Below are 41,019 nucleotides of genomic sequence, written 5' to 3' on the forward strand. Positions count from 1 at the left end.
TTGATTTTATTTCCCGCCTTTCTAAGGGGAGATTAAGGCTTGATTTTATTTCCCGCCTTTCTAAGGGGAGATTAAGGCTTGATTTTATTTCCCCCCTTTTTAAGGGGGGATTAAGGCTTGATTTTATTTCCCCCCTTTTTAAGGGGGGATTAAGGGGGGATCGAAAATCTAGATGGTACATCAAAAAATGGTCTAATGCTTGTCAATAATGACTTTGGGCTTAAGTTGATACCAATGGGCAAAACCTTGTGCCCCTACCCAAAAATTGGACATCAATCAATTTGCATTCCTAACCACCATTGCAAGATGCACGATTGAACCAGGGACCATGAGGTGTCATAGTGGGTGCTTGAGCCACCAAAATCACATCACCATTGCTATCCACCACCCAACCCTGTGCTTCCACAATCTCATCTGGTGCACTATTGACATTTTTGTGATTTTGTGTATAGCCTCTACTTCTGCGCTCTTGCGTCTCCCTGCTTGAAGCACCAGAAGAATTGTTTCCATCCTCTCCCAAGGACACCCAATCTACGTGCACATTGTTGCTTTTAAGAACTTCCCTAGGGCTGGGTGGTATGCCGCCGCGTCCGGTGATGATGAATTCACTTTGATTTTGTGCAGCTACATCACAGCCTTGTGCCAGTCTCGGTTCCTCAACTTCCACAGGCAAGTTGATTAATCCACGGTTGATCTCAACTTCTGGTGTATTGATATTTACTACTCCGTTTAAAGTCGGGTTGGTCTGAGAAATTGCGGTGATGTCGCTTGTGAGAAGGTTTTGTGGGTTTAGTTTGGTTGGGTCGTCAGTTCTCAATTGTCTCGCCAGGTCTTCTCGACTAAGTGGTGCTATGCCAAAAATACCAGTAGCATTGATTTGGACTCTGCCACCAGAACCTGTGAAAGCATTGGCGGTGATGTCGCTGTTTTCTTGCGGTTCGGCGACGATGAAGCCCGACGGAGCATTGATGGTGATATTACCGCCGTCACCAAAAGCCTGTGCCTTGCCTGCATTGGTGGATATTTGACTGTTGCGGCGCAGCTGTAATAAGTCCTGCACTTGTAGGTTAAGATTTCCGCCCTGACCTGAGTTAGTTTCAGATGTCAGTTTTCCTTTGTTATTCAGCAGGATGGAGCGAGCGGTTATGTTAAGTTCACCTGCTTTGCCTAGGTTAATTGCATCTCCTAAGTAGATTACATTCTCTTGCAACTTTGGCAATTGACTGCTCACATTTAGTGTAGCCCCGTCTCGGACAATCAATTGCCCTGTAGTGATTGTCATTTTTCCGGCATCTCCAGAACCTAGAGTCCTAGCAAACAAGCTACTGGGAAAACCTCTTGCTGAAGTTCCAATTAGCTCTATGGACTCGGAGGCATTTACGGTCAAATTCCCTCCTTTTCCTGTAGCTGGCTTAAATTGTGAGTTCTGTCTATCTCCACTAGACTCTGCTGAAATCTCTGCCCCACCTTGGATAAGCAGCCTCCCAGTGTTGATATGTACGTCACCCGCGTTTCCAGTAGCGGTGGTTGTACTAGACAATGCACTAGGACGAGTAAAAGTAATATCAGTATCTGTTATGGTAGAGCTACCAATCACCTCCACAGACTTGGAGGCGTTCACGGTCAAATTTCCCCCTGAACCCTCGCCTATTGTCATAGTTAATAATTGTGCGCCATCCCGAACAATTAATTTGCTAGTGGTAATCGTTAAATCTCCGCCATCTTTGACACCATTAGTTAAATTTATCAATCGCACATTACCAATTAGTTCCACAGACTTGCCTTGCACCTGGATGTTACCACTGCCATCGTTGCCACTGGCATCTACAATAGATGGAATTTCAGAACCATCAACTGTTCGCTGGATGAGTTGAATGTTCTGGAAATTCTGGACACCCTCATACCCCAAGATCCAACCTTGGTTTGTTGGGTTAAGACTGACCAAACTATTGCTAGCGACACTTCCTAGCTCAATTCTTCCCCTTGCTGCCGTTAAATTTCCGCCCTCCAGTGTCACATCACCGCCTACAATTGCCAAGGTTTTATCTGGCTGTACCTGTAAGCCAACGGGGTAACTCAGGATATTAGTTGTTCCACCTGGACTAGCTTGAGATTGATTGCGGATGGGTGCCGCAGTTGCTCCAAATTGCAAGCCAATGGGAACACTGACTGTCAGCAGGGGTATGGTTTGGGGATCTGTGGCACTAAACTTGGTATCATCGGCAAAGTTAAGACTACTGGCAGTACTAGCTAGAAATGAACCGCCAATGTTTAAAGAAGCATTGGGACCAAAAATAATTCCATTAGGATTAATCAGAAACAGATTGGCTATGCCGTTAGCTCTAAGTGTGCCATCAATATTAGAAATAGATTTACCTGTTACCCGGCTAATAATGTTGTGAATATCAAGTGCATTGTTAAAGTAAGCCGTAGTCGCAGTATGCACGGAAAACTGATCAAAACTGTGGAACAGATTACTTCCTGCGCGGGTTCCACCTTCAATAATTCTGATGTTGTTCTGTGTTGTTATGCGAGAATTATCAGGGAGAGTCGCATCTGGGGTAATTTGGGCGATAGCACAATTTGCAGAAACAGCTATTGCTCCACCTATTGCAACTCCTAGCGGTTTAAACCACCCTAAAAGAGTACTCATCGCGAATATTGCACTCCTTCATGCGAAGTAACTGTTGCTGAGTAACGGTGACACTGCAACTATATTACTTCATTTTTGGTATTAGATTACCGTAATATTAGTAGTCTGGGTTGAAGAACAAAACCCAGGCTACTGCTTCTAGTTTGAGTCGCTTTAAGTGTTAAAAAGCTGGTTTATTGAGAATGACAACAAAATGCTATGAAATTGCTAAACCGAAAATGACCTTTCTAAGCTAGTGTTAAGCTGTTCCACATTAAAATTGCATAATTTTTCGCCTGAAACGTTTGGCTGGCTTAACTCGTTCCGGAAAATTATATGTGGAACAGCTTATCACTTGTATTCTCAATAATTTTAGACAATAGCTATTGAGTTAACAATACCGTTAGGGCTTATTAGCAACTACAACAAATACACGAATTAATTCTGCAGCACAGTAATGTCACTCGCTCCTCACTCTTAACTTGCTCGTTACAAATAGCATCACTAAATTGAATTTTAGTTAGGTCGAGTATGCAGTCAAATTTCACAAATATGTTGTCTTGTATGCCATATTTTTGCAAAACATCGCCTAACTTAGAGTTATTCACAACATTTTTCAATTCGTCATGAATATCGTTTTTTAACTGCTTCATTTCTTCACAAGTCATAACTAGCTTCTCCTTGCAACCTGGTAGATTTATGAACTGATATTGCACTAATAACAGTGCGTGATAGTATGCTAGGAAAGTAGTTAACACTAAACACGTTTGCGCTTTAGCTTCACCGCCTTCCTTCTACTCCTTAATAAGCGCGAGTGAAATTAACTGATGCACTTTTGAGAGAAAAACTTGAAACGACCTTTTCGCTTCACGTCTAAATAGGTATAGGGGTTCTTAATTGATTGCAATACAACGTGTTCGTAGGGGCACAGCAATGCTGTGCCCCTACCATGTAGTGGATTCAACCGAAAATCGCTATAGTCGTCATTCAACAGAAGATGCTCATTTCTCAGGCAAGGGCGGGTAAGATATCCGCCCCAGTAACACATCTATCTTTCCTTGTGGAGCGATCGCCTTTGCCACTGCAATTCGGGGCGATCGCCTCGCCTGCTACCATAAAATTCCTCATTCCTTGAAACGCCGTAGCCTCTAAATGATGACTTAGGAGGTACAGGACTGGTATATCTTTGAAAGTACTTTATTTTCTATCTGGCTATGGCTTGCTTTGGATATGGTAACGACAACACCCACAAAAGCGATGCTCCGGAGGAGCCGCTGAGTCGCAAAGCGACACGCTGCGCGAACGCGAACGCCCCTTAGACAGTCCCCTACTTTGCGATTGCGATTCGGGGCAGTGGCAAAGCCAATCGCACCGAGTACCCCAACAGAGGCGATTGCGATTCGGGGCAGTGGCAAAGCCAATCGCGCTGATCAACAGATTCAACAGTTCTGGAGGTTAAGTCACAGCTAAGCGTTTCCTGGGAACTTTGACTTATTACTGTCGTCATTTCATACTAATGCAGGTCTATAGCGTTTTGCGATATCGCACACAGAGGAGAGTAGCTTGCAAAAGATTAACCGTACAGTTTTAGTATTAATTTACACGGTAAATCAACTCAGGAGTGAGAGCCAAGAAGCACATAAGATCCATAACTAACAAGTCCAGCAGGTGGGAACCGATGTCGTTCTTGGCGAAGAGTTTTAATTTTTGGTTAAAGAAAATAGATAATCGGAATCTGCCTTGTCACTCAGAAGTTGGTGGCTGTTGGATTGAGTTGAGCTTTGCAGCTGACTGTGGATTGATGCAATTACAGTTGAGTAGACAAGCATCCCAAATTCACAAATCCCAACTTTTTGATTTAAGTGGTTACTTTTTCACGAACAATATTAAGCAAAGTTAATCATAGCCAATGGAGTTGCAGTCTTATGGACTTGTATGGAGATGCATTAAACATACTTAAGGAAACGAGTCGAACATTTTACATCCCAATTATTCAGTTACCACTTGGCTTGCAAGAGGCGGTAGCGTCAGCATACCTGTGTTTGCGAGCTATTGACGAAATCGAAGACCATCCAGACCTAGATAACTTCACTAAGGCAAAGCTGTTACATACAATTAGCTTGACATTACAAGCAGGAGGTGATGGCTTTGCCGTGGATGCTTTCTACAAAGGCTTAAAGTCACATGAACATCTCCTACCAGAGGTTTCCCTGCGGATTCGAGAATGGGCAATACTTGCGCCTGCAACAATTGCACCTCGGATTTGGGATGCCACTGCGGCGATGGCTGACAGAATGGCTTACTGGGCGGAAACGAATTGGATCATCCGTAGTGAGTCCGATTTGGATCGTTACACATTTGGAGTTGCAGGTGCCGTTGGCTTGATGCTCTCAGATTTATGGGCTTGGTACGATGGGACGCAGACGAACCGTATCCATGCGATTGGGTTTGGTCGCGGTTTACAGGCGGTAAATATCATCCGCAACCACAGTGAAGACTTGGTGCGTGGGGTGGACTTCTTCCCCGAGGGTTGGAGTGTAGAAGATGTGCATCATTATGCTCGTCGCAATCTGGCGCTAGCAGATGCCTACACCAGCGCCCTTCCTGCAGGTCCTGCTTTGGACTTTTGTCAAATTCCCTTGACTTTAGCTTATGGCACTCTTGATGCTATGGCTAATGGCAAAAGTAAACTCAGCCGCAGTGATGTTCTTGCACTGCTTGACCAGTTGACTAACACAACCAAGTAAAATATCCGCCGTCAAGCATTTCCTTTACCGAATTCCACGGGCGTCCACTTACACCGATACCTCAATGAACTAGAAACTCTATTTCTTTAGGTCTGACTAAACGTCCCGAGGTTTTGCTCAACATTGCTCCTCGCACTTACTCACACACTTCTAAAATAGTTTCTTAGCAACAACCCAGCATTTGCCTCTCTATGCTGATGGCAAGCTGATGCAGAGTCTAGGGTAGCCGAACAATAAATCTTAATAGGACTAAAACGACTGATTTTGCAAAATTATTTTTTTCTCATTAAACCTCTTGATGGTATTTAAAAGATATACTCAGCCACAGTAACGTTTTGCACTGATTAAGCAATTCAATTGTCGCTCAGGAACGCCATTTCTTGAATATTCAAGTTTTCTGATGATTCAGATTGCCATAACTTATATCTGACTTTTCACGCCATGTGGAAAAATCCACGAAAAACCTAACCCCCTAGCCCCCTTCCCACCTCTCCCTAACCCTCTCCTAAAAGGAGAGGGAAGCGGAAAAACTTTTTTTGTTGTCAGGGGGAAAAATCAAAGCCTCTCTCCTCGTAGGAGAGAGGTTTCCCAGATCTCGTGAAAAGTAAGAACTTATATAACTAGCGAGGCAGTGTATTGCCTTACTTAACAAAAGGAGAAAATTTAGTGAAAAAAACCCTTTTTCTCAGTCCTCCTTCCTTTGATGGGTTTGACGGTGGTGCAGGTTCCCGATATCAAGCCAAGCGGGAAATTACCTCTTTCTGGTATCCTACATGGCTAGCACAGCCCGCTGCCCTAGTTCCAGGAAGCAAGCTTGTAGATGCTCCTCCACACAATCAAACTGTGGAAGATGTGCTGAAAATCGCCAAAGATTACGAACTGATTATCATGCACACCAGCACACCCTCGCTGGCTAATGATGCCAAGTGTGCTTTGGCAATTAAGGAACAAAACCCTGATGTGCAGGTTGGCTTTGTTGGGGCGCATGTGGCAGTCTTACCAGACGAAACACTACGCGAGAACCCGGTTATTGACTTCGTGTGTCGCAACGAGTTCGATTACACCTGTCAGGAACTGGCGCAAGGCAAACCTTGGGATCAGATTAAGGGGCTAAGCTACCGAGATAAAAACGGTAACTTGCATCACAATGCCGAGCGCGATTTCATCCACGATTGGGATGCAATGCCCAGCGTTCTGCCTGTATATGCCCGTGACTTGGACATTACAAAATATTTTATCGGTTATCTCTTACATCCTTACGTTTCATTTTATACAGGGCGTGGTTGTCCTGCCAAATGCACGTTCTGTCTGTGGCCTCAGACAATAGGCGGTCATCAGTACCGCACCAAAAGCCCCCAAGCAGTTGGGCGAGAAATGGAAGAAGCGAAAGCCATTTTTGGTGACAAGGTGCAGGAATATATGTTCGATGATGACACGTTCACGATTGATAAGCAGCGAGCGATCGCCATCAGCGAACACCTGAAGCGACTCAAGCTCACTTGGAGCTGCAACGCCCGCGCTAACTTAGACTACGATACACTCAAGCAACTGCGTGACAACGGCTTGCGCCTGTTGCTGGTGGGATTTGAATCGGGCAATCAGCAAGTTCTGGATGGGATCAAAAAAGGCATTAAATTAGAAGTGGCGCGGAAGTTCATGGAGAACTGCCACAAACTCGGGATCACCGTACACGGCACATTCATCATCGGCTTGCCAAACGAAACCCGCCAAACAATTGAGGAGACGGTTCGCTTTGCTTGCGAGGTGAATCCTCATACTATCCAAGTTTCCATCGCTGCTCCTTATCCAGGAACCGAACTTTATCAACAAGCTCAGACTAATGGTTGGTTTAGCGACAATTCCCTGGTTGCCTCATCCGGCATTCAAATGTCTACACTACAATATCCGAATCTCTCCAGTTCCGAGATTGAGGATGCTGTCGAGCAGATGTACCGTCGTTTCTATTTCCGACCCCAAGCCATCATTCCGATTGTGGGTGAAATGCTGACTAATCCTCAGATGCTAGTGCGTCGCCTGCGTGAGGGACGCGAATTTTTCTCTTACCTAAAAGAGCGCCACACCCAAGCGGCTGCTAAAACACAATCAGTTGTGACTAGTGGTTCATCGCATTAATTATCATAGTTATATAAGTTCGTAGTAAGGACTTTAGTCCTAAACTCCAAGAGCGCTCTTTGCGCTCACTACGAATCCCTCAAAATTAATGAAACAGACCACTAGAGCATCGATTCAGTAATCAAAAACCTAACCCCCCAGCCCCCTTCCCTACTAGCGTTGGGGGAGCCAAACTCCCCTCCCCTATGCGGGGAGGGGTTGGGGGAGAGGTTCTTCAGGATTACTGAATTGGTGTTCTAGGTAGTGAGTAGTGGATAGTAGTTAGTGGTAAAGAACAACCAACAACTATCAACCTGCAGCTACCAATCAATAACCAACAACGCTCCAAATGTACAGACGCGCCAGGTTGCGTCTCTACAACGCTCCAAATGTACAGACGCTTTCATGAGAGCGCGTCTCTACAACCAACAACCAACAATAACTAAAAATTATTCCAAAATGAAAATTGGCAGCGAAAACCATAAGGAACTCTTCTGCCGCAGCTTTATCGAAAGCCACATAGAGTTCGAGCCAGAGCAACTTCCTTGGCCTTCTCTTGATAGCGTAGCCCTAGAACGCATACGAAGCGTTCCCTTTTGGAAAGAAGCCCTCAGCACAGAGCGAAATGCTGGGGCGATGGTGAGCGCTTTTGCCCAGACAGTCAGTGATCCCCTGTTGCAAGAGGCGATCGCCCTGCAAGCAATGGAGGAAACTCGCCACTTCCGGCTCATTGAGTTTGTGATTAACCATTACGACATTAAGATTTCTGAACCTCCTTCTCCTGTAGTTCCTAGGAATATCAAAACTGCCTTCCTTGACTTTGGCTTTGGGGAATGCGTTGATTCTTTCTTAGCTTTTGGACTGTTTAAAATCGCCCGCCAAGCTAAGTATATGCCTGAAGCAATATTCGACATTTTCGAGCAAATTCTTAACGAAGAAGCGCGGCATATTATGTTCTTTGTGAATTGGGTCACTTACCAACAAATTCAGGAGGGTCGTCAGGCGAATTGGTTACGCGGAGTTGATGCTCTGTGGCATTACTGGAGATCTGTCCAAGATAAAATCAAAGCCTTTAGTGGGTCAGAAGAAGAGAAACAGGAGGCTTTTACTGCAACCGCCGCTAGTAACTTTATGGATAATTTGACTCTCGAACTGTTTTTGTCTACTTGCCTTGAAGAAAACACAAGACGCATGAGCGTCTTTGACCAACAGCTACTCCAGCCACGACTGCTGCCTACGCTTGCAGCAACTACTTTACGCATTCTCAAACTTAGACCTGGGCGTCAATCTCATCCGGCAACCCAGTTTTCCGAACCATAAAACTAAAATCTATGCAGGCTCAGATTCCCGACAACTTCTGCGAAGTCGGGAATCTTGTTGTTCAGGATAACTGCTTGTCATACTCCACTTTACCGTAATCGAGTTTTATCACCCGGTCTGCTACATGAAAATAGCGATCATCGTGGCTGATGACTAGCACTGTTTTGCCCCTATCTCTCAGTTCTGGTAAAAGTTGAGTATAGAAGATTTCTTTAAATACTGGGTCTTGGTCAGCCGCCCATTCATCAAACAAATAAATTGGTCGGTCTTCTAGGTATGCAGTCAGCAAAGCCAGTCGTTTGCGCTGTCCTTGTGAAAGATTAGTAGTGGAAAGTTTGCCATTTTCAATTTTGACTTTATGGTCTAGTTGGAGTAGCTTCAAATACTCTTGAGCCTGAGTATCTAGGTCAAGATTATCTAACCCCAAAAGCTCATCGAACAAATAAAAGTCAGAGAACACCACGGAAAAATGCTGACGATACCACTCTCGATTCTGTTCGGTAATTAACTCCCCATCTAAGGAAATTTCTCCGGCTTCAGGGATGTACAGACCAGTCATGAGTTTGGCAAAAGTAGATTTACCGCTGCCATTCCCCCCAACGATAAACACCAGTTGTTGCGGATAAAACGTCAGATCCACCGGACCAAAGATAAAACTACTATCTTGTACGTCTGTACGGTAAGTGTGGGTGACACCTACAAGTTGTAAACGCTGCCAAACAGTGTTTATGGCAGGTGGAACCGTTGAGACTTCAGTTCGACTTCCTAGAGATAACCCCAGCGACTCTATCTTTTGCAAGGCAATGCTAGCTTTGCTTAACAGGGGAAGTTTGCTGATGATGTTGTCCATTGGCATCATCAAGTAAATGAAGGTCAAGATGTAGCCAGAAAGGGTTTGGGCGTTGATGGCAAGCAGATTGGGCAGCGCAAACAGTACAAAACCGAGTGCAAAAAACAACACCAGTTGACCCCAACTAGAAGTTACAGCGAAAAGGGTCAGACCGTTAACGTTGTGACGACGGAACTTGGTAGCAGTTGATTGCAGTTGTTTTTCTAGGAAGACTTGACGCCGCCTGTAGTGCAGCTTGAGTTCCTTGACTCCATCACTGATGGTACGGAAATGCTTAAACAGCTGGTCTTCATCCTCACGCGCCAAGGCGAGAAATTTCTCTCCTCTGTTCAACAGCCACTGGCAACTGCCGATCGCCACTACGGAAAGACCACAAACCATCACAAGTACTAACCAGGATAGCCAGGTTATGTACGTCACGCAACCCAAGACGATCGCCAGATTAATACACAAAAAAGGTAACTGATAAACAGCATTAGCAACTGCTTGAACATCCTCTGTAAGGGTTGCCAATAGTCGGGGGTTCCCTAGCTGTTCTAGATGACTTAACTGTGTGGAGAGAATTTGCCGGCTCAAGCGCATCCGTAATTGCAAGACTGCATTCTGAGACAGGCGAATCAGCATCACTTGCGAAATGATACTAGTAATCAGTGCAACTAGGGCAAGCCCCGCAAAACCCCAAACTATCGATGTGAAGCGTTCGCTGGCACTGCGACTTGCAGCACTGCTAATTAGGGCAATCAGACCAGCGCTACTGCCACCACTTAGGAATCCGGTGACAATTGCGATCGCCACCATTCTCCAAGAAGAACGCAGAATAAAGTAAATCAAATTCATAACGGTTGATTGCAAACCAATTGAGTGACCGCTCCTACAAAAGAGCGAAAATCTTATATATAAAAACTTTTTATATAATCCCTCGAAAGTCGTAACTTTGCCATCCCATAGTCATATTGTCTACATACAAAACTCATCGAAAATTTGGGTTTGAAACCCCGCCATGCGCGCAAAGCAGAGGGCGGCTTTACATGATCTAGTAAGTCACAATCAATCCGTTTGAACGGCGAATTAATTGGATCTTGCTAGATGCTATCTGTCCCAACCTTTTCCAGTTGGCATTGCTGACAGATACTTGCTTTTCGGTATCTCCTGACACAAAGCCGATACCTTTGGGAGATTTAACCAAATCACCTTTCCTGAATCCGTGCCGGGTAACAGTGCCTCCATATTTACGCCTAATCCCACCCTTGGCGGGAACCATTAAATGGAGTTGACGCCGCGAAATTGGAGGACGACGGATCACAGCAAAAGGAGCAGGTTGTACAGTCACGCTACCTTTCCAACCCATTGAATGAGTCGAGGTAACGCCGTAGCAGATGAAAGCACTACACGCTAAGGCAACGCCATCAACAGCGTGAGTCGCGAGTATCGCATCCCCTTTAGAGTGCTTTTGCTTTTGTAAGCCTAGCTGTTGTCGAATCTGCGCTGTTTGCCAGCCCTCAACTTGCTGTACTTCGGCGTAATCAGCAAGGTTTTCCAGTTGCCACACCTGCCCAACCATTACAGGGCTAAACGCCTTGTCACCACGCGCTTTGACAATTTCGTACACAATAGTGGTGATTGGGTAGATCAGGGACAGTTCGTCAATGACTCGTAACTCTAGTTCGCGATTAGCTCGGATACTAGGTGGTATCTTGCATTGACGGCGGTTGTCAAATCTAGCTTGTCTATGAGCGCGTTGATTGCAGGGTATCTTCCGGTTGATCCGTCGTCCTCTACGACCATGTCGCATCATGCGGCGTTGTTCCATCCGGTCTTTAACCGTCTTGAATGGTAGCTGTAAATGAGCAGTCCACAGAGTAAACTTAACCGACTGGACACCAACGCCGCTATAAAGTTTACCTGGATCAATTCCGACTACTATTGATTGGGTGTTCGTTGTTCTAGGACACTTGATCAATTGGATCTGGAAGATCCCAAGGTCGTTATAGACAACTTTGGCTTTTCCTTGTTTTAGCCAACGTCGCGCTCTACTGGGCTTTGTTGGCATCAACGGCTTGCCTGACGGTGATAATACTGGAACTCGATACATGGAGATAATCCTTTCGAGTAAAGTTAATAGTCCCCTCGCCCAACTAACTACAGATGTCTTGGCTTCACCCAACGACCAAGCAAATGGTCTTAAATTGTGGAGGCAGTGCGTTGCGGGGGTTCCCCCCGTTGTAGCATCTGCCGTTCCGGACTGGGGAAGCATCCGGAAGTTTTAACCGCAGTTAGTCTCAAATGAGCTAGTCAAACACGTAAAGTTTGCTCTTTACAAGCTCCGTCCCTTTTAGGGCGGAGTTATTGACAAACTGATTTGCAGCGAATGTATAAGACGTGCATACAGCTTGCAACCCCAGACAAACGATGCATATTTCTACTTGTTTAACAACTTCTTTTAGTCTGAGTATCGTTGATTTTTTACTATTAATCCTCTGTCTGTCGGCTGTCTTGTTTTATGGTTATGGAATTTATGCAGCGATCGCCTTTTTTCGGTATCCCTATCCTGTAAATTCAAGTTTCCACCCACCCATTACTGTCCTGAAGCCAATTTGTGGGCTAGATGGCGACGCTTACAAAAACTTGGCTTTCTGTTGTCAACAGAACTACCCAAATTACCAAATTATCTTTAGCGTCCGCGACCCACTAGACTCTGGGATAGCAGTAGTGAAGCAAATTATCCAAGACTTTCCAAAAGTGGATATTCAGTTAGTCGTCTCGGATCGCACCATCGGTACAAATGCCAAAGTCAGTAATTTGGCTAATGCCATCACTAAAGCTAAACATGAAATCTTGGTCATTGCCGATAGCGATATCCGAGTTCGGATAGACTATCTGCAAAGAGCCGTCCAGCCACTGCAAGAGCCAAGTGTTGGTGTTGTCACCTGTCTGTATCGTTCCATAGCCTCTGGATGGGTATCAACCTTGGAGGCTGTAAGGATTGCTAGCGACTTCCATGCAGGTGTTTTTATTTGTAATCAAATAGACGGCATTAAGTTCGCCTTTGGTTCCACCATTGTCATTCGCAAACAAGTCCTGGATGTGATCGGTGGATTTGGGGCGATCGCTGATTATCTAGCAGACGACTTCCAACTCGGCTATCTAAGCGCCCGGGGCTTGTATCCCATTATTTCCGGTCATCTGGTGCTGCGGCGCCTTTGGCAGCACAATTGAGTGGCGGGGACGACGACTGAGGCTAACAAAAGGCGGTAAGCTAGTGGAAATAACACATGATGAATGCAAAGGTACTATCAAGTTAGCTGTTGCTGGTTTTTGGGGACAAAGTTGTGAAGTTTTTGTTATAGCAATCTTAAATCATTTGTGAACAACAAGATTTACAAGATTCCCGACTTCGCCAAAGTTGTCGGGAATCTGAGCCAACGGATGTCCTATGCACCAACTCATGCTTCAGATTGCCTCAGATTATTTTGCTTTGACAGGGACTGGGCTCTACTTCCTGCTGCTGATTTTGTGTTTGTCGGCAATTTGGTATTACTGTTATGGGATCTATGCGGCAATTCAGTTCTTTTCCCATCAGACACAGACCGATCCCGACTTCCACCCACCCATTACTATCCTCAAGCCAATTTGCGGTCTCGACATCGATACCTACGAAAACTTCGCCTCATTCTGCCAACAAGACTACCCGGAGTACCAAATCATCTTCGGTGTCCGCGATGAACATGACCCTAGTGTGCAAATTGTCAAGAAAATCATCGACGACTTCCCAGAAATTGATATTCGTCTTGTCATAAGCGATCGCACGATTGGCACTAATTTGAAAGTTAGTAATTTAGTGAACGCACAAGCCGAAGCCAAGTATTCGCTGCTGCTGCTTGCAGATAGCGATGTTCGCGTCGGACCAGATTATTTAAGGCGAGTTATCCAGCCGATGCGCGATCCCGCCGTGGGTGTTGTCACCTGTTTGTACCGTCCGCAGGTTCGGGGGTGGGTGGCAATCTTGGAAGCCGTAGGTATATCCACTGAGTACCATGCTACTGTTTTAGTCGCCAGGTCGCTGGAGGGAATGAATTTTGCCCTCGGTCCAACGATTGCCATTCGGAAAAGTACCCTAGAAGCAATAGGAGGATTTGGGGCAATTGCCGATTATCTGGCAGACGATTTCCAACTTGGCTACCTAAGCGCCCAAGCAGGCTACAAGGTAGTCCTTTCTGACTATGTTATTGACCATGCGATCGCAACAGAAAGCTTTATTGATTTAATCGATCGTCAGACACGCTGGAATTGCTGCACGCGAGTTTCTCGACCTTGGGGTTATCTAGGGCTAATCTTTACCCACGGCACAGCAATAAGTTTATTATTCTTAATAGCAACGCTCGGGTCGGTTTTCGGTTGGGTGGTCGTTGGTTTAACCTGGAGTATGCGGTTAATCATGGCATGGGTTGTTGGAGTCAGGAGCCTTAAAGATCCGATCGCCAGAAAGTTTTTGTGGCTGGTACCTTTACGCGATCTCATCAGCTTCGTATTGTGGTGCTATAGCTTTGTTGGCGACACGTTCGAGTGGCGTGGGCGACGACTGAAACTGACAAAAGGCGGTAAGCTAGTGGAAATTACAGATAATTTGGCAAAAGTTTTATCAAGTTAGCTGTTCAGGTTTGTGAGGAGAAATTGGCGATGAAGGGTTATGTGATGCCTTTAGAGAACCCTGTTGTTGAGAACACGACTCGAAGAACCCCCTACGTTCCGCGCCATCATCGACGCATCCTCTGTATCTTTCCCAAGTACAGCCGCTCGTTTGGAACCTTTCATCACGCATACCCATTGAGAGGTAATCGGGCTTTTATGCCACCCCAAGGGATTTTGGTTGTGGCAGCCTATTTACCCCAAAAGTGGGAAGTCCGCTTTATTGATGAGAATGTGCGATCGGCAACAAGGGCTGATTTTCAGTGGGCTGATGTGGTCATTGTAAGTGGGATGCATATCCAGCGATCGCAGATCAATCAAATTAATGAACTTGCCCATCGAGAAGGCAAAATCACAGTTGTGGGTGGTCCTTCAGTCTCTGGTTGTCCAGAATATTACCCTGAGTTTGATATTTTACATTTGGGTGAATTGGGGGATGCGACTGACCACATGATTGAGTATTTGGATCTACACAGCGAGCGTCCCCAACAGCAAATTCGCTTTGAAACCAAAGAACGATTGCCCCTAAGTGAGTTTCCAATCCCAGCCTATCACTTGCTCAAGCTTGATCATTATTTTCTTGCCAATATTCAGTTCTCTAGTGGTTGTCCCTATCACTGTGAGTTTTGTGATATACCTGCACTGTATGGAAACAACCCTCGTCTGAAAACTCCAGAGCAAGTTCTGGCTGAACTGGATGCGATGTTGGAACATGGAAATCCGGGAGCCGTGTATTTTGTTGATGATAACTTTGTGGGTAATCGCCGTGCTGTCATGGAGTTGCTTCCGCATCTGATTGACTGGCAAAAGCGCAATGGCTATCCCATTCAATTTGCTTGTGAAGCCACACTGAATCTCGCTCAAAGTCCCAAACTTTTGGAAATGATGCGGGAAGCCTATTTTTGTACAGTCTTCTGCGGCATTGAAACGCCAGAAACGAATGCTCTCCAAGCTATTTCCAAAACTCACAACCTGAGTATGCCGATTCTCGAAGCAATTAAAGTTTTAAATAGCTACGGCATGGAAGTTGTCTCGGGAATCATCATTGGATTTGATACAGATACACCAGAAACCGCTGACCGAATTCTCGAATTTATTCATCTGTCTCAAATTCCGATGTTGACAATTAACTTGCTTCATGCATTACCAAAAACTCCCTTGTGGCGCAGGTTAGAACAAGAAGGGCGACTCGTGTTTGATGAAAATCGTGAGTCAAATATTAAGTTTTTGATGCCTTACGAACAAGTCGTGCAAATGTGGCGTCGCTGCTTTACAACGGCATATGAACCGGAGTTTCTATATCAGCGATATGCCTACAACATGGAGCATACCTACCCCAACCGGATTGAGGTTCCCAATAGCCCAGCCCGCGCTTCTTGGGCAAATATTAAAAAAGGTTTAACGATTATGGGCAATATCCTGCTGCGGGTAGGTATTTTTGGTAACTATCGCCAGACTTTTTGGAAAATGGCAATACCAGCACTGAAAGCTGGTAAAATCGAGCAACTCATCCACGTAGGACTGGTCGGTCACCATCTGATTCAGTTCACACAGGAGTGTGCGAGAAACGAAGAATCGGCTTCTTTCTATTCCCAAAAAATACGTAAGGATTTAAATACCGTTCACACTTGACGATACCTATGACCAAAAAGCCTTGGGATGCCCAACTTGCTTACTGGCTAATTAGACCTCTAAAAGACAGTTGGGTAAATCCCAATCATCTCACCACAGTCAGACTCGTGACTGGGCTACTGGCGACAGCAGCGTTGGCGGTAGGCAGCGCCGACTGGGTGAACATTGGGGCTGGGCTGTTCGTGTTATCGAACTTTTTGGATCACACGGACGGTGAACTTGCTCGGTTAAGTGGGAAGAGCAGTAAATGGGGACACCAGTACGACCTTGCCAGTGACGCCATCATTCACATTCTTTTATTTGTGGGTATTGGGTATGGTTTGATGAACAGCAAGCTTGGTTCGTGGGCATTGCTTATGGGTCTAGTATCGGGCGTTTCTGTTGCTTGCATTTTCCACTGGCGAAACGAGATGGAACAGCAACTCGGGAAAGACGCAACCCATCAACCGAATTTCGCTGGTTTCGATATCGAAGACGTGCTGTATTTGTTTCCGGTAGTGACTTTGCTGCATGGACTGGTGCCTTTGGTAATCTTAGCCACAATTGGTGCGCCAATCTTTGCAATATGGGTTTTTTGGCAATTCCGCTTACTACCTCAGCCGGAACAACAGTAGTAGGAACCGGGGAAAAATGATTGTTTAAGGTCTAGCGATTCATGGAACTTGAGATTGAAATCCATAAGGCGATCGCCTATTTTGGTTTTCGCCAGGTGTTTTGGCGTTGAACCGTTAAGTGACAATTACAGCAGTTTTCACATATTTGAACCACACTGTAAGGGCACAGCATTACTCATACGTGTCAACAATCACGCTCAAACACCCAATTTAGCGTCATTTTAGATCCCCCAGCCCCCTTACAAAGGGCTAAGATTTTACTTCCCCCCTTTGTAAGGGGGGATTAAGGGGGGATCGAAAACCTAGATGTATATCGAAAAATGCTCAAATACTTGCCAATAATCAGTTTTGGCTTAAGTTAACACCAATGAGCATTACTGTGCCCCTACGGCATATGTGGTCTATTTACCTGAAAATAGCTGTAAGCCACATCACACTAAATATTATGATTTAATTAAGGATTTGTTAAAAAAGATTGTATTTCTCTACACATCGCGGTATACATTTCTAGGAAATCCGCCAGAATTGCCAGATTTCTGGGTGGCTAAGAGGAGTGTTGGACTGCGTAATGAAGGCAATTATTTTAGCGGCTGGCGTTGGACGCCGCTTGGGGAAAGACGGGCAAGTCCAACCCAAATGCTTACTGAAATTTAATGGAAAATCTCTACTGGAACGCCATTTAGACTATCTCCGTCATGTTCAGATTGACGAAGTAGTCATTGCGGTGGGTTACCAAGCCCAAATGATTCAGGATGAAATCAAAGCATTGGGAGCCGAAAATTGGGTCAATACTGTTTACAACCCTGAGTACACCAAAGGCAGTATCCTCAGTCTTTGGACTTTACGGGAACACCTAACTGCAGGCGATGACCTGTTATTGATGGATGCAGACGTTTTGTACGATCACCGCATTATCGAGCGATTGGTAAAGACAAATATCCCTAACTGCTTCCTGTTGGATCGGGATTTTGAACCGGGAGATGAACCCGTCAAGCTGTGTGTTAAAGACGGTTATCTAGTGGAGTTTCGCAAACAAGTTCCTGTTGGTCTTGCTTATGATTTTGCAGGCGAGTCTGTGGGTTTCTTTCGCTTTGAGAGTGCGTTCGCCCAGCGTCTTGCCACTCGCACAGAATACTATGTCACCGCCGGAAGACATGAAGAACCTTATGAGGAAGCAATTCGGGATTTGCTGTTAGAAACTCCGTCAGCATTTGGGTACGAAGACATAACCGGTTTACCTTGGGTCGAAATCGATTTTCCAGAGGATATTAAACGCGCCCAAAACGAGATTTTACCTGTGTTAGGAGAATAGATGTACCAAATATCTGAACCTGTAGCCATCGGCTCAAAACCAAGCAAGTCTACCCAGTTGCGAGCATTATTGGAATCGCCACAACTCGAATTCATCATGGAAGCCCACAATGGCATTAGCGCCCGTATTGTGGAAGAAGCTGGATTTAAAGGGATTTGGGCGAGTGGACTAGCCCTTTCGGCTCAATACGGTGTGCGAGACAATAACGAAGCCAGTTGGACTCAAGTGGTGGAAATGCTGGAGTTCATGTCTGACGTGACCCAAATTCCCATCTTGTTGGATGGTGATACTGGTTATGGCAACTTTAACAATATGCGTCGTTTGGTGAGGAAGCTAGAACAACGACGCATTGCGGGAGTGTGTATCGAAGATAAGCTTTTCCCGAAGACCAATAGTTTCATCAACGGGAGCCGCCAACCACTCGCTGATATCGATGAATTCTGCGGCAAAATCAAAGCAGGCAAGGACAGCCAACAAGATCCAGATTTTAGCATCGTCGCTCGTATCGAAGCCTTGATTGCTGGTTGGGATTTATCAGAGGCATTGCGCCGAGCCGAAGCTTACCATGCAGCAGGAGCCGACGCAATCCTGATTCACAGTAAATTATCGCGTCCAGACCAAGTGTTAGAGTTTGCCAAAGAGTGGGCAGGTCGCTCTCCCATAGTCCTTGTGCCAACTAAATATTACAGTACTCCAACCGATGTCTTCCGTAAAGCAGGAATCAGTTTGGTGATCTGGGCAAACCATATGATTCGAGCTGCTGTTGCCAGTATGCAAGCGATCGCCCGCGAAGTTCAAGCCAACGAAACCCTGATCAACATTGAAGACGATATTGCTCCTGTGAAGGAAATTTTTCGGTTACAGGGAGCAGATGAACTGCAAGAGGCGGAAAAACGCTACTTCATCAACGGACGCCACCACACCCAGGCGATCGTTCTTGCTGCTACCAGAGGACAAGAATTTGCCGGATTGACCAAAGATAAACCGAAAGTGATGTTACCTCTGGGAGGTAAACCCCTGCTCAGGCATTTGGTAGACAAATTCAAAAAACTTGCCATCAACGATATTACCGTTGTTGCGGGTTACAAAGCAGAAACTATCGATGTTCCAGGGACTCAAGTCATCTGTAACCCAGAGTATGAAACCACTGGAGAATTAGCATCCTTAGCCTGTTCCCAAGCCAGCTTTAGCGACGATATGCTGGTAGTGTACGGCGATTTACTTTTTAGAAGTTACATCTTGCGGGATTTATTAGAGTGTCCCGGAGAAATAGTCGCTGTAGTTGATTCTGCAATGAACAGTAAGTCAATCAGCGGTTCCCCTGACTATGCTTATTGCTCAATAGCAGATGACCTTTCGCTGTTTGGACAGGATGTCAACCTTTTGCACATCTCCAAAGCAACGCAAACAGAATGGGGACAATCCTGTGGACGGTGGATTGGTATGCTCAGATTCCACGGCGAAGGCAGACAGTGGCTGGATGAAGCACTTGATGAGTTACAAACACAACCAGATTTTAACAGTTTGAGTTTGGGTATACCAGATTTATGTAATTACTTAATCAAGCAAGGAAAACCGATTAAAGTTGTTTACATTCGCGGAAACTGGCTAGATATCAACTCTTTGGATGACCTAGATCTCGCTTTTCAGTTGAAAAAATAAGTATATAAAGTCAAAGAAAAGACAGGTCGTGTTAAGTGATGAAATGCAGTTAGGGACTTGCAGGAAAATAAAGTACCAGTCATTCTAGAGGATAGGAGACGAAAAAACTCAAACCTGGGGCTAATCTCTAGAATTGGAATCTCAAGAATGATACTAACTGAAACCGTCAAATCTACTTTTGGAATGGCGCAATTTTAAACTCGGTTGAAGCTGCCCTACACTGGACTGCCAATATGACTTGGAAAGGAATTGCACCCGTTGTCCATTATATCGAAGCAATCTATGAAACAGGAATAAAGGTTCTGCCACAAGAGTTAGAACAGTACCAATCTTTCTGGCAGCGTTCTGAAACATTGCCCAAATGGGATATTACGATTGTCCCAGCTTGACTGGTATCTTATTTTCTTGCAAGTCCCTAACAGCATCCGGAGCGATCGCTCCTATTTATAGTAAGAAACCCGGCATGGTGATCGCAGTCTTCTCCTTCTTTGCAGCGTACTGTTTCTCCTACAACTGATGTTTTAATTACCGCAGGCTCGACGGCCTGCTCGACGACGTGCTGGCCGGGCTGCCCGACCCACGGCCGTTCCTCAAGATGGACACGCAGGGTTTGACGTCGAGGTCTTTCGCGGGCTGGGTGAGCGCGCACGGGAATTCCTCGGTATACAGTCCGAGGTCGCGCTGATGCAGTTGTACGAGGGGATGCTGCGGCTGCCCGAGGCTCTCGCCGTGTACGAGGCAGCCGGGTTTGAGGTCAGCGGGATGTACCCGGTGAACCGGGAGAACCGCAGCGGACGGGTGCTGGAGTTCGACTGCCTCATGCTTGGCGCCAGCGCCCTCGTGTGACGTCAGACGCGGTCACGCCGGGTGCCGTTCCCTGAGGGGAGACATGCCCGGTGTGAAGCGGTCGGTCAGGCGGTGCGACTACCGTCAGCCGCGAACCGGATGTTGCCTAGGTCAGCCCCGAGGATCGAACGAGACCTCACTCGGCTTGGCCTTCGCGAGATTGTCCTCGAACGTGCCGTCCTTGAGCGCCAAGGAGGCAGGTTTGAAGTCAGCCGAGACCAGTTTGTCCCGGAAGCCGGGCGGGAAGTCATTCCAGCCGATCACCTTCGGCAGGTGCCACGTCCCCTTGTGGTTCTCCGGTGGCTCGTCGCCGCCGTTGCTCTTCGCGTGGCGGAACGCGTGCGTGAATCCGCCATCCTTGTGGTAGACGACCTTGGCGTGAGTCCCATCCCAGGGAATTTGGTCTCTGTGGCGCCAGAAGTATTCGCCATGTTGGGACACCGCAACCCACACCGGGGTGTCGTTCTGCACCCACACCACGACGTGCTCCCAGTCATGCTTGTGTCCATTGGTACCTCCCGCGATCTCTCCGACCCCTGCGGTCGACTGGTCCTTCTCGAAGTAGTACGCGTACATGTACGCGCACCAGCCGTTATTGCACTTGCTGCGCGAATAGACGTTGGCGTCGTCGAGATCCACTTCGTCGCGGCATTCACCGTTCAGGGCGCCGCCTAAGTTCTTGCCCGGGTTGATCTTCCCGTCAGGCCCGATGGCGGGAGTCGGGTAACAGCCGTCCTTGTCATAGTCCGTCGCTGGCTGGAACTTGCGGTCCGCTTCCGGGGCCGCCGCGGGTAGGCCACCAGGCGATCGTTCCGCGTAGGCCACGCCGATCACGCTGGCGGCAGCCACCACCCCGAGCAGCACGCCCGACACCAGTCCGAGTCTACGCCTGTTCCGGCTTTTGACCGAATGAGCACCGCCCGGTGATACCGTGGACAAGACGTTACGCATTTTCTTCCTCCTTGTTTCTATTCAATTAGTTTCCCCATTGGAGTTTGGAGAAATTCCAAATATCTCGTTTAATCTCAAAAGATGAGGTTTGATCGTTTAAACCATTTTCAGTACCGTTTCGTTCATCTATCCCGATGTTGCGATTACCATCACCTTTTTATTCACTATATTCATTCAGTAAGGCAAATGTAGTAATATCCTCTCTTAAGCATAATTTGATTGTCTTCATACTTATACTCAAGATAGAGATTTTCAAGCTAAATTTTCTTCCTATTAGGAGAGTGCAATGTATTTTAGAACTATGCGTTTGGACTGGTTACAAAGTCTAGGAATTGCCATCGTCAGTGCAGTTACCTTATATGCAAATATCTCAGTTGCTCAAATCACCCCAGACAGCACTCTGCCAAATAATTCCAATGTCAGATTAGAGGGTAATACCAGAATTATTGAGGGTGGAACCACAAGAGGTGCTAATCTGTTCCACAGCTTCTGTGAGTTCTCTGTTCCCACTGGCCAGACAGCTTTGTTCAATAATGGACTCAATATTCAAAACATTCTCACTATTTGATTCAAGCCAAAGGTATTTTATTCTCATGATCCAAGCCGAGGAATTTGTAGAAGCTGCTCGCAATCTAGGCTTTGAATGGTACGCTGGTGTACCATGTTCCTTTCTCACCCCTTTTATCAACTACGTCATCAATGACGTTCAACTCACTTATATCTCCTCAGCTAATGAAGGAGACGCTTTAGCGACAGCGGCGGGAGCAGCAATTGGCGGTAAAAAAGCTGTGGTGATGATGCAAAACTCTGGGTTGGGTAATGCGGTTAACCCCCTCACCTCCCTTGCTTATATCTTCCGGATTCCGCTGCTGCTCATTTGTACGCTGCGGGGCGATTCCCAATTCCAAGATGAACCACAGCATGAACTTATGGGGCAGATTACAGATAAATTGTTAGAAACAATAACTGTCCCTTGGGAATTCTTTCCCAAAGAAGCAGCAGAGATAGAACCCGTCCTGCAACGAGCCGAAGCTTACATGAAACAAGAACGCCGCCCCTACGCCCTAATCATGCGAAAGGGAACGGTTGCTCCTCATGCGCTGATCCGTGCTTCTATCCCCTCCCGGAACCAAGGGGAAAGTCATAACGGTAACGTTCCCAAAAGCTTTTTTATAGGCAACAAAGAGCAACGTGTCTCGCGAAATGAAGCACTGGCTCGAATTGTGGAACTCACTGATTCCGAAAAAACGGTAATAATTGCGACTACAGGATACACGGGACGCGAGCTGTTTGCCAATTGCGACAGCAGCAATCATCTCTACATGGTCGGGTCGATGGGCTGCGCTTCATCTCTGGGACTGGGGCTTTCCTTAGCACGCCCAGACCTGAAAGTCGTGGTGATTGATGGGGATGGTGCCGCACTTATGCGTATGGGCAATTTTGCTACCATTGGCACTTATGGCGGTTCTAACTTGATCCATATTCTTTTAGACAATGAATGCCACGATTCTACAGGCGCTCAAGCCACTGTTTCGTCAGGCGTCCGGTTTGCTAAGATTGCCGAGGCATGCGGTTATGGCATTGCATTAGAAGGAGATGACCTTTTGCTTTTAGATGTGCTATTTGCAACAGATAGCGATAATAGACCCAAATTTGGTCATCTGAAGATCCGTTCAGGAACGCTCAAAAACCTACCCCGACCTAGCATATCGCCGGAAGCTGTTTTGCAACGCCTTATGACTCATATCGGTTCTAGTTTTTAATATGATGTTTGGTAAATTCTCCAGAATCACAGAACCCCACCCCACCTTTGGCTTACGCCAAAACCGCCCCTCCCCCTGCGGGTATGCCCAGTGGGTACACAACGCAGCTATCGCCGTATGCGCTTTGTGCTCAGCGTCTGGTGGAGGAGATACGGCACGCCTGACGGCAGTGAGATGATACAAGATGAACGATTGTCGGCAGACGAAAAAGCGGCACAGCCACTATCCTCATGCTTATGACCGAGATTAATGGGATACAAGCCCCGTCCTTCTAGGACGGCTTTGTGGTAAAATACACTTGGAACTAACAATCCCCCTCTAGGCTCAAGACGCGTTGAAACAGCTACGATGAGAGCAGGCGTAGAGAAAAACCAACGGGCAATGGTAGTAAACATAAATCCACCCCAGAGGAAAAAGTCAAAATTTAATGGTTTGTAGTCGGTTAGTCGCGGAAGGACATTCCGGACTTAAAACGGACGTGGAGAGAGTGTAAGACCTGGTTCCAGGCTGTTCTCATTGAAGCGTCAACCCCATTCAGCGATCAGTTTTCCTGCTTCTAGTAGGTTGCTGACGTGGTGAGGAATCACCGCACTTTTAGGGCTGTGAGGATGTCAATGAGTTATAGGTTGAACGAATTCAGTACATTTAGATTAAGAAGCGGGTGCTGAGGGACAAAGCTACTTGGTAAAGACAGATGCTTACTCATAGTGGCGGCACCCATGAAGTTTGGAGGTTCAAACGATGGACGATACTCTACAGCAAATAGTTGAGCAGGGTGAGCCGATAGAGCACAAGCAAGCAGATACGGATAAAGCCAGTACCTCCCCAAGGATACAGAAACCAAGCGTGATAGCAGGAACATCTGATGGCTTGCTGTTCCTCGATTCCAGGCAGCATATTGAACTTGAAGGCTATTCTATCACTGCTCTTGCTTCAAGTCCCGATGGGTTGTGGGTCATCGTTGACCGTAACTCGGTATGGCATCGCAACGCAGAAGGCGAGTGGCACCAAATAGCTTCAATTGATGATTTGCGGCTGAACTGTATCCTACCTTACAATGGCGCGGTTCTAGTCGGAACATCACAAGCTCATCTTATCCGGATTGCAGACGGAAGCACGAATCGCATCAATTGCTTTGAGACGGTTTCGGGACGCTCCGAATGGTATACGCCTTGGGGTGGTCCTCCAGATGTTCGTTCGATGGCTATTGGTCAATCCGGTGAACTCTACGTGAATGTGCACGTTGGAGGCATTTTACGCTCCGATGATCAGGGACAGTCATGGCAACCCACCATCGACTTTCATGCAGATGTCCATGAGGTACGGACAGTTCCATCTCATCCGGATCTTGTACTAGCGGCTACGGCTGAGGGGCTGGCTGTGAGTAGAGATAGAGGGAATTCTTGGAGCTTTTCACGCGAAAACCTACATGCTGCCTACGCACGAGCCGTAGCAGTATGTGGAGAAACCATTTTGATGACTGCTTCTATGGGTCCGCATGGTGGCAAAGCGGCTATTTACCGACACCCGCTCGACAAGCCAGGAGCTTTCATGAAGTGTGAGCAAGGGCTGCCGGAGTGGTTTGATGACAATATCAACACGGGTACTCTTTCCACTTCAGGAAATCTGGCTGCTTTTGGAACCAGTGACGGTCAGATATTTTTCTCGGACGATGCTGGCAGGACGTGGAAGCAGATTGCAGCTCATTTATCTCCAATCTGGTGTGTGACGCTCCTACACTAACCCTTGCGGGTATAGTGTAGGCTTCTCAGACATTCCTAAGAATGCGTAGAACTTCCTTCTCCCAAGGGGAGACGCTGCGCGAACGAGGTATTATCGGTAATAGAGTGAACTATCACGATGCCACCTTTACGGCGTTTTATAGTGGGGAACACGTCCAGCCCCACTCTCTTAATATTGATAGCAGCATTGATATCCCTATCAACCCAGAGCCTTAGATGAGCGTCCCAATACTCTCGAATACCAGTATCGGTGAAAACAACTTTATCACGGTACGCGAGTAGTTGAGACGTATAAGCAGGATTCTTCGCAATCACTACAGATCCAGCTTTTCCAGCTATGTGTCCAAGGATTTGAAAGAATTGACCAAATGCAGCATCTGCCCAAGACAAATTGAGTCCAGACTTAGCAGATTGTCCGTTTGGGAGATAAGCACCCATTTCGTCTTGTTTGGGTGCATTGCGGCGGGTCAGACCTTTGAGATTGAGGTCTTCATGGAAGAATATTTTCTTACCTGTCCTCACGAGCTTGTGAGCGGTTTTGTATTGAAAATCCTTTCTAGCACGGGCAATCTTTTGGTGTTGTCGTCCTTCGCGTTTTGCTAGCTTGCGACGTGCCTTAGAACCTTTCTTGCGAAGATTCTTCTTCTTTGAAATGCGAGTCAACTTAGCCTGATTTTTTCGCAGCACTTTAAGTGATGGTAGTTTGCCGCCTTCCGAAGTTGCCAGATAAACATCTTCGTTCAACACCGCATCCATACCCATTGAGTTCTCCCAAGTGGGTAAAACCGAGTCAGCCGTTATAACCGCAATAGTTGGATCTTCAAGTCGCAGATTGACAAACCAGCCATCATTCTTTCTGATAAACTGTACCTGTTTAAGGATTGAACCATCCGGCAAATGACGATGTAACCGAACTTTGATTAGTCCAATCTTTGGCACTTTAATGTACAGATATTTCCCACCAATCGAACAAGAGTGCAAATCTAGTCCAGCACCCTCAATTACAAATGAGCGATAGCGAGATTGAGATTTAAAACGTGGCTTACCGCTACGCTCAAGAGTGGAATCACCTGCAATGAATCGTTCAAATGCTTTATCAACTCGTTTGCAAACGGACTGTAAGGTGTTTGCAGGAACTCGCGAGAAGTCAAGTTTTTCACCCGACCATTGCACTGTTACAGCTTCTTTTTTGAGTTCTGGTAAATACTTTTTTTGGCTGTAGAAGTTCGGCTTCTCCCGCAATTCGGGCAAATGACAGATCAGTGGACAAGCATCAACGGGTGAGCGATTCATTTCCCACCAATCGAATCTATCCCTTAACTGTCGGTTGTACCAGTACTGGCAAATCCGCAACCAAAGGTTAAGTTCTAGTTTTTGTTCACTTGTTGGGAGTGCTTTGTACTGGTAAGTGTATTTCATGATGTCCTCCTGCTACGATTATAATGCAAAATACATTACTTGTTGCATTATGGATGCATACGTATTGAATGTCAGAATTCCACAAAACGAGCGAAAGATTTTAGAGGAGTACTGTAACCGAACTAATCGCAGTAAAACAGATGTAATTCGAGAATTCATTCGTTCTTTGCAGGAGAGATAGTTCGTTTCGTCGCCGTCCCCTTTCCCTCGTAACTCCTATACGCTACATAGGTCAAGGGGACGCTCCTCCCCTCACTCGCATTCCTCTCACACCAAATCAAAGATTATGGTGTGAGGCTCCTGCTATTCAAGCTGAATCTTAAGTGACCAGAAGGGGGGTAAGGGCTTGAAACTGTTATATAACTGTTTGAAACTGTTCAGAGCCTATGCTTAAAAAACTGTAAAATTATGAATATTCTCCTGAATCCTGGTCCTGTCAATCTTAGCGATCGCGTCAGAAATGCTCTGTTGCGTCCCGACTTGTGTCACCGTGAAGTTGAATTTTCCCAACTTCAAAACAGAATCCGCGAACAACTCCTTCAAGTCTACGACCTCTCAGGAGAGCATTGGGCAGCAGTTCTGCTTACCGGTTCTGGTACAGCAGCAATGGAAGCTATGGTCACTAGTCTAGTACCAAGAAACGGGAAGCTTTTGGTGATTGAAAACGGCGTGTATGGCGAACGACTATCTAAAATTGCCAGCATCCACGGAATTGATTACATCACACTCCACCATTCTTGGGGTGCCGAAATTGATATCAAGCGTTTGCTAAAACTCCTAGATGAAAATGACGACATTACTCACCTCGCGGTCGTTCATCACGAAACCACCACGGGGCGCTTGAATCATTTGGCTCAACTTGGCGCAATTTGTCAAGAACGCAAAATCCAACTTTTGGTAGATGCGGTCAGCAGTTTTGGTGCTGAAGAACTGAATTTTGAATCTTGGGGAATCACCGCTTGTGCTGCTACAGCTAATAAGTGTCTGCATGGTGTTCCAGGAACAGCCTTTGTTATCGTGCGCCGGGATGCCCTGGTAGGTGCAGACACAATTCCACGCACCTTATATTTAGATTTGGCAACTTATTGCCAACAGCAGGACAAAGGCGGTACTCCTTTTACCCAATCCGTTCAAGTATTCTATGCTTTAGCAGAAGCTTTGCAAGAACTGGAAGAAGCAGGGGGTTGGCGTGCAAGACATAGCTATTACAGTCAACTTGTCAACTTGGTAAGAAACGAATTGCTTGCAATGGGAATTGAACCCTTACTTCCTGCAACAAGTTCATCTGTCGTCCTCAATGCCTTCTATCTGCCAGAGGGTTTCAGCTATGATGAGTTCCACGACCAACTTAAAGCACAGGGCTATGTGATTTATGCAGGTCAGGGAACTTTAGCTCAATCTATCTTTCGAGTCTCAACAATGGGGGCGATCGCCCATGCTGATATGAAACGTTTTGTTGCTGTTGTGAAACAATTTATTTCTGCCGATGACTTATCTTAGTAAGTACGTTCGGTAGTAAATATACAATTAATAATCAAAACATAAGTCTTGTCAATATTTTATATGCAAGATTTAAACAATCAAAATTCCGTTTTCAATACTTATAAATTCCCCTGGTTGACTGACTCTAAATTGGAACAGGGACTAGTTGATACGTCCTTATTCCCAATCTACATTTCGGACAAAGATGTGGAAACTGTCAAGAAAGTGGCGGAGTTTTTCTCACAACAGGATCCGTTCTTGGAACTGCCTGATAAAGCATTGCCGAATGGTGTTGCATCAGGGGATACTACCCAAACCTCGGCTGTATTGTGGACGCGCAGTAGTGTTCCAGGTGTGGTGATTTTTGAGTATGCTACCAACCCGAACTTCGAGAACGCAAAGGCAGCGATTACTTATACGACAAACCCAGCGCAACCCGTCAAAGTTCAGCTTCAGGATTTGAGTCCGGGAACTGATTACTACTACCGCGCTATTGATAGTTCAGGAAGCAATAGTTCCGGTAAATTGCACACCTCAGCACCGTTGTCAACTTATGCAGGACTCACGTTTGGTGTGTCAGGTGACTGGCGTGGAGATTTAAACCCTTACCCTGCTATCTCCAATGCTGATGAGAGCAACTTGGAATTCTTTGTGGAACTAGGCGATACTATCCTTGCAGATTCTCCCTCGCCTAAAGTTCCTGTCGAACAAGCCAAAACCTTACCGAAAGAATGGGTCTAAAGCCCCGTCCTTCTAGGACGGCTTTCTCTTTGTCTTCAGGCTTCTGATAAGTTCTCTGAGTACATCAGTTTTTGTTCTGCCAACATCGGAGCAGTAATCTTCAAGAATTTGAAGTTCGTACTCTTCTACTCTAAAATAAGCATCGTTTCTTCATACTATTGTACAGATTTATTGTGTACAATAATAGCATGAGAACACTACGATTTAAGCTGTACAAACACAAGCGGAATAGATACCTCAAGCAGATGATTAACGCTTCTGGGGTAATCTATAACCATTGCATTGCCCTTCCGAGTCGGTACTATAAGATGTGGGGTAAACACCTAGCTTGCGGGAAACTTCAATCTCATATAGCCAAATTGCGGAAGCGTAACCCGTTCTGGCAATCAGTAGGTTCTCAAGCAGTACAGGATATCTGTCAACGCATTGAAAAAGCATACCAATTGTTTTTTAAGCACAATAAGAAGGGGGTTCGTCCACCGGGATTTAAGAAAGTTAAGAAGTACAAATCATTCACTCTTAAACAAGCAGGATATAAGTTTTTAGGTGGCAATCGAATCAAAATTGGAAGTCGGGTTTATCAATTTTGGAAGTCTAGAGAAATAGAGGGAACGGTCAAAACTCTAACCATCAAGCGCACACCATTGGGTGAGTTGTTTATGGTTGTTGTAGTTGACAATGTAGTTGAACCAGAAATCAAATTCGCGACTGGTAGAATAGCGGGATTTGACTTCGGCTTAAAGACATTCCTCACCTGTTCTGATGGTTCAGCGATGGAATCTCCCCAATTTCTTAAACAGTCCCTCAACGCCATTAAGAAAGCGAGTAGGCAACACTCTAAAAAGCTAAAAGGGTCAGGAACCCGTGAACGGGCAAGGAAGAATCTAGTACGCAAATATGAGGATATTTCTAATGCTAGACGTGATTGGTTTTGGAAACTTGCCTATGAGCTAACCAACAAGTTTGATGTGCTGTGTTTTGAAACACTCAACCTCAAAGGAATGCAACATCTTTGGGGACGCAAGATAGCAGACCTAGCCTTTGGGGAATTTCTACAAATTCTAGAGTGGATTGCCAAAAAGAAAGGCAAGCAGGTCATATTTATAGATCAATGGTACCCGTCTAGCAAGACTTGTTCTAGCTGTGGACACGTTCTAGAAAAGCTAGATTTGTCTGTTAGAGAGTGGCATTGTCCATCCTGTCAGTCAGTCAATGGAAGGGACGAGAACGCAGCGCGCGAATATTTGTGCAGTTGGGGCATCAACTGTTAGGTTAGATGATGTAAGACGGGCTGCGCCTGCAATTGTTGTTTGAGCCTAGAATCCCCGTCCCTTTAGGCCGGGGAGTATGTCAATATAAATGACCCTCATCATGAGAGACATTAGTATTGAAGGCAGATAAATCTGCTCGTGTCGCTTTTCCACCCCTGCCTAAAGGCGAGGGGCGTGACCTCGCTCCCGGTCTTTTTACGTGTCATGAGGACAACTGTTGGCGAGTCATCAGCTTTATCTCACCCTAGTCGTCCGCCCATTCTCACATTTGTACTCTCTGCCATTGACAGTCGCGGTTGTAGTCACTTGATCATCTGGTGAGTTGGATGAACAATTAAGTTTAACTTCACCATTCCTGATTTCTGTTGTTTGATTGACTTCTGAAGAGTTCGTGTCACTAGAACTTTCATCCCCACAGCCAGTTGTAAGTGCTAGCAAAGAACAAAGTAAGCCAAATACAACTATTTTGTTAGCAAGACTTTTGGGCATTACAAAATCCCTAATCGTTGTCAGAAACCTCTATCTTCTATTGTAGGAACTGAAATCAACGTTAGTGCAGCGTGCCTCCTCCGCAAGAGGCACGCTAACAGAATGAGATGTGTAACGTTAAGAACTTGTGCAATTCTGTACTAATACCGTTTCACTTTAAGCTTGATACAAATAGGCAGCAGGGGGCAGGGAGCTTTCTTGCAGGGGGAAAGAATTAGAGACCGACCATTTGTATCAGGCATTTCGTGAAATGGTATAAGCTCAACCGGGTTGTAGAGACGTTGTATGCAACGTCTCTATAAAATTTCTCTAATTTAGAAATGCATCACAATTAATGACATAGACCACTAGCTCCCTATCCCCAATAGCGCCTTCACCGATCGCCCGATATTTGTCGGCTGCATCGCATCCATTGCGGCGGTGGGTTCATAACCGCAATGTACCATGCAATCTGCACACTTGGGATTGCCACTAGCACGACCGTATTGCTTCCAATCTGTTTTTTCCAACAGTTCTTGGAAAGTCTTGTAGTGACCTTCATTAAGAAGGTAACAAGGCTTTTGCCAACCAAGGACGCTATAGCTGGGACTACCCCAAGGGGTACAATCGTAGTCTTTCTCACCAGTGAGAAAATCTAGAAATAGCGGGCTATTAAGAAAATCCCAGTTTTTCTGACCCGCCTTCACAGGAGCAAAGATTTGCCGGAAGAGTGCCCGTGTTTGTTCCCGTTTGAGAAAATGCTCTTGATCCGGTGCCCACTCGTAACTGTAGCCTGGGGAAATCGTCATACCATCAATACCCAAACTAGTGAGGAAGTCAAACAACTCCTGCAATTCTTTAGGATCAGCCCCTTCAAAAACCGTAGTGTTTGTAGCGACACGAAATCCTCTCGCTTTTGCTGCACGAATTGCTTGAATTGCAATGTCAAACACTCCTTTGCGATCCACACACTTATCGTGTAGCTCCCGCATCCCGTCTAAATGCACACTGAAAGTCAGATAAGGGGAAGGTTGAAACTTATCCAGGCTCTTCTCTAACAACAATCCATTAGTACACAAGACAATAAACTTTTTGCGCTCAACCAAGCCTCGGACAATCTCATCAATTTGGGGATGCAGCAGGGGTTCGCCGCCAGGAATAGAGACAACTGGTGCGCCGCACTCTTCCACTGCGGCAAAGCATTGTTCAGGAGTTAAGTGTTGCTTAAGTATTTCTTTAGGATGCTGGATTTTCCCACAACCGGAACAAGCCAGATTACACCGAAACAGCGGTTCCAACATCAGAACCAGAGGGAAACGTTTGCGACCCAACAGACGTTGAGTCACTAAATACTTACCTATTTCAATAGCTTGTTGTAATTGAATGCCCATAATTCTCCTCAACACCTTGATATGGACTCTAGCTATCAGCAGTCTGCACTCAACCAATTACGAAAAATGTCCGATGACAATTTTGCTTGGTTATGGTAATCCGCCAAAAAGTCTCTATTTGTATGCTACCTCAACGTATTTCTGAGCCACAAACCAATTTACGGCGTCTTGTAAAGCAGTTCTAATTGGGGTTTGAGGCAAACCTAATTCTCTGACTGCTTTGGAAGCGTTGTAATACATCGGTTGATGCGACATACGAACACCATCCAAAGGAATCGAAGGCGGTTTGCCTAAAGGCGCGAGAATTCGCTCATCAATCCAAGCTAAACTTAGAGGTATCCATCCTGGGATAGATTTTTGAGGAGCACTCAAACCTGTGATTTCGGCGAGTTGATCAAGCACTGCTTTGAGAGAAAGGTTTTGGTTACCTAAGATATAACGCTCTCCTGTTTTTCCTTTATCCAAAGCTAATAAGTGTCCCCTCGCCACATCGCGCACATCGATAAAATTCAAACCCGTATTTAAGTAAGCAGGCATTTGCCTTCGCAGAAACCGCAGAATAATATCTCCAGTAGGAGTTGGTTTGATGTCCATTGGACCAATTGGAGTGCTTGGATTGACAATCACGATATCTTGACCCTGTTTTACCGCTTGTTTGGCTTCCTGCTCAGCTAGATACTTAGACTTCTTGTAGTGACCAACAAGTTCCTCAACTGGACTTTGATGTGTTTCATCGACTACCTCCCCTGGTTCACCTACCCCAATAGCAGCAACGGAACTCGTATAAACAGTGCGTTCAATTCCTGCTTGACGGGCGGCTGCTAACACATTACGCGTTCCCAGGACATTATTGTGATACAATACCTCTCGGTCAGCTTGCCAAAGAGAATAGTGAGCCGCAACGTGAAATAGTACCTGACAGCCCTGCATTTTCTGGTGTAAATCCAGATCGTTTAGGTCGCCTTTCACAGTCTCTACGTCTAAATCTTGTAGATTGTCCAAGCGGCTGTTAGGACGAACTAGCGCCCGGACTGCATAGCCTTCCTCCACAAGCAACCGTGCCAAGTTAGCACCAACAAAGCCTGTAGTACCAGTTACAAAGGTGCGAATTGTCATAAGTCGTGTACCTTGCTATAACGCTGTTAAACTCAATACGCCTAGAAAAACTATAATTGCCTCAACAATGGAAAAACACAGGGCACAGAATAATGACAATGCCTGTTGATGCCATTCTGGTTGCTCAAGGACCAGAGTACAAGTCCGTTTGCAAAGGATTAAATCGCGTTGCAGTTCCTACACCGCCCGTTTTCCCGATTCCTATGGGTTCATCAGCATTAAGGAAATATTTAGAACAATTGCTACACGCTGGACACTTTTCTGAGCATTCGCAACCCAGAGTTTTGCTAATGGGTTTATGTGGGAGTTTGTCGCCCAAATACAGGATTGGAGAGGCTGTCCTGTATCGAAGTTGCGTTTATCCCGTTGGAGAAGAAAATAAAAAGGCTACTGAACTTTTCTGTAAGCTAGAGTTAACAGAGATACTACAAAAGAAATTGCAATCCAGAGTTTTCACAGGAATTGGTTTGACGAGCGATCGCCTCATTTATTCTGCCAGTGAAAAACTGCAATTAGGTCAAGCTTATAATACTGACGTTGTAGACATGGAAGGATTTGCAGCATTAGAAGTTTTGAGCCAGTTGGGAATTGCTGTAGCAATGCTGCGAGTTATCAGTGACGACGTACGCCATAATATTCCTAACCTCACCAATGCATTTCATGATGGTTCTTTACAGGCGTTGCCTTTAGTAATGGGACTACTCAAACAACCAATTGCTGCAACTCGCTTAGTTTCTGGTTCTCTTAAGGGATTACGTGTTTTACAGCATTTAACAACTTTTTTGTTTAGTCAATAGACCTCCTGCAAAAGTCGATTTTTTGAATATTAAACCACAGATGGACGAGGCAGTGCGTTGCGGGGGTTCCCCCCGTTGAAGCAACTGCCGTACAGATGCACACAGATAATTAACTAGTGTTTGTCTGCGTCCAATGGTTTGTGTATCTGCGCTTCAAAATACCCTTAAATTCGATTTTTGCAAGAAATCTAATAGCTTAAATAGTTATTTTGTTAAAAGTATTATGAATTGCAGGGCAGTTACAAGCTTAAATGAAATAGTCTTGCCTTCCTCCATCCACCCTACTCCTGCATCTTCCTATGACATCACCATCAGCAGTTGCTATTTCCATGTGGACTCCCCTGCGTCAGCCCGTGTTTCGTGCCTTGTGGGTAGCATCGGCGGTGTCTAGCATTGGAACTTGGATGCACGATGTCGGCGCAGCATGGTTGATGACAACTCTTGCACCCAATTCACCGTTGTTAGTGGCGCTAATGCAGGCGGCGTCTAGCTTGCCGTTTTTCTTGCTGGCGTTACCCGCAGGAGCGATCGCCGATGTTGTTGACCGCCGTAAGATGTTGCTATGGACGCAGGGTTGGATGCTAGCTATGGCGACTTTGTTAGGTGTGCTGACAATAGCTCACATCACAACACCGTGGATACTCTTAGCGCTCACCTTTGCCCTGAGTATCGGCAGTTCAATGAATATGCCTGTTTGGCAAGCTGTCACCCCCGAACTTGTACCAAGAGAAGAACTGCCACAAGCTGTGACTCTTAGCGGTATTGTTGTGAATTTATCTCGTTCAATTGGTCCAGCGATCGCCGGGATAATCATCGCCACAGCCGGAACGGGTGTTGTTTTCCTGCTGAACGCTGCCTCATTTGTGAGCGTGATACTTGTGATTTATCGCTGGCAACGCAGGCATGAAAAGAGTGCCTTACCCACAGAACGCGTCGTAGGAGCAATGCAAGCAGGGATACGTTACATCCGTTATGCCCCAGTCTTTCAGTCTGTGCTAATTAGAACTTTTGCTTATATTTTCTTTGCCAGTGCCTTGTTTGCTCTACTACCACTGCTGGGACGTCAAGAGTTAAAGTTGGATGCGCTGGGGTACGGTATAGTTCTTGGCTTTTGGGGCATTGGTGGTTTAGCAGGAGCGTTCATTTTACCCAAAGCACGACAGAAGCTTTCCAGCGACAGGGTGGTGGCGCTGTCATCCCTGCTTATGGGCGTGATGATGCTGGCGCTGGCATTTTTCCGCATCGTACCACTGGTTTGGGTAGTGATGCTGCTGGTGGGAATTTCGTCCCTCAGCGTTATGGTGAGTCTTAATGTCGCAGCGCAAACAGCGGTTCCTACGTGGGTGCGTGCCAGAGCCTTATCTGTACAATTGCTGGTGTTCCAGGGAGGTATGGTGCTGGGCAGTCTTTTGTGGGGTACTATAGCTCAACGGACAAGTATCTCAATAGCCCTTGCTAGTGCCGCTGTGGGATTAATTGTGTGTGTTTTGCTAACAGTGCGTTATCGTCTTCGCTGTGCTGAAAAATTGGACTTGCAGGCGTCCCTGCACTGGGATCAGCCACGCATCGCTTTTGAACCGTGCCCAAATGATGGTCCCGTCTTAATTACCCTCGAGTATCGCATTGATCCAGCAAACGCCGAAGAGTTTACCAAGGTGATGCAAGCACTCAGCCAAATTCGTCGGCGTGATGGCGCGATTCAGTGGGGCGTGTATCAAGATTTATCAGACCCTAGTCGCTTTGTGGAAACATTGCTTGTAGAGTCTTGGGCAGAACACAAAAGGCAATTTGCGCGGGTGACAAATGCAGATAGAGTGATTGAAGAACAAGTCCGCGCCTTTCACATTGGCAATGAACCGCCCAAGGTTTCGCAGATGATTTATTCAAATCCTAACAAGCATCCGTGTTATTGAATGCTTTTTAACAGTTACCAGTTACCAGTTATCAGTTACCAGTTATCAGTTTTATCGTTGGGGGAAACACCACACCAATTAGACCACAGAGCGTTGGTGTCAGTACAACCACACCATACGCACTGCGGCTGGTACTGTTCACTGTTCGCTGTTTTAAGTAGGACTTACGCACCCATATCTTCAATTGTGAGGGTAGGTCTACCAACACGTTTTTGTTTTTGGAGTTTTTCATCCTGTGCTACTATGACCCTATTATAACGCTATCATGGGGTCATGCAAAAATTAACTGTTAGATTCTCAGATAAAGAGCATCAAGATTTAACAAAACTTTCCCAAAACACAGAACGCTCTCTCAATGATTTAATTCGAGAAGCTGTTAGACAATATATTGAAAGAGAAACAACAAGTTAAAACTTGTTGCGTCGGGTTTCATCCCCCCCTTAAAAACACAGATGTAGTTTGGCTCCGTGCGTCAAACTACATCTTCAAGGGTTCTCACCCTCCCAATTTATTTTAGATTTGAGGTGATTCCTCTGTGGGAATATCATTCGATGCCTATGCAGTCTGTCAGTACCCAACCTCCTTCGTTAAACCTAAAAGCCGAATGGGACGGCATTACTGTTGAGTATGGTTGCTTAAGTGCGATCGGTCAATTTGATTTTGCCATGCCCAAGCACGCCATCAGCGTTGCCTTTACACCTCACGATCGCGTCAGTTGGTCAGTTGATGGAGGTACGACGCAAACAACTGCTTTGCCAGCAGGAAGTGTGTTCATATACTCATCCCGTGATTTTGTTTGGCATCAGCGATCGCTCGATACTCGGTAGGAATGGCTACCCAATGCGGTGCCTGCGGCGCAGCGAAGCTGAACGCTCACAACAACATAAGTCTTTCTACCTTGCTAAATTCTAAAATAATTTACGAACAGAAAAAAAAAGTGTACTATTTTTGTACTAAAATCTGTTTTGTACATTTTGAATAAATACCCTTGGCATACGACAGCATCTGCCGATTTTTGACATCTGAGTATCCATCACCTTTTGTACGAAGTGCGATCTGCACCAAAGCAGCAGCGCACTCGTGCAAAGCACACGCTCCGCGAACGCTATCGCTCGTAGTAAAGTAATTAGATGCAATTGTGCTATGCCCAGTGCCGAAGGCAATCGCCTCTACGAGAGTTATGAATATAGATTACGCTGGGGCGATTGCAAAGGAGCGCACTGCCCTTTGGGCGATCGCTTGAACTGGTGGTTGAAGTCGTTAGCACCAACTGGGAAACTAATTATGCTCGCTCATGTTGAGGAATATGCGCTTTTAGGCATTCGGTAAATATTGGATTGTGGATTATCGAAGATTAAGTGGTGTGGCATTTATTGGTAAACCTAAACAACCTACATTCATCATTTGTCAACTGGTTGGAGACACCTATATTCAACAACAATACCGACTAAACCAAGCAATTGAGTCGCCACTTTTGCCCCGTCTCCAACTTCGCCTAGATAATATCCTCCCTCCTTAAGTGTTGCAAGCAACATGAAAAGATTAAGCTATCGGAGATAAAACGGGTGAGCGCAGAAGAACATTACTTTTGTTTCGTCCAACAAAACAAAGCTAAAGCGCCAAAAAAGAAGGTAGCCAAAATACTCCAAAACAAAGATGACACCATAGGATGGAACGGGTTGTTGAAAGATATGGGCGCGAATGGTTTGTCAATATGTTGTGTGACAACACCAGATACGATCGCACCTCCACCTAACCCCACACCCACGATTTGGATGGTTTTTTCTAAAGAGCGATCGCTCTCGGCTTGTACGATTTCTACTATGCCGCGAATTGAAGAGATGGCTTGCTCTAACGCCCTTGCTCCATGGCGGAAATACCCCAAATCTGCTTCTATTTGTTCTTTAAAATAAGGGACGTTTTTATCGCTGAAACTTTTTAAAAAGTCTAAATTTTCACTTGGCATTATACTACTAATTTGTTCCAACTTCTTGGAATAATTAGACTGATGTATGGCAATTGTATTTTGATTGTATTCTAAATCGTGTAGCCAGCGACTGTATTGCAAAAATAAATTTGGTAATTTTTGTAACTCATTTTCCAATTCCGTTAAATTTGTTGCTACCGCTTTGCTATTATCTAGCTTAATCAATTGATTTGTTAATTTGTCTATTTTTTTATAAGCGTCTCTAAGGTTTTCATAAATTTTTCTGCTATCTGTAAAAGCTTTTACAATCTTGGTACGAAAGAAAAATAAGTCGAATAACTCTTGAGCGCATTGCTGCAAGTTTTTATCAGCTTTTTGATCGCTAAACAGCCAGATGAGCATGTGCTGATAGTTAGCTAACTGGCTAAACAAACCATATTCAAAAATCGGACTACCGAATAACTCTCCTTGACGATTTAAAGGGGGTAGCTTATCATTTTTATAAAAAAGATGTTTTAAGCATTCTGCCGCTATTGTATTGACATTCTGTTTATCTCTAGCACTTGTCAGCCAACCAGTAATTAATAAAGTTTGTCCGAGAAAGAGTTCGTTTTTTTCTAAGGTAAAACAATTATTTAGATTCAACTTGCTCAATAGAGAAATATCTACATCTTCAGTTGGCTTGTTATCTTCTTCTTCTGGACGACGCAAATTGAACCACAAACCGTAGCTGTCATGAATTCGCAAAGGATGAGCAAAACCTTCGATAACCACTTGTTGCGTGTCATCTAAAGATATTTTGCCTGCAAAAGGTAAGGAGTAATCACCATCTTTGACTTCTGATTCTTTAAGCAAATCAACGCGGGGGCTATCAGCTTCTTTGTTAATATCTATATGCTGAGTGAGATGTAAATCTTGTTTTTGCAAAGTTTGGATAGCTATTTTATCCGCGCTCTGCCACAGGTAGTTTTTATCATTATCTTGCAGAAGAGTTGTATCTAAGTTTGAAGCTTTGTAAAGCTGAAAAGCGAGGAGATGAATATTGGGTGCATGGATTTTCATGTTGGTTTGGAACAGTCAATTTTTAAATCTGACAATTGCATGACACATTTTCGCAACCCCTCCCCCCGAACAAAGAGGGGACATCATCGGCGGGGTCGAGTTATATTTGAATGCAAATATTAACTCTATTTCGATTCATTATCTGCCTTTTTTGTATCATCTAATTTTTCTGGTTTCTTTCTCTCGTATAGTTTTTCCAGATCTTCTTGCAGAATGGTAGAGGTATTTTGAATAAAATTTTCTTGGCTTTGTGGTTTTGTCTTGAGGATTTTACTAATTTCTCGTTCTTGAACAAGTATGGCATCTCTCACAGATTCATGGTTGATGTACCACTGACGAATAACTTCTGCAATTGCTTGTGAAGTGAGATTTTCTATAGCAGCAAGTTTATTCTGCAGCGTGGGGATATCTGCTATTGCAGCGTCAGAAAAGACATAATCTTGTTCTCTAACGACTTGTGTAAATGCTTCAATAATCTTATCTGCTTCCATAGTTATTTCTCCTATTATTCTCCAATTGCACAAAAACCTGCCCAAAAAAGCGGCTTTTTAAATGGTCGCTCTTCTGGTTTATAGTTTTTTTCTAATCTCTCTTTAACTTTCTGTTTTTGCTGAGCATCCATATCTATTTTACAATCAAGCCATTGGAGTAACTGGACTTGGGTGACTTGACGAAACCACTGCTGCGCCTGTTTAAGAGCAAGTGGCACATTTTGGTTGGAATCTTTTTGCAAGTTTTCATAAAATCTAATCATTAATAAAGCTGTGGAGAAGTCATCTACAGCCCATAAACTACTGACGATACTAGCTGCACCTGCGTGGATAAACCCACTGGGTAAACCAATATATTCATCACTGCTATTGGCAAAGTCAACTAAGCCAGTTTCGCAAGCAGAAAGAGTGACAAGACGACAGTTAGGTAAACTTAATTGAAATATATTTTCTAGGGTGAGACATTTTTCTAAATCAATTCCTGCGTTGTCAGATACTCGCAAGTAACGAGATTTGTCTGCATCGGTAGTGAGAGGACAAATGTAAGAATCTGCTAACTGCAAAGCTGATTTTTTAGGAAAGTTAAAATCAAAGTAACCGTGACAAGAAAAATGTAGCCAGTGTGCATCGCGAAAAATTTTTGCAGTTTGAGGTTGCATTAACGCTGCTGCTGTTGCTTTACTCTTTTTGAGTATATATGGTTGCTTAAATTTAGCAGCCATTGTCTCGACTTCGATATCGGCAAAATCTAAATTCCCTGTGGGATTTTGAATTGCAAATAAGTCGCCTGATTTTGAAGAAGATAATCTTTTAGCTTGGATTTGAGTAAAGCGCAAAAGTTGACAGCATGGTGCATAAATTATACCTTCGGAGAATTTATCAATGAGATGTTCCTGTAAATCAGTTTTTTCTTTAAAAAACTTTGTTTCTTCTCTTTGTTTTAGTATTGGTAAAGCATGGAGAGGTAACAGATGCAGGTAAAGATGTGGAATGAAAATAACTTTATTGCACTTTGGTGATAGAAGGTCAAGAATTTCCTGTATATGTAAAATCTCAGCCAGTTGGCTAAGTTTCTCATTGAGGCAATGTCGCCAGAGTGCTTTATCTTTAAAGTAAAGTTGAAGATATTCTTTCCACCATTTGTGCAAATTTTCTAAGTCTTGGGTTTTCGACTTCCAAATTACTGGGTTTTCATTATCGCTGGTGATAATAAAAGCACGAAAACAATCACTAAAAATGTACCACTGGATGATAGCAGTCTTTTGCTTATCTCGCTTTAACAGATTTTGAATATCACTTAATTTGATGGGTTCTCCGATATTTCTTAACATCAATTGTTCGCGCTGTTCTAACAACTGATTTAAACGCTTGAGATTTAAAGTTTGTCCTTTCTTTTCTTCTGATTCTTTTAAATTATTTTTCTCTTCTTTAATATCTGACTCAATTTTTGGCAACATAACTTTCATCAAAGTTTGAGTTTTACTAAGCTCCATGTATTTAAATGCCTTGGTGTATTCTTCTAATTTCAAGCAAACTTCTATTATGCAAGGATAAAGTTTGTTCCATTCTTTTGCTTGTTCGTGTTTTGTCTCATTGCCAGAAACAATTTGCTTCTGCAAAATAGTATCTATTGCAGATTCTAAGGTAATATAAGCTGATATCCAACGCTCTAACTGTTGGTAAACAATACTCAGGTTAAATAAAGTCTCAAGATATTTTTGGGGGAAGTCGTTGCAGGTATAAACTTCCAAAGCGGCGGAGTAAGCTTTGACAGCTTGTTCGAGGTTCTTTGTTTTGTCGCCGCGTATTCTGTTACAGTAAGCAGTCCCCAGATTATTTTGCGTCTGAGCCCATTCTGAGGGGAAGGCATCGCGGGTGCAAACTTCCAAAGCGGCGGAGTAAGCTTTGATAGCTTGTTCGAGATTCTCAGCTTTGCCGTCGCGTATTCTGTTACGGTAAGCATTTTCCAGATTATTTTGCGTCTGAGCCCATTGTTGCGGGAAGGCGTCAGGGGTGTAAACTTCCAAAGCGGCGGAGTAAGCTTTGATAGCTTGTTCGAGATTCTCAGCTTT

General features: G+C 45.0%; 34 protein-coding genes and 2 pseudogenes. 23 read left to right on the plus strand and 13 right to left on the minus strand.

Features of this window, described 5'->3' with window-relative positions; genetic code table 11:
• Positions 1-289: 289 nt before the first annotated feature.
• Positions 290-2,653: a filamentous hemagglutinin N-terminal domain-containing protein gene (locus ACM0OZ_RS02390; protein ID WP_414581231.1), complete on the minus strand. Its 2,364-nt coding sequence runs from the start codon at positions 2,651-2,653 to the stop codon at positions 290-292.
• Positions 2,654-4,557: 1,904 nt separating this feature from the next.
• On the opposite strand from ACM0OZ_RS02390, the gene ACM0OZ_RS02395 reads away from it, so the two are divergent.
• From ACM0OZ_RS02395 to ACM0OZ_RS02405, 3 genes are all read left to right on the plus strand, one after another.
• Entirely contained in the window at positions 4,558-5,379 is an 822-nt protein-coding gene (locus ACM0OZ_RS02395) for a squalene/phytoene synthase family protein (RefSeq protein ID WP_414581232.1), read from the plus strand.
• Positions 5,380-6,045: 666 nt separating this feature from the next.
• Positions 6,046-7,512 (plus strand): hopanoid biosynthesis associated radical SAM protein HpnJ, encoded by a 1,467-nt coding sequence (gene hpnJ / locus ACM0OZ_RS02400; protein ID WP_414581233.1) that lies wholly within the window; start codon positions 6,046-6,048, stop codon positions 7,510-7,512.
• A gap of 438 nt (positions 7,513-7,950) precedes the next feature.
• Positions 7,951-8,811 carry a ferritin-like domain-containing protein gene (locus ACM0OZ_RS02405; protein ID WP_414581234.1) on the plus strand — a complete coding sequence of 287 codons (861 nt, stop codon included), beginning with the start codon at positions 7,951-7,953 and terminating at the stop codon, positions 8,809-8,811.
• A 61-nt stretch (positions 8,812-8,872) separates the two neighbouring features.
• Here the strand turns inward: ACM0OZ_RS02405 and ACM0OZ_RS02410 are convergent, their stop codons facing one another.
• Positions 8,873-10,498 carry a cyclic peptide export ABC transporter gene (locus ACM0OZ_RS02410; RefSeq protein WP_414581235.1) on the minus strand — a complete coding sequence of 542 codons (1,626 nt, stop codon included), beginning with the start codon at positions 10,496-10,498 and terminating at the stop codon, positions 8,873-8,875.
• Positions 10,499-10,694: 196 nt separating this feature from the next.
• The gene (locus ACM0OZ_RS02415; RefSeq protein ID WP_414581236.1) at positions 10,695-11,915 is read right to left on the minus strand and encodes an RRXRR domain-containing protein; all 1,221 of its coding nucleotides are present in this window, start codon (positions 11,913-11,915) and stop codon (positions 10,695-10,697) included.
• Positions 11,916-12,070: 155 nt separating this feature from the next.
• Here ACM0OZ_RS02415 and ACM0OZ_RS02420 point away from each other — a divergent pair, with 155 nt between their 5' ends.
• From ACM0OZ_RS02420 to ACM0OZ_RS02455, 8 genes are all read left to right on the plus strand, one after another.
• The gene (locus tag ACM0OZ_RS02420; protein WP_414581237.1) at positions 12,071-12,877 is read left to right on the plus strand and encodes a glycosyltransferase; all 807 of its coding nucleotides are present in this window, start codon (positions 12,071-12,073) and stop codon (positions 12,875-12,877) included.
• Between the two features lie 229 nt (positions 12,878-13,106).
• Positions 13,107-14,309: a bacteriohopanetetrol glucosamine biosynthesis glycosyltransferase HpnI gene (gene hpnI / locus ACM0OZ_RS02425; protein WP_414581238.1), complete on the plus strand. Its 1,203-nt coding sequence runs from the start codon at positions 13,107-13,109 to the stop codon at positions 14,307-14,309.
• Between the two features lie 29 nt (positions 14,310-14,338).
• A complete protein-coding gene (locus ACM0OZ_RS02430; RefSeq protein ID WP_414581239.1) occupies positions 14,339-15,979 on the plus strand; it encodes a B12-binding domain-containing radical SAM protein in 1,641 nt (546 codons plus the stop codon).
• An 8-nt stretch (positions 15,980-15,987) separates the two neighbouring features.
• Complete coding sequence (locus ACM0OZ_RS02435) at positions 15,988-16,593, plus strand: CDP-alcohol phosphatidyltransferase family protein (protein ID WP_414581240.1); 606 nt, start codon at positions 15,988-15,990, stop codon at positions 16,591-16,593.
• Between the two features lie 568 nt (positions 16,594-17,161).
• The gene (locus ACM0OZ_RS02440) at positions 17,162-17,905 is read left to right on the plus strand and encodes an NTP transferase domain-containing protein (protein ID WP_414581241.1); all 744 of its coding nucleotides are present in this window, start codon (positions 17,162-17,164) and stop codon (positions 17,903-17,905) included.
• Entirely contained in the window at positions 17,906-19,567 is a 1,662-nt protein-coding gene (gene aepX / locus ACM0OZ_RS02445) for a phosphoenolpyruvate mutase (RefSeq protein WP_414581242.1), read from the plus strand. It begins immediately after the preceding gene.
• Between the two features lie 191 nt (positions 19,568-19,758).
• The gene (locus tag ACM0OZ_RS02450) at positions 19,759-19,956 is read left to right on the plus strand and encodes an ISAzo13-like element transposase-related protein (protein ID WP_414581270.1); all 198 of its coding nucleotides are present in this window, start codon (positions 19,759-19,761) and stop codon (positions 19,954-19,956) included.
• Between the two features lie 295 nt (positions 19,957-20,251).
• The gene (locus ACM0OZ_RS02455) at positions 20,252-20,413 is read left to right on the plus strand and encodes a hypothetical protein (protein WP_414581243.1); all 162 of its coding nucleotides are present in this window, start codon (positions 20,252-20,254) and stop codon (positions 20,411-20,413) included.
• Between the two features lie 111 nt (positions 20,414-20,524).
• Here the strand turns inward: ACM0OZ_RS02455 and ACM0OZ_RS02460 are convergent, their stop codons facing one another.
• Positions 20,525-21,364, minus strand: a complete 840-nt coding sequence (locus tag ACM0OZ_RS02460; protein ID WP_414581244.1) for an NPP1 family protein — start codon at positions 21,362-21,364, stop codon at positions 20,525-20,527.
• 286 nt (positions 21,365-21,650) lie between these two features.
• On the opposite strand from ACM0OZ_RS02460, the gene ACM0OZ_RS02465 reads away from it, so the two are divergent.
• Together ACM0OZ_RS02465 and aepY are read left to right on the plus strand one after the other, a co-directional pair.
• Positions 21,651-21,932, plus strand: coding sequence for a hypothetical protein (locus ACM0OZ_RS02465; protein WP_414581245.1), 282 nt, complete (start codon positions 21,651-21,653; stop codon positions 21,930-21,932).
• 25 nt (positions 21,933-21,957) lie between these two features.
• Positions 21,958-23,127: a phosphonopyruvate decarboxylase gene (gene aepY, locus ACM0OZ_RS02470; RefSeq protein WP_414581246.1), complete on the plus strand. Its 1,170-nt coding sequence runs from the start codon at positions 21,958-21,960 to the stop codon at positions 23,125-23,127.
• Between the two features lie 107 nt (positions 23,128-23,234).
• Here the strand turns inward: aepY and ACM0OZ_RS02475 are convergent, their stop codons facing one another.
• Positions 23,235-23,522 carry a hypothetical protein gene (locus ACM0OZ_RS02475; RefSeq protein ID WP_414581247.1) on the minus strand — a complete coding sequence of 96 codons (288 nt, stop codon included), beginning with the start codon at positions 23,520-23,522 and terminating at the stop codon, positions 23,235-23,237.
• A 346-nt stretch (positions 23,523-23,868) separates the two neighbouring features.
• On the opposite strand from ACM0OZ_RS02475, the gene ACM0OZ_RS02480 reads away from it, so the two are divergent.
• A complete protein-coding gene (locus tag ACM0OZ_RS02480) occupies positions 23,869-24,870 on the plus strand; it encodes a hypothetical protein (protein WP_414581248.1) in 1,002 nt (333 codons plus the stop codon).
• 35 nt (positions 24,871-24,905) lie between these two features.
• On the opposite strand, the gene ACM0OZ_RS02485 is transcribed toward ACM0OZ_RS02480, so the two are convergent.
• Positions 24,906-26,288 carry an RNA-guided endonuclease InsQ/TnpB family protein gene (locus ACM0OZ_RS02485; protein WP_414581249.1) on the minus strand — a complete coding sequence of 461 codons (1,383 nt, stop codon included), beginning with the start codon at positions 26,286-26,288 and terminating at the stop codon, positions 24,906-24,908.
• Positions 26,289-26,337: 49 nt separating this feature from the next.
• On the opposite strand from ACM0OZ_RS02485, the gene ACM0OZ_RS02490 reads away from it, so the two are divergent.
• The 4 genes and pseudogenes from ACM0OZ_RS02490 to ACM0OZ_RS02505 all read left to right on the plus strand — a co-directional run bounded on the left by ACM0OZ_RS02490 (position 26,338) and on the right by ACM0OZ_RS02505 (position 29,825).
• A complete protein-coding gene (locus ACM0OZ_RS02490) occupies positions 26,338-26,469 on the plus strand; it encodes a ribbon-helix-helix protein, CopG family (RefSeq protein WP_414581250.1) in 132 nt (43 codons plus the stop codon).
• A 227-nt stretch (positions 26,470-26,696) separates the two neighbouring features.
• A complete protein-coding gene (locus ACM0OZ_RS02495; protein WP_414581251.1) occupies positions 26,697-27,788 on the plus strand; it encodes a 2-aminoethylphosphonate aminotransferase in 1,092 nt (363 codons plus the stop codon).
• Between the two features lie 63 nt (positions 27,789-27,851).
• A complete protein-coding gene (locus ACM0OZ_RS02500; protein WP_414581252.1) occupies positions 27,852-28,511 on the plus strand; it encodes a PhoD-like phosphatase N-terminal domain-containing protein in 660 nt (219 codons plus the stop codon).
• A gap of 188 nt (positions 28,512-28,699) precedes the next feature.
• Positions 28,700-29,825, plus strand: a pseudogene (locus tag ACM0OZ_RS02505) (RNA-guided endonuclease InsQ/TnpB family protein).
• A gap of 191 nt (positions 29,826-30,016) precedes the next feature.
• On the opposite strand, the gene ACM0OZ_RS02510 reads toward ACM0OZ_RS02505, so the two are convergent.
• The 3 genes from ACM0OZ_RS02510 to hpnA form a co-directional block, all read right to left on the minus strand.
• A complete protein-coding gene (locus ACM0OZ_RS02510) occupies positions 30,017-30,271 on the minus strand; it encodes a hypothetical protein (protein ID WP_073630390.1) in 255 nt (84 codons plus the stop codon).
• A gap of 347 nt (positions 30,272-30,618) precedes the next feature.
• Positions 30,619-31,641 (minus strand): adenosyl-hopene transferase HpnH, encoded by a 1,023-nt coding sequence (gene hpnH, locus ACM0OZ_RS02515; protein ID WP_414581253.1) that lies wholly within the window; start codon positions 31,639-31,641, stop codon positions 30,619-30,621.
• Between the two features lie 114 nt (positions 31,642-31,755).
• On the minus strand, positions 31,756-32,751 hold the full coding sequence (gene hpnA / locus ACM0OZ_RS02520; protein ID WP_414581271.1) for a hopanoid-associated sugar epimerase: 996 nt from the start codon (positions 32,749-32,751) through the stop codon (positions 31,756-31,758).
• Between the two features lie 98 nt (positions 32,752-32,849).
• Here hpnA and ACM0OZ_RS02525 point away from each other — a divergent pair, with 98 nt between their 5' ends.
• Together ACM0OZ_RS02525 and ACM0OZ_RS02530 are read left to right on the plus strand one after the other, a co-directional pair.
• The gene (locus ACM0OZ_RS02525; protein WP_414581254.1) at positions 32,850-33,554 is read left to right on the plus strand and encodes a phosphorylase; all 705 of its coding nucleotides are present in this window, start codon (positions 32,850-32,852) and stop codon (positions 33,552-33,554) included.
• 299 nt (positions 33,555-33,853) lie between these two features.
• Positions 33,854-35,467: an MFS transporter gene (locus ACM0OZ_RS02530; RefSeq protein ID WP_414581255.1), complete on the plus strand. Its 1,614-nt coding sequence runs from the start codon at positions 33,854-33,856 to the stop codon at positions 35,465-35,467.
• A 31-nt stretch (positions 35,468-35,498) separates the two neighbouring features.
• Here ACM0OZ_RS02530 and ACM0OZ_RS02535 read toward each other — a convergent pair whose 3' ends face one another.
• Positions 35,499-35,699, minus strand: coding sequence for a hypothetical protein (locus ACM0OZ_RS02535; protein ID WP_414581256.1), 201 nt, complete (start codon positions 35,697-35,699; stop codon positions 35,499-35,501).
• Positions 35,700-35,740: 41 nt separating this feature from the next.
• Between ACM0OZ_RS02535 and ACM0OZ_RS02540 the strand changes: the two genes are divergently transcribed.
• The 3 genes and pseudogenes from ACM0OZ_RS02540 to ACM0OZ_RS02550 all read left to right on the plus strand — a co-directional run.
• Entirely contained in the window at positions 35,741-35,878 is a 138-nt protein-coding gene (locus ACM0OZ_RS02540) for a ribbon-helix-helix protein, CopG family (RefSeq protein ID WP_414581257.1), read from the plus strand.
• A gap of 140 nt (positions 35,879-36,018) precedes the next feature.
• A complete protein-coding gene (locus tag ACM0OZ_RS02545; RefSeq protein ID WP_414581258.1) occupies positions 36,019-36,294 on the plus strand; it encodes a hypothetical protein in 276 nt (91 codons plus the stop codon).
• Positions 36,295-36,702: 408 nt separating this feature from the next.
• Positions 36,703-36,986, plus strand: a pseudogene (locus tag ACM0OZ_RS02550) (Uma2 family endonuclease); the annotation flags it as partial.
• 63 nt (positions 36,987-37,049) lie between these two features.
• Here ACM0OZ_RS02550 and ACM0OZ_RS02555 read toward each other — a convergent pair.
• The 3 genes from ACM0OZ_RS02555 to ACM0OZ_RS02565 form a co-directional block, all read right to left on the minus strand.
• The gene (locus tag ACM0OZ_RS02555; protein WP_414581259.1) at positions 37,050-38,456 is read right to left on the minus strand and encodes a hypothetical protein; all 1,407 of its coding nucleotides are present in this window, start codon (positions 38,454-38,456) and stop codon (positions 37,050-37,052) included.
• A 125-nt stretch (positions 38,457-38,581) separates the two neighbouring features.
• The gene (locus tag ACM0OZ_RS02560; RefSeq protein WP_414581260.1) at positions 38,582-38,947 is read right to left on the minus strand and encodes a hypothetical protein; all 366 of its coding nucleotides are present in this window, start codon (positions 38,945-38,947) and stop codon (positions 38,582-38,584) included.
• A gap of 14 nt (positions 38,948-38,961) precedes the next feature.
• The coding region (locus tag ACM0OZ_RS02565) for a CHAT domain-containing protein (protein WP_414581261.1) at positions 38,962-41,019 on the minus strand (2,058 nt) is incomplete at its 5' end.

The sequence above is a fragment of the Scytonema sp. PCC 10023 genome, assembly GCF_963920835.1.
Taxonomy (GTDB): Bacteria; Cyanobacteriota; Cyanobacteriia; order Cyanobacteriales; family Nostocaceae; genus Kalymmatonema.

What these genes read in the sequence shown, in the direction of transcription:
- ACM0OZ_RS02390 (WP_414581231.1), bottom strand. Translation starts at nt 2,653, where the DNA reads ATGAGTACTCTTTTAGGGTGGTTTAAACCGCTAGGAGTTGCAATAGGT.
- ACM0OZ_RS02395 (WP_414581232.1), top strand. Translation starts at nt 4,558, where the DNA reads ATGGACTTGTATGGAGATGCATTAAACATACTTAAGGAAACGAGTCGA.
- ACM0OZ_RS02405 (WP_414581234.1), top strand. Translation starts at nt 7,951, where the DNA reads ATGAAAATTGGCAGCGAAAACCATAAGGAACTCTTCTGCCGCAGCTTT.
- ACM0OZ_RS02410 (WP_414581235.1), bottom strand. Translation starts at nt 10,498, where the DNA reads ATGAATTTGATTTACTTTATTCTGCGTTCTTCTTGGAGAATGGTGGCG.
- ACM0OZ_RS02415 (WP_414581236.1), bottom strand. Translation starts at nt 11,915, where the DNA reads ATGCTTCCCCAGTCCGGAACGGCAGATGCTACAACGGGGGGAACCCCC.
- ACM0OZ_RS02420 (WP_414581237.1), top strand. Translation starts at nt 12,071, where the DNA reads ATGCATATTTCTACTTGTTTAACAACTTCTTTTAGTCTGAGTATCGTT.
- hpnI (WP_414581238.1), top strand. Translation starts at nt 13,107, where the DNA reads ATGCTTCAGATTGCCTCAGATTATTTTGCTTTGACAGGGACTGGGCTC.
- ACM0OZ_RS02430 (WP_414581239.1), top strand. Translation starts at nt 14,339, where the DNA reads ATGAAGGGTTATGTGATGCCTTTAGAGAACCCTGTTGTTGAGAACACG.
- ACM0OZ_RS02435 (WP_414581240.1), top strand. Translation starts at nt 15,988, where the DNA reads ATGACCAAAAAGCCTTGGGATGCCCAACTTGCTTACTGGCTAATTAGA.
- ACM0OZ_RS02440 (WP_414581241.1), top strand. Translation starts at nt 17,162, where the DNA reads ATGAAGGCAATTATTTTAGCGGCTGGCGTTGGACGCCGCTTGGGGAAA.
- aepX (WP_414581242.1), top strand. Translation starts at nt 17,906, where the DNA reads ATGTACCAAATATCTGAACCTGTAGCCATCGGCTCAAAACCAAGCAAG.
- ACM0OZ_RS02455 (WP_414581243.1), top strand. Translation starts at nt 20,252, where the DNA reads ATGCAGTTGTACGAGGGGATGCTGCGGCTGCCCGAGGCTCTCGCCGTG.
- ACM0OZ_RS02460 (WP_414581244.1), bottom strand. Translation starts at nt 21,364, where the DNA reads ATGCGTAACGTCTTGTCCACGGTATCACCGGGCGGTGCTCATTCGGTC.
- ACM0OZ_RS02465 (WP_414581245.1), top strand. Translation starts at nt 21,651, where the DNA reads ATGTATTTTAGAACTATGCGTTTGGACTGGTTACAAAGTCTAGGAATT.
- aepY (WP_414581246.1), top strand. Translation starts at nt 21,958, where the DNA reads ATGATCCAAGCCGAGGAATTTGTAGAAGCTGCTCGCAATCTAGGCTTT.
- ACM0OZ_RS02475 (WP_414581247.1), bottom strand. Translation starts at nt 23,522, where the DNA reads ATGTTTACTACCATTGCCCGTTGGTTTTTCTCTACGCCTGCTCTCATC.
- ACM0OZ_RS02480 (WP_414581248.1), top strand. Translation starts at nt 23,869, where the DNA reads ATGGACGATACTCTACAGCAAATAGTTGAGCAGGGTGAGCCGATAGAG.
- ACM0OZ_RS02485 (WP_414581249.1), bottom strand. Translation starts at nt 26,288, where the DNA reads ATGAAATACACTTACCAGTACAAAGCACTCCCAACAAGTGAACAAAAA.
- ACM0OZ_RS02490 (WP_414581250.1), top strand. Translation starts at nt 26,338, where the DNA reads ATGGATGCATACGTATTGAATGTCAGAATTCCACAAAACGAGCGAAAG.
- ACM0OZ_RS02495 (WP_414581251.1), top strand. Translation starts at nt 26,697, where the DNA reads ATGAATATTCTCCTGAATCCTGGTCCTGTCAATCTTAGCGATCGCGTC.
- ACM0OZ_RS02500 (WP_414581252.1), top strand. Translation starts at nt 27,852, where the DNA reads ATGCAAGATTTAAACAATCAAAATTCCGTTTTCAATACTTATAAATTC.
- ACM0OZ_RS02510 (WP_073630390.1), bottom strand. Translation starts at nt 30,271, where the DNA reads ATGCCCAAAAGTCTTGCTAACAAAATAGTTGTATTTGGCTTACTTTGT.
- hpnH (WP_414581253.1), bottom strand. Translation starts at nt 31,641, where the DNA reads ATGGGCATTCAATTACAACAAGCTATTGAAATAGGTAAGTATTTAGTG.
- ACM0OZ_RS02525 (WP_414581254.1), top strand. Translation starts at nt 32,850, where the DNA reads ATGACAATGCCTGTTGATGCCATTCTGGTTGCTCAAGGACCAGAGTAC.
- ACM0OZ_RS02530 (WP_414581255.1), top strand. Translation starts at nt 33,854, where the DNA reads ATGACATCACCATCAGCAGTTGCTATTTCCATGTGGACTCCCCTGCGT.
- ACM0OZ_RS02535 (WP_414581256.1), bottom strand. Translation starts at nt 35,699, where the DNA reads ATGAAAAACTCCAAAAACAAAAACGTGTTGGTAGACCTACCCTCACAA.
- ACM0OZ_RS02540 (WP_414581257.1), top strand. Translation starts at nt 35,741, where the DNA reads ATGCAAAAATTAACTGTTAGATTCTCAGATAAAGAGCATCAAGATTTA.
- ACM0OZ_RS02545 (WP_414581258.1), top strand. Translation starts at nt 36,019, where the DNA reads ATGCCTATGCAGTCTGTCAGTACCCAACCTCCTTCGTTAAACCTAAAA.
- ACM0OZ_RS02555 (WP_414581259.1), bottom strand. Translation starts at nt 38,456, where the DNA reads ATGAAAATCCATGCACCCAATATTCATCTCCTCGCTTTTCAGCTTTAC.
- ACM0OZ_RS02560 (WP_414581260.1), bottom strand. Translation starts at nt 38,947, where the DNA reads ATGGAAGCAGATAAGATTATTGAAGCATTTACACAAGTCGTTAGAGAA.